Source organism: Gemmatimonas sp., from assembly GCF_041689975.1.
In the GTDB taxonomy this organism is placed as follows: Bacteria; Gemmatimonadota; Gemmatimonadetes; order Gemmatimonadales; family Gemmatimonadaceae; genus Gemmatimonas.
In genome coordinates this window covers 1-53,693 of record NZ_JBDNFF010000064.1, presented here as the reverse complement: position 1 = coordinate 53,693, position 53,693 = coordinate 1, and the positions used below count along the sequence as shown (strand labels likewise).

Annotated in this window: 46 protein-coding genes; 21 read left to right on the top strand and 25 right to left on the bottom strand. The window is 65.5% G+C overall.

Annotated features, from left to right (window positions below; all coding sequences use genetic code 11):
• Positions 1-41: 41 nt before the first annotated feature.
• Positions 42-791, top strand: a complete 750-nt coding sequence (locus ACESNG_RS04915) for an A/G-specific adenine glycosylase (protein ID WP_373063683.1) — start codon at positions 42-44, stop codon at positions 789-791.
• Here ACESNG_RS04915 and ACESNG_RS04910 read toward each other — a convergent pair.
• The 6 genes from ACESNG_RS04910 to mtnA form a co-directional block, all read right to left on the bottom strand.
• Complete coding sequence (locus ACESNG_RS04910; RefSeq protein WP_373063685.1) at positions 788-1,399, bottom strand: zinc ribbon domain-containing protein; 612 nt, start codon at positions 1,397-1,399, stop codon at positions 788-790. The two genes, ACESNG_RS04915 and ACESNG_RS04910, sit on opposite strands and share 4 nt — an antisense overlap.
• Positions 1,399-2,061, bottom strand: coding sequence for a cytochrome c-type biogenesis protein CcmH (locus ACESNG_RS04905; RefSeq protein WP_373068034.1), 663 nt, complete (start codon positions 2,059-2,061; stop codon positions 1,399-1,401). The genes ACESNG_RS04910 and ACESNG_RS04905 overlap by 1 nt, the downstream gene beginning before the upstream one ends.
• Positions 2,061-4,097: a heme lyase CcmF/NrfE family subunit gene (locus ACESNG_RS04900; protein ID WP_373063687.1), complete on the bottom strand. Its 2,037-nt coding sequence runs from the start codon at positions 4,095-4,097 to the stop codon at positions 2,061-2,063. Before ACESNG_RS04900 ends, ACESNG_RS04905 begins: the two co-directional genes overlap by 1 nt.
• A gap of 33 nt (positions 4,098-4,130) precedes the next feature.
• Complete coding sequence (locus ACESNG_RS04895; protein WP_373063689.1) at positions 4,131-4,586, bottom strand: cytochrome c maturation protein CcmE; 456 nt, start codon at positions 4,584-4,586, stop codon at positions 4,131-4,133.
• 106 nt (positions 4,587-4,692) lie between these two features.
• Entirely contained in the window at positions 4,693-6,174 is a 1,482-nt protein-coding gene (gene glpK / locus ACESNG_RS04890) for a glycerol kinase GlpK (protein WP_373063691.1), read from the bottom strand.
• A complete protein-coding gene (gene mtnA, locus ACESNG_RS04885) occupies positions 6,171-7,181 on the bottom strand; it encodes an S-methyl-5-thioribose-1-phosphate isomerase (protein WP_373063693.1) in 1,011 nt (336 codons plus the stop codon). The genes glpK and mtnA overlap by 4 nt, the downstream gene beginning before the upstream one ends.
• 103 nt (positions 7,182-7,284) lie before the next feature.
• On the opposite strand from mtnA, the gene ACESNG_RS04880 reads away from it, so the two are divergent.
• From ACESNG_RS04880 to gyrB, 4 genes are all read left to right on the top strand, one after another.
• Positions 7,285-8,064, top strand: coding sequence for an enoyl-CoA hydratase/isomerase family protein (locus ACESNG_RS04880; protein WP_373068030.1), 780 nt, complete (start codon positions 7,285-7,287; stop codon positions 8,062-8,064).
• A gap of 13 nt (positions 8,065-8,077) precedes the next feature.
• Positions 8,078-9,238 (top strand): DNA replication/repair protein RecF, encoded by a 1,161-nt coding sequence (gene recF / locus ACESNG_RS04875; protein WP_373063697.1) that lies wholly within the window; start codon positions 8,078-8,080, stop codon positions 9,236-9,238.
• Positions 9,235-9,549 carry a DUF721 domain-containing protein gene (locus tag ACESNG_RS04870; RefSeq protein WP_373063699.1) on the top strand — a complete coding sequence of 105 codons (315 nt, stop codon included), beginning with the start codon at positions 9,235-9,237 and terminating at the stop codon, positions 9,547-9,549. The genes recF and ACESNG_RS04870 overlap by 4 nt, the downstream gene beginning before the upstream one ends.
• Before the next feature lie 151 nt (positions 9,550-9,700).
• Positions 9,701-11,665, top strand: coding sequence for a DNA topoisomerase (ATP-hydrolyzing) subunit B (gyrB, locus tag ACESNG_RS04865; protein WP_373063701.1), 1,965 nt, complete (start codon positions 9,701-9,703; stop codon positions 11,663-11,665).
• Between the two features lie 867 nt (positions 11,666-12,532).
• On the opposite strand, the gene ACESNG_RS04860 is transcribed toward gyrB, so the two are convergent.
• Both ACESNG_RS04860 and ACESNG_RS04855 read right to left on the bottom strand, forming a co-directional pair.
• Positions 12,533-12,778, bottom strand: a complete 246-nt coding sequence (locus ACESNG_RS04860; RefSeq protein ID WP_373063956.1) for a hypothetical protein — start codon at positions 12,776-12,778, stop codon at positions 12,533-12,535.
• 112 nt (positions 12,779-12,890) lie between these two features.
• Positions 12,891-14,219 (bottom strand): thymidine phosphorylase, encoded by a 1,329-nt coding sequence (locus tag ACESNG_RS04855; RefSeq protein ID WP_373063954.1) that lies wholly within the window; start codon positions 14,217-14,219, stop codon positions 12,891-12,893.
• 9 nt (positions 14,220-14,228) lie between these two features.
• On the opposite strand from ACESNG_RS04855, the gene ACESNG_RS04850 reads away from it, so the two are divergent.
• The gene (locus ACESNG_RS04850; RefSeq protein ID WP_373063952.1) at positions 14,229-15,053 is read left to right on the top strand and encodes a hypothetical protein; all 825 of its coding nucleotides are present in this window, start codon (positions 14,229-14,231) and stop codon (positions 15,051-15,053) included.
• A gap of 25 nt (positions 15,054-15,078) precedes the next feature.
• Here the strand turns inward: ACESNG_RS04850 and ACESNG_RS04845 are convergent, their stop codons facing one another.
• Positions 15,079-15,387 (bottom strand): YtxH domain-containing protein, encoded by a 309-nt coding sequence (locus ACESNG_RS04845; protein WP_373063950.1) that lies wholly within the window; start codon positions 15,385-15,387, stop codon positions 15,079-15,081.
• Between the two features lie 117 nt (positions 15,388-15,504).
• Between ACESNG_RS04845 and ligA the strand changes: the two genes are divergently transcribed.
• Together ligA and ACESNG_RS04835 are read left to right on the top strand one after the other, a co-directional pair.
• Complete coding sequence (ligA, locus tag ACESNG_RS04840) at positions 15,505-17,529, top strand: NAD-dependent DNA ligase LigA (protein ID WP_373063948.1); 2,025 nt, start codon at positions 15,505-15,507, stop codon at positions 17,527-17,529.
• A 56-nt stretch (positions 17,530-17,585) separates the two neighbouring features.
• Positions 17,586-18,155: a hypothetical protein gene (locus ACESNG_RS04835; RefSeq protein ID WP_373068028.1), complete on the top strand. Its 570-nt coding sequence runs from the start codon at positions 17,586-17,588 to the stop codon at positions 18,153-18,155.
• Positions 18,156-18,190: 35 nt separating this feature from the next.
• On the opposite strand, the gene ACESNG_RS04830 is transcribed toward ACESNG_RS04835, so the two are convergent.
• The gene (locus ACESNG_RS04830) at positions 18,191-18,724 is read right to left on the bottom strand and encodes a phosphoribosyltransferase (protein WP_373063944.1); all 534 of its coding nucleotides are present in this window, start codon (positions 18,722-18,724) and stop codon (positions 18,191-18,193) included.
• Positions 18,725-18,872: 148 nt separating this feature from the next.
• Between ACESNG_RS04830 and ACESNG_RS04825 the strand changes: the two genes are divergently transcribed.
• From ACESNG_RS04825 to ACESNG_RS04810, 4 genes are all read left to right on the top strand, one after another.
• Positions 18,873-19,376 (top strand): tetratricopeptide repeat protein, encoded by a 504-nt coding sequence (locus ACESNG_RS04825; RefSeq protein WP_373063942.1) that lies wholly within the window; start codon positions 18,873-18,875, stop codon positions 19,374-19,376.
• Position 19,377: 1 nt separating this feature from the next.
• Complete coding sequence (locus ACESNG_RS04820; RefSeq protein WP_373063940.1) at positions 19,378-20,145, top strand: ParA family protein; 768 nt, start codon at positions 19,378-19,380, stop codon at positions 20,143-20,145.
• The gene (locus tag ACESNG_RS04815; RefSeq protein WP_373063938.1) at positions 20,142-20,981 is read left to right on the top strand and encodes a hypothetical protein; all 840 of its coding nucleotides are present in this window, start codon (positions 20,142-20,144) and stop codon (positions 20,979-20,981) included. The genes ACESNG_RS04820 and ACESNG_RS04815 overlap by 4 nt, the downstream gene beginning before the upstream one ends.
• 120 nt (positions 20,982-21,101) lie before the next feature.
• Positions 21,102-22,982: a long-chain fatty acid--CoA ligase gene (locus tag ACESNG_RS04810; RefSeq protein ID WP_373068026.1), complete on the top strand. Its 1,881-nt coding sequence runs from the start codon at positions 21,102-21,104 to the stop codon at positions 22,980-22,982.
• Between the two features lie 3 nt (positions 22,983-22,985).
• Here the strand turns inward: ACESNG_RS04810 and ACESNG_RS04805 are convergent, their stop codons facing one another.
• The 5 genes from ACESNG_RS04805 to ACESNG_RS04785 all read right to left on the bottom strand — a co-directional run bounded on the left by ACESNG_RS04805 (position 22,986) and on the right by ACESNG_RS04785 (position 27,850).
• The gene (locus tag ACESNG_RS04805; RefSeq protein ID WP_373063934.1) at positions 22,986-23,624 is read right to left on the bottom strand and encodes a hypothetical protein; all 639 of its coding nucleotides are present in this window, start codon (positions 23,622-23,624) and stop codon (positions 22,986-22,988) included.
• Between the two features lie 20 nt (positions 23,625-23,644).
• On the bottom strand, positions 23,645-25,936 hold the full coding sequence (locus ACESNG_RS04800; RefSeq protein ID WP_373063932.1) for a prolyl oligopeptidase family serine peptidase: 2,292 nt from the start codon (positions 25,934-25,936) through the stop codon (positions 23,645-23,647).
• A gap of 100 nt (positions 25,937-26,036) precedes the next feature.
• Positions 26,037-26,777, bottom strand: a complete 741-nt coding sequence (locus ACESNG_RS04795; protein ID WP_373063930.1) for an SDR family oxidoreductase — start codon at positions 26,775-26,777, stop codon at positions 26,037-26,039.
• Positions 26,778-26,787: 10 nt separating this feature from the next.
• Entirely contained in the window at positions 26,788-27,375 is a 588-nt protein-coding gene (gene folE / locus ACESNG_RS04790; protein WP_373068032.1) for a GTP cyclohydrolase I FolE, read from the bottom strand.
• Between the two features lie 61 nt (positions 27,376-27,436).
• Entirely contained in the window at positions 27,437-27,850 is a 414-nt protein-coding gene (locus tag ACESNG_RS04785; RefSeq protein WP_373063928.1) for a 6-carboxytetrahydropterin synthase, read from the bottom strand.
• 412 nt (positions 27,851-28,262) lie between these two features.
• Between ACESNG_RS04785 and ACESNG_RS04780 the strand changes: the two genes are divergently transcribed.
• A complete protein-coding gene (locus ACESNG_RS04780; RefSeq protein WP_373068024.1) occupies positions 28,263-28,433 on the top strand; it encodes a hypothetical protein in 171 nt (56 codons plus the stop codon).
• Positions 28,434-28,443: 10 nt separating this feature from the next.
• Here ACESNG_RS04780 and ACESNG_RS04775 read toward each other — a convergent pair whose 3' ends face one another.
• Genes ACESNG_RS04775 through ACESNG_RS04750 form a run of 6 tightly spaced genes read right to left on the bottom strand, consistent with a single transcriptional unit; the run spans position 28,444 to position 37,202 of the window.
• A complete protein-coding gene (locus ACESNG_RS04775) occupies positions 28,444-29,421 on the bottom strand; it encodes a GNAT family N-acetyltransferase (RefSeq protein WP_373068022.1) in 978 nt (325 codons plus the stop codon).
• Positions 29,418-31,898, bottom strand: a complete 2,481-nt coding sequence (locus tag ACESNG_RS04770) for an AAA family ATPase (protein WP_373063922.1) — start codon at positions 31,896-31,898, stop codon at positions 29,418-29,420. The genes ACESNG_RS04775 and ACESNG_RS04770 overlap by 4 nt, the downstream gene beginning before the upstream one ends.
• Before the next feature lie 3 nt (positions 31,899-31,901).
• Complete coding sequence (locus ACESNG_RS04765; RefSeq protein WP_373063920.1) at positions 31,902-33,098, bottom strand: exonuclease SbcCD subunit D; 1,197 nt, start codon at positions 33,096-33,098, stop codon at positions 31,902-31,904.
• 57 nt (positions 33,099-33,155) lie between these two features.
• Entirely contained in the window at positions 33,156-34,148 is a 993-nt protein-coding gene (locus ACESNG_RS04760; RefSeq protein ID WP_373063918.1) for a hypothetical protein, read from the bottom strand.
• Entirely contained in the window at positions 34,145-36,154 is a 2,010-nt protein-coding gene (locus tag ACESNG_RS04755) for an ATP-binding protein (protein ID WP_373068020.1), read from the bottom strand. The genes ACESNG_RS04760 and ACESNG_RS04755 overlap by 4 nt, the downstream gene beginning before the upstream one ends.
• 19 nt (positions 36,155-36,173) lie before the next feature.
• Positions 36,174-37,202, bottom strand: coding sequence for a hypothetical protein (locus ACESNG_RS04750; protein WP_373063915.1), 1,029 nt, complete (start codon positions 37,200-37,202; stop codon positions 36,174-36,176).
• Between the two features lie 120 nt (positions 37,203-37,322).
• Between ACESNG_RS04750 and ACESNG_RS04745 the strand changes: the two genes are divergently transcribed.
• Complete coding sequence (locus tag ACESNG_RS04745; protein WP_373063913.1) at positions 37,323-38,306, top strand: hypothetical protein; 984 nt, start codon at positions 37,323-37,325, stop codon at positions 38,304-38,306.
• 14 nt (positions 38,307-38,320) lie between these two features.
• Here ACESNG_RS04745 and ACESNG_RS04740 read toward each other — a convergent pair whose 3' ends face one another.
• Positions 38,321-38,599 (bottom strand): Lrp/AsnC family transcriptional regulator, encoded by a 279-nt coding sequence (locus tag ACESNG_RS04740; RefSeq protein WP_373063911.1) that lies wholly within the window; start codon positions 38,597-38,599, stop codon positions 38,321-38,323.
• A 50-nt stretch (positions 38,600-38,649) separates the two neighbouring features.
• Complete coding sequence (locus tag ACESNG_RS04735) at positions 38,650-39,843, bottom strand: pyridoxal phosphate-dependent aminotransferase (protein ID WP_373063909.1); 1,194 nt, start codon at positions 39,841-39,843, stop codon at positions 38,650-38,652.
• A 276-nt stretch (positions 39,844-40,119) separates the two neighbouring features.
• Here ACESNG_RS04735 and ACESNG_RS04730 point away from each other — a divergent pair, with 276 nt between their 5' ends.
• The gene (locus tag ACESNG_RS04730) at positions 40,120-41,970 is read left to right on the top strand and encodes a DbpA RNA binding domain-containing protein (RefSeq protein WP_373068018.1); all 1,851 of its coding nucleotides are present in this window, start codon (positions 40,120-40,122) and stop codon (positions 41,968-41,970) included.
• Positions 41,971-41,972: 2 nt separating this feature from the next.
• On the top strand, positions 41,973-42,584 hold the full coding sequence (locus ACESNG_RS04725) for a thymidine kinase (protein WP_373063905.1): 612 nt from the start codon (positions 41,973-41,975) through the stop codon (positions 42,582-42,584).
• On the opposite strand, the gene ACESNG_RS04720 is transcribed toward ACESNG_RS04725, so the two are convergent.
• Positions 42,579-45,722, bottom strand: a complete 3,144-nt coding sequence (locus tag ACESNG_RS04720) for a PAS domain S-box protein (protein ID WP_373068016.1) — start codon at positions 45,720-45,722, stop codon at positions 42,579-42,581. The two genes, ACESNG_RS04725 and ACESNG_RS04720, sit on opposite strands and share 6 nt — an antisense overlap.
• A 194-nt stretch (positions 45,723-45,916) precedes the next feature.
• On the opposite strand from ACESNG_RS04720, the gene ACESNG_RS04715 reads away from it, so the two are divergent.
• From ACESNG_RS04715 to gcvH, 3 genes are all read left to right on the top strand, one after another.
• Positions 45,917-46,732, top strand: coding sequence for a helix-turn-helix domain-containing protein (locus ACESNG_RS04715; RefSeq protein ID WP_373068014.1), 816 nt, complete (start codon positions 45,917-45,919; stop codon positions 46,730-46,732).
• 63 nt (positions 46,733-46,795) lie between these two features.
• Positions 46,796-47,425, top strand: a complete 630-nt coding sequence (gene coaE, locus ACESNG_RS04710) for a dephospho-CoA kinase (RefSeq protein ID WP_373058970.1) — start codon at positions 46,796-46,798, stop codon at positions 47,423-47,425.
• 28 nt (positions 47,426-47,453) lie between these two features.
• The gene (gcvH, locus tag ACESNG_RS04705) at positions 47,454-47,840 is read left to right on the top strand and encodes a glycine cleavage system protein GcvH (RefSeq protein WP_373058972.1); all 387 of its coding nucleotides are present in this window, start codon (positions 47,454-47,456) and stop codon (positions 47,838-47,840) included.
• A 661-nt stretch (positions 47,841-48,501) separates the two neighbouring features.
• Here gcvH and gcvP read toward each other — a convergent pair.
• On the bottom strand, positions 48,502-51,399 hold the full coding sequence (gene gcvP / locus ACESNG_RS04700) for an aminomethyl-transferring glycine dehydrogenase (protein WP_373068012.1): 2,898 nt from the start codon (positions 51,397-51,399) through the stop codon (positions 48,502-48,504).
• Positions 51,400-51,572: 173 nt separating this feature from the next.
• Between gcvP and ACESNG_RS04695 the strand changes: the two genes are divergently transcribed.
• Both ACESNG_RS04695 and ACESNG_RS04690 read left to right on the top strand, forming a co-directional pair.
• Positions 51,573-52,355, top strand: coding sequence for a biotin/lipoate A/B protein ligase family protein (locus tag ACESNG_RS04695; RefSeq protein ID WP_373068010.1), 783 nt, complete (start codon positions 51,573-51,575; stop codon positions 52,353-52,355).
• Between the two features lie 76 nt (positions 52,356-52,431).
• On the top strand, positions 52,432-53,693 hold a 1,262-nt coding region (locus ACESNG_RS04690; protein WP_373068008.1), incomplete at its 3' end, for a peptide ABC transporter substrate-binding protein.

Here is a 53,693-nt window from a genome sequence, read left to right as displayed (position 1 = left end):
GTTTTGTTCTTTCGCGTGTCGCACCGCTAGGTTTTTGCCCGATGGCAAAAAAACGTCCTGCCCCGATCGACCTCACGGTCGCGCCCGATGCCGCCACGGCTTTTCGTCGGCGGCTGCACGCGTGGTTCAAGAGGCACTCGCGCGACCTGCCTTGGCGACAGACACGGGATCCGTACCGGATCCTCGTATCGGAGCTGATGCTCCAGCAGACACAGGTCTCGCGAGTGCTCGATTTTTACGGGCGCTTTCTCGACCGCTTCCCCGATCTGTATTCGCTGGCCAGCGCGCGACCGAAGAAGGTGATGGAAGCATGGCAGGGGCTCGGCTACTACGCCCGCGCGAGGAACCTGCACGCGCTGGCGAAGCATGTCACGACCGAGCAGGATGGTGTGATTCCGAGCGAACCGATCGCGCTGCGTGAGTTGCCAGGCGTGGGTGCCTATACAGCCGGCGCAGTGGCGTCGTTCGCGTACGAGAGGCGCGCGGCATTGGTGGACACGAACGTCGCCCGGGTGCTGCAGCGCGTGTTCGCTCCGCATCTGCATCCGAAGTCCGGACCGGGGCTGAAGCAGTTGTGGCTGATCGCCGAGCAGCTCTTACCGCGCACGGGCAAGACCACGTGGACGCACAATCAGGCGCTGATGGAGCTCGGGGCGCTGGTGTGCACGGCCCGCGTTCCGCGCTGCGGGATCTGCCCCGTGAAGACAGGCTGCGCGACGTTTCCCCTCCTCGAGGCCAAAGCGTCCAGCAAAGCCGACGCGCCGCCCACCCGAAAGGGCAAGATGTTCTAGGCCGCCGCCAGCTGATCGCCGCATCCGCTGCAGAATCGCGACCCCACAAGGTCGACACTGGTGCCGCATTTGGAGCACGCGCCGGGAAGAAAGCGTCCGCAGCTCGAGCAGTACGTCGCATCGGGCTCGGGCCGCGGCCCACAGACGCCGCACGAACGCTGATTGTCGCGCGCCCAACGGATTGCCGCCTCCACCGGGTCGGAGGCGTCAGCCAGGCTTGAATCCGCCACCACGACCTGTCTGGCAACGGCACCAGCAGCTGATGCCTCGCGCGCGTCCGACGCGCGCAGCTCGGCCAAGGCCTCTCGCGTGTAGCGCGCCTTCAGCTCCGCATAATCGCTGTCCGACAGCTTTCCCGTTTCGCGGTCGAATTCGATTTCGCGAAGGGCAGCCACGGCACCGTCCAGCTGTTCTTCCGCGCGGCCGGACCGCTTGGCGCGCGCGGCCTTCACGCGCGCCGCTTCTGTCGCGGCTCTTTTCTCATCGTCGGCTCGCACTTCGACCTCACCGCTGAGTAGCGGCGAGAGTACCAACGTGAGCGCCCCGAGTGCCAGTACCGTCCCCAGCACCAGCGGAACAGAACCTTCCGGCAACGCGACGAGCGTCATCAACGATCCTCCCGGAGTGCGGCCTCGAGGCGCGCCAATTCATCGGGCGTGGCATTGATCGACGCGTCGAGCTTTACCGGCTCCGAGGCACGCTTCGCTGCGGCCACGTCGGCGTTGCGACGCCAGCCACGCAGTAACACACCGATCGCCACCGCACCGAGAGCGATGGCCGCGAAGGGCGCGAACCACGCGAGCAGATTGAAACCCTGCTTGCGAGGCTGCATGAGAATGAAATCGCCGTACGTTTGCGTCATCGCCGCCATGATTTCGTCGGCGGTGTGCCCGCCGTCGACCAAGCGCTGAATGTCGCCGTGCACAGCCGGAGAAATACCACAGTTGAAGTCCGTCGTGCGACACGTGTAGATGTCGAGCGTGCACGGACACGGACAGGCGAGGTTGCGCTCGAATGCTTCGAGCTGCTTCTCATCCATCTGCTTCACGGCATTCGGCTTCGCCGGCCGTACCACCGGCTTGTACGAATCCGACGTCATCTCCTCGCCACCGGGCGCCGTCGCGGCTTGCGGCGTCGCGGCATCCTGCGCCCAGCCCGTGCGCGCCAGCAGCAGCGATCCCGCCACGACCACCGCGGCCGAGCCGGCGCGGGTGAGGAACAGACGGCGGCTCGAGTGCAACGAATCACGCGCCGACGTACCGGACACCATCACGCGCCCGCCCCTACCAGTGTCAACGTCGACTCCGACGGCAGCTCGGCCACGTAGCCCCCCTCGCGCTCGGCGCGCACCGCCTGCGGCCACATCACGATCAGTCCACCGAACGCCATGATGATGCCGCCGAACCATACCCACCACACGAGCGGGTTGAAGTTGATGTGAATCGCTGCCGTTTCGCGGTCGACTGCGCCGGTGAACACGAGATACACATCCTGCTTCGGCGATTCGAGAATACCGACTTCCGTGGACGGCTCGAAGGTCGGCTCACCGGCCGCGTTCACGTGCTGACGCTTTTCGCTGGATAGGATGCCCATGTTCTTGCCGTCGCGCGTCACGTTGAACGACGCGGCCACCACCCGACGATTGAGCTGCTCGAACGACGAGATGCCCTGACTCGTGAACACCCACTCGCTGCCGTAGGCGTCTTTCGCCTTGACCGACTCACCGGCTTTCAGCGTGGCGGTGAGGTCCTTCTTGAACATCAGGCCGGCAAACGCGCAGAACAGAATGGCGACACCGAAGTGCACGATGTAGCCGCCGTATCGACGACGGTTGCGGCCGACCAGTCGCATCGAGGCGCTGAACAGACCTTCGCCGTACATGCGACGACGGGCGTCGATGCCTTTCACGAACTCCTGAATAATCGTGCCGAACACGAAGCCGGCCAGCAGATACGACACCAGCGCATACATCTGGCGCATGCCCAGCGCAAACAGCACCGTGAAGGTGACGACGCCGGAAATCACGGGCCACGTGAACTGGCGCTTGAGGTTCGTCGTCGACGCCCGACGCCATGCGATGAGTGGACCAATGCCGGTGAGTGCCAGCAGGAGCAGGCCGAGCGGACCGTTTACTGCATTGAAGAACGGCGGACCGACCGTGATCTTGTCACCCTTCACCCACTCGCTGAGGATCGGGAAGAGCACGCCCCACAGTGTGGCGAAGCAAATGCCGATCAGCACCAGATTGTTGTACAGGAAGGCGGCCTCGCGGCTCACCATGCTTTCCAGCTCGGCATTCGCCTGCAGATCGTTCAGGCGCGTGGACACGAGATATGCCGTGGCCACCGCCGCTCCGATGAGAAAGACCAGGAACCAGTCGCCCACCGGGGACTGCGCAAACGCGTGCACGCTCTCGATGATGCCGCTGCGCGTGATGAACGTGCCGAGGATCGTGAGCAGGAACGACATCGCCACCAGTGTGACGTTCCACTTGCGCAGCATGCCGCGTTTTTCCTGGATCATGATGCTGTGCAGGAACGCGGTGATCGTGAGCCACGGCAGGAACGACGAGTTCTCGACGGCGTCCCACGCCCAGTAGCCGGCCCAGCCGAGCTCCACGTACGCCCACCACATGCCGAGCACGATGCCGATGGTGAGGAAGAACCACGACAGCAAGGCCCAGCGACGGACAGCGCCCAGCCACTGCGCGTCGAGCTGGCGCGTGACGAGGGCACCGATGGCGAACGCGAACGGGATCGCCGTGCCGACCAACCCCAGATAGAGCATGGGCGGATGGATCGCCATGCCTGGATTCTGCAGCTGCGGATTCATGCCGCGGCCTTCGGGCGGGATCCAGTCGAGTCGCTCGTACGGATTGGCGCCGAAGCACATCGTCATCAGGAAGAACAGGCAGATGATGCCCAAGGTCCCGGTGACGTACGGCATCATGGCGCGATTCGTCTTTCGGTTCGAGAAGACCGCGATCGCCGAATACGCGGTCAGGATCAGCGCCCAGAAGAGCATCGACCCCGACTGTCCGGCCCAGAAGGCCGTGAAGGTATAGATCTTGGGGAGGTTCGTGCTCGTATACGAGGCAACGAACTTGATCGAGAAGTCATGCATGAAGAGCGCGGTCCAGAGTCCAATGGACGCGAGCAGGGTGAACCCGAACGTCGCGTACAACGCGCGCTCACCACTCTTCACCAGATCGGGGCGCCCCTGCAGGCCCCCGGAGAACGACACGGTGGTCGTCCAGGCCGCCATCAGGAGGGCGACCCAGAGCGACAGCTCACCTACGAGAATCATGTTGCCTCGCGCTCACGCGCAGGCGCGCAACAGCTAGGCGCGCGGGGTTGCCGGCATGCCCGGCTTGTAGCCGGGCGTATCCGGGTACTTATCGGGAGCGTTCTCGTAGCGCGACGCGCACTTGGCCAGCAAGATCGTGGACTGGAACGTCCCGTTGGCATCGAGTCGGCCTTCGACCACGACATCGACCCCATCGGTGAACGTGTCGGGCACGATGCCAGTGTGCTTCACGTCGTACGTTTTGGTACCGTCGGTCATCTTGAAGGCGACCGACCGGCCGGACGGCTCTCGCACGATGGTGCCGCTGACAACGCGGGCACCGATCTTCACACCGTTCTTCACGAAGCGCGGGTTCTCCGACACTTTGCTCGCGAGCTCAGTTGGCGTGAGATAATACGTAGCCGTCTCGTCGATCGAGCTGGCCATCAGATAACTGGCCGTGCTGACCACCAGCACGCCACCCAACAGAAATTTGTTTCGAGCTTTCACGGGACCCGTCCTCGTCGTTCGGAAGGTGTTCGAAAAAGATAGCGGTGGGACGGTCAGGCGTCACCCGTCTGGTCAACGACGTCGCGAAGGCCACAGTGCCCGGACATCAGGGTGCCCGATCGGAATCGCGAGCCCAGGTCAGTGCCCCGCGCACCGCGCGACGCCATCCTGCATATCCTGCGGTCGCGGTCGCGTCATCAGTTGGGGTGAACCGTGTGAATTGCCGCCCAGCCAGAAACTCGTCCCCATTAGCCCAGAGCCCAGCGGCCAGGCCGGCCAGCCCCGCCGCGCCCATGGCCGTGGTCTCCACGATGTCCGGGCGCTCCACCGGCACCCCGAGCACATCGGCCTGGAACTGCATGAGCCAGTCGTTGGCGGTGGCGCCGCCGTCGACCCGGAGTTTGTCGAACGGGACACCACCCTGAGTACGCATATCCCCCAGCACATCGTTGGTAGCGTAGGCCATCGCCTCGAGGGCGGCGCGGGCAAAGTGCGCGCGGGTGGTGCCGCGCGTGATGCCGAAGATGGTTCCTCGGGCGTTGGGCTCCCAGTCGGGAGCGCCCAGCCCCACCAATGCCGGTACGAAGTAGACGCCCTCATTGTTTGCGAGCGACCGCGCCAATCGCTCCGTCTCGCGGCTTTCGGCAATGATCCCGAGCCCGTCACGCAACCACTGCACCGCGGCGCCGGCAATGAAAATGGACGCCTCGAGCGCATACACCGGCGCTCCGCGCTCATCACAGGCAATCGTGGTGAGCAGACCGGTGGCACCCGGCGGACGCACACGGCCGGTATTCAGCAGCAGGAAGGCTCCGGTGCCGTAGGTATTCTTGCCACAACCGGTGTGCCAGCCGCCCTGCCCGAAGAGGGCCGCCTGCTGATCGCCGGCGATGCCCATGATGGGAATTTCGAGACCGAACACGGAGGGAACGGCGGTGCCGATGTACCCGCTCGATGGCACGATCTGCGGCAGCATGTTGGTCGGCACGTCGAACAGGGCGCACAGCTCGGGCGACCAGGCGTGCGTGCCAAGGTCGTAGAGCATCGTGCGCGACGCGTTCGTATGATCGGTCACATGCGACGCGCCGCCGGTGAGATGCCACACCAACCAGCTGTCGATCGTGCCCGCCGCCAGTTCGCCGCGCGCCGCGCGCTCGCGCATTCCCGGCTGCTGTAACAACCATTCGAGCTTCGTGGCGCTGAAGTACGGGTCGGTCACGAGTCCCGTTTTCTCGGCGATCATTTTCGACTGTGGGGCGAGCTCGAGACAGCGATCGGCGGTGCGACGATCCTGCCACACAATGGCGCGATGCACGGCGCGGCCGGTCGCGCGCTCCCACACGACGATCGTTTCGCGCTGATTCGTGAGGCCGATGGCGATGGGGTCCACGCCGGCGTCGGCGATCGCCTCACGGGCGGCGGCGACGGTGCGATCGAGAATCTCGTGCGCGTCGTGCTCCACCCATCCCGGCGTCGGATAGTGCTGCGTGATTTCGCGGTACGCGCGCCCGAGGATGCGTCCGTTCTGCCCGACGACGAGACAGGTCGTGCCGGTGGTGCCTTGATCGATGGCGAGTACGCACGTCATACGCCGGTGACTCCGGAAAAGGGCGGCTTCACGAAGCCGCGATCGGTGAGGTATCCGCTGATCAGCTCGTGCGGTGTCACGTCGAACGCGGGATTCCATACCCGCGCGCCAACGGGAAGGTCGCCCAGCTCGTCGGGGGGTCGATGTTCGATCTCGATGTCGGCACCGGTTTGGGTGGCCGGATCGATCGTACTCCACGGCGCGGCCACGTAGAACGGTATGCCGTGGGCGCGCGCAGCGAGGGCCACGCCGTAGGTGCCGATCTTATTGGCGACATCGCCGTTGGCCGTGATCCGGTCGGCACCAACGATTACCAGATCGACGGCGCCGCTCCGCAGTAATGACGCGGCCGCGCCATCGGGCAGTACGGTGACCGGTATTCCGGCGCGTTGCAGTTCCCATGCGGTCAATCGGGCGCCCTGACGCAGTGGGCGCGTTTCGTCGGCATAGACATGCACCCGGCGCCCTTCACGATGCGCCAGGTGCACCGGCGCCAAGGCGGTACCGATGCCGGCGGTCGCCAGCAAGCCGGCGTTGCAGTGGGTGAGCACCCGCGCCCCGTCGGGAACGATGTCGAGACCGAATCGGCCGATCGCGTCGCACATGGCGACGTCCTCGGCCCGAATGGCTTCGGCGTCCGCCCGCAGTGCTGTCAGCAAACGGTCGTCTCCCACCGCTGCCGCGACGGCCAGCAGTCGCCCCACAGCCCACGAGAGATTTACGGCGGTGGGGCGCGAAGCGATGAGCCGTACGGCGTGGCCCATCAGAACCGCTCGAGCGCGCGCCCCACAGCCTTCGCTCTCATGCTCTAGGGCAACGACCAGCCCGATCGCGGCGGCCACGCCGATGGCGGGCGCGCCGCGAACGGCGAGGGTGCAAATCGCGTCGATCACCTCGTCGAGCGTGACGAGGTCCCGCATCACCTCGGCGCCGGGGAGATGACGTTGATCAAGAATGCGGAGGGCGCGATGGTCCGGGGACCAGCCGACGGCGACGAGGGGAAGCACGGGCCAAACGTAGCAGGCCGGAGCGTTCGCGGCAGCGTCGGCGGCAGCGTGGCGTATAGATTTCATCGTTCCCACAGGCCACCCCGCTCCGCACCCGTCCGCCATGTCCTATCAGTTCCTGACGTTCGACGTCTCCGACCGTATCGCCACGATCACGGTCAACCGTCCTGACAAGCTGAACGCCCTCAACGACGCCACGATCGCCGAACTTGGGCATGCCATCGATGAGGCCAACGCGCGCGATGATGTGGGCGCGGTGCTGCTCACCGGCGCCGGCCGAGCCTTCGTGGCGGGCGCCGATATTTCAGAGCTGGAAAGTCAGTCGCCGTTGGAAGCCCGGCGTCGCGCCCGGGCGGGTCAGGTGATTTTCCGTCGCTATGAAACGAGCCCCAAGCCTACGATCGCGGCGATCAACGGCTTTGCGCTCGGCGGCGGTTGCGAACTGGCGATGGCGTGCCACATGCGCGTCGCGAGCGAGAAGGCCAAGCTGGGTCAGCCGGAAGCGAAGCTTGGCATCGTGCCGGGCTACGGAGGCACGCAGCGACTGCCCCGTCTGATCGGCCGTGGCGCGGCGCTCCGCCTGCTGCTTACCGGCGACATGATCGACGCCGCCGAAGCGCACCGGCTCGGTCTGGTTGATCAGCTTACGAAGCCCGACGAGCTGATCGCCACGGTGCGTGCCCTGCTCACCACGATGCTGGCCAACGCGCCGCTGGCGATCGCTGGCTGTATCGAAGCGGTGAACCGCGGCCAGGACGTGCCGTTGGAAGAAGGTTGCACGATCGAGTCCGACTTCTTCGGATTGCTGTCCAGCACCGCCGACATGAAGGAAGGGATGCGCGCGTTCCTCGAGAAGCGCCCTCCCCAGTTCACCGGGCGCTGATCGCGCCGACGACGTGCTCGCCCGACTGATCGCCAAGGACTACCGCAACTTCACGCAGCTCGACCTCGAGATTCCCTCGACCGGGCTCGTGGTGATTGGCGAGAACGGGCACGGCAAGACCAACTTGCTCGAAGCGGTCGCGTATCTCGCGCTGCTGCGCTCGTTCCGCGGCGGGCGGGATGCCGACGTGGTGCGCTTCGGTGCGCCGGCATTTCATGTGCGCGCCGAACTGAAGCCGCCGTCGGCTTTCAACGTGGTCACCGTCGGTTTCGAGCGCAGCACGCGACGCAAGCGCGCCACGCTCGACGGCGTGGAGCAACCACGACTCACCAATGCGCTCGGTGCGGTGCCGTCGGTGGAATTCTCACCGGCCGATGTGGCGCTGGTGGCCGGCGGGCCGAGTGAGCGTCGGCACTATCTCGACGTGATGCTCGCGCTGTCGTCGCGGGCATACTTGCAGGCGCTGCAGGTGTACCGCAGCGCCCTGCTGCGACGCAACGCCGCGCTCCGGACGGCTCAGCGCGACGGCGCACGCAGTAGCGAGCACGAGGCACGGGTCAGTGTGTGGGAGCCGGCGATGGCGGAGCACGGCGGCTTCGTGGCTGCCACACGGCACGCCTTCGTGCGCGACCACGCGGCGCGATTTACGCAGCTCTCAGCCGCGATCGGTGAGCGTCAGACCGTGATGATGAAATACGCCGCGACCGGCGGCGCGTCATCGGACGAACAGCTCACCAGTGCCGACGCGCAGGCCGAGGGTTATCGGCGCGCGTACGCACAGCAGCGCACGCAGGAGCTGCGTCGCGGCATCACGCTGGTCGGGCCGCACCGAGATGATCTGCAGCTGCTCTTGGGCGGCCGCGATTTGCGTACGTTCGGATCGGCCGGGCAACAGCGTAGTGCCGCAATCGCGCTGCGTCTGCTGGAGCTGACCACGCTGCGTGACGCCGTGGGCTATCCGCCACTGCTGCTCCTCGACGACCCCTTCGCCGAACTCGATCTTGGGCGCGCGGGGCGTGTGCTGGCATTGCTGGAAGACGCCGGTGCCTCGCAGGTGCTGTTGGCGGTCCCACGCGTGGAAGACATTCCGGCGGCGTTCACCCGTCTCGAACAGCGGTCCATGTGCGACGGCGCGCTGCAGCCGTTGGTGCGGAACCTCGTGAGTCACGCATGAGCACCGATCCGAAGAAACGTGCGCCCGCCAAACTCGGCGATGTGCTCGCGTCGGTGTTGCAGCATGCGGGCCTGACCGATCGGGTGGCGCAGGCGGCGGTGATCCCGGAATGGCCGTCGCTGGTTGGATCGCAGATCGCGACCGTGACGGAGCCGCTGCTGCTGCAGCAGGACGGCACGCTGGTGGTGATGGTGAAAACCCACGCCTGGATGCAGGAGCTGACGTTCCTGGAGCCCGAACTGCTGCGGTCGCTGAACCGGGACCCGTCGCGCCCGCCGGTCACCAAGCTTCGCTGGATGCTGCAGCGCTGAGCCCGCTCCGCTCGCAAACCGTTCACCGACAACGACTTGCGATATAAAAGCAGAGTTGCTTGCCGAGGCGGTATTGAGTACATTCAGGGGTTGTGTTTGCAGGCCAGTGGAAAGGCCGCAGCAGTTCATTTCTTCGGGACATCCCCACCCCATGGCGAATAGCAGCGAACAGCCCGAGAACGGGTACGGCGCAAACAGCATCACCGTTCTCAAGGGGCTCGAAGCGGTCCGCAAGCGCCCCGGCATGTACATCGGGTCCACGTCGGCGCGCGGCCTTCACCACCTCGTGTACGAAGTGGTGGACAACTCGATCGACGAAGCGTTGGCCGGCCATGCCGACCGTGTGTTCGTGACGATTCACGAAGACGACTCCATCTCCGTTGAAGACAACGGTCGTGGTATCCCCGTGGACATGCACCCGATCGAGAAGATGCCGGGTGTCGAGCTTGCCATGACGGTGCTGCATGCCGGCGGCAAGTTCGACAAGGAAAGTTACAAAGTGTCCGGCGGTCTCCACGGTGTGGGCGTGTCGGTGGTGAACGCGCTGTCGAAGCAGCTCAAGGTGTGGATCAAGCGCGACGGCAAGGAGCATTACATGGACTTCGCGCGTGGCATCACGCAGACGAAGCTCAAGGTGCTACGCAGCGTGGCGGCGAAGGAGACGGGCACGCGCGTCTGGTTCAAGCCCGATGCGGAGATCTTTCAGGAAACGCTGCGCTACGAGTGGGTTACACTCGCCAGCCGTCTCCGTGAACTCGCGTATCTGAACAAAGGTATTCAGATCACGATGCGTGACGAGCGCCCCGACGAAATGAAGGACGGTCAGGCCCGCGAGGAAGTGTTCTTTGCGCGTGGCGGCCTCAAGGAGTTCGTGACGTATCTGATCGGCAACAAGAAGCCGTTGCACCAGGACGTGGTCTACATCGACACGACGCGTGACGACATCGGTATCGAGATGGCGCTGCAGTACAACGACAGCTACGCCGAAAACGTGTTCTCGTTCGTGAACAACATCAACACGCACGAAGGCGGCACGCACCTTACCGGCTTCAAGAGCGCGCTGACGTTGGTCGTCAACAAGTACATCCAGGAAAAGTCGACACTCAACAAGAAGGACAAGGAAACGCGCTTGTCCGGCGACGACGTGCGTGAAGGCCTGACCGCGGTGCTGTCGGTGAAGGTGCTGGAGCCGCAGTTCGAGGGTCAGACCAAGACCAAGCTCGGCAACTCGGAAGTGGAAGGCGCGGTGCGCAGCGTGATGAACGAACTGCTCACGCAATACCTCGACGAGCATCCGAAGTCGGCCAACATCATCATCGACAAGGCGATGTCGGCGGCGCGTGCCCGTGAAGCGGCGCGCAAGGCGCGCGACCTTACGCGCAAGAAGTCGGCGCTCGACGTGGCCAACCTGCCCGGCAAGCTCGCCGACTGCTCACTCTCCGATCCCGCGCTCTGCGAGATCTATCTGGTGGAGGGTGACTCGGCCGGCGGTTCTGCCAAGCAGGGACGCAAGCGCGACTTCCAGGCGATTCTACCATTGCGTGGTAAAATCATCAATGTTGAAAAGGCGCGCTTCGACAAGGTGCTCAACAACGAGGAAATCCGGACGATCATCACGGCGATCGGCACCGGCATCAAAGAAGAGTTCGACCTCGCGAAGACGCGCTACCACAAGATCATCATCATGACCGACGCCGACGTGGACGGCGCGCACATTCGCACGCTGCTGCTCACGTTCTTCTTCCGTCAGATGCCGGAGCTGATCGACGCCGGCTACATGTACATCGCCCAGCCGCCCCTGTATCGCGTGGCCAAGGGCAAGGAAGAGTACTACGCCTACACCGAGAAGGAACGCGACGGATACGTAGAGCGTCTCGGTGGTCCGGAAGGGCGCGGCAACGTGAACATCCAGCGCTACAAGGGTCTCGGGGAAATGAACCCCGACCAGCTCTGGAAGACGACGATGGATCCGGAAACGCGCACGATGTTCCGCGTGACGATGGACGACGCCGTGCTCGCCGACCAGACGTTCCAGACGCTGATGGGCGACGAAGTCGAACCGCGACGGTTGTTCATCGAAGCGAATGCGAGATTTGTGACGAATCTCGACGTCTAGGCCGCGGGATTGGTGGTAGGGCGGGACTCACGTGAGTCGTGGGTTTTGAGTTGAAGTCTGGAGTTGTGAGTTTTCACTCGCGACCCGGAACTTTTACTCATCACCCACGGCTCACTGTTGTTTTACTGGGCAAATGGATTTGACAACCGTACATCCGTCAAAAACGTGGTGTCGGTCAATGTCCCGAGGAAAGCCATCAGGGACGCGCGTTCGGCGATGCTGCGCGCAACGACGGCGATTTGAAGCGGCCGGTGCGTTCATCCCAGCGGCGTGGCGCATGGGATGGGACAGGGTGGGAATCCTCGATCGAGGAAATCGAACGCGGCTGTTCGCGTGTTGTGATCCTGAACACCAAGTCCTCGACATGACCCTACGTGTCGGCGCCTGGTCCTGTAGAAAAAGAGCCTTCGGGATATGGTTCAGCGAACAATGCGACGAGTGATCCGTTTAGCGGCAGATCACTGGCGGCGATGCTCGGCCAGGCCGAGAACTGATCATGCAGAGACTGGGAGAACGCAGAGGCGCAGAGGTCTCGTGCTGACAGGTCGTTACACAACGGCACCTGCATTTATGGCTCTTTGGGATTTCGTGTGAGTGCTTCTCCGCCAACACGATGCGGATCGGAGCCGCGTGAAACGACGGAACGCCGCGCGTTCTTTTTGGGGACGGTTGCTCTGCGTGCTCTGCACCTCCGCGTGCTCTGCGTGATCAGTTCAGCGAACAGTGCGTCTTATCCGCGGCCAGGTTCGGTGAGGCAGCGCAGCGGGCCGTCGGGCCGAGAGTCACCCACACGAAACCCCGAACAGCATAGAAAAAGCGCGGGATCATATTGATCCCGCGCTTTTCACACCATCATTCGCGCCAGACTTACGGCGTGAGGTACACACCCTTCGCTTCCCGCGAAAGCTGCTTCGAGAAGTTCAGCGCGACGATGATCAATGCCGAGAAGATGCCCGTGAACGCGATGTAGCAGATCGTGGTGACCGTTGGCTCCATGCCACCAGTCGGGCTCGGGGTCGCGATGTACATCAGCAGCCCGTAGAGACCGAGAAGAGGCAGCACGGAAGCGGCGGCCACGAGACTGAGCAGACTGTTCGTCTTCGGAGCGATCATGGTATGGCGACGGGGACGCGGACGCGGTGCGTCGTTGATCAAAAGGCAGCCGGTGCACGGCCGAAACGAAAACTATCCAGAGCGGGCTGGTACTGGGAGTGCCTCTCTTCGCCTATTCGTAGAGCTCGACCCCGGCCTCGGTGACTCGATGTGAGATCAGCGGCAACGGCGGATCGGCGTCTTCGGCAATCGTGATCGACGTACGCAGGGCGGCGAGACCGGCCTGCACACCGTTCCGATCTTTGGCAAACACCGTCGCCAACGGCTCCCCCGCCCGCACGATGTCACCCGGTCGGGCCGTGATCACGAAGCCCACGCTGGGGTCCACGCCGTCTTCGACCTTGGTGCGCTGGCCGCCGAGCGCGGTGATGCCGCGGCCGATGGCCTTGGGCTCCACCTGCGCGATCACCCCGTCGCGGGGGGCCAGATATAGCTCGCACTCGGCCGCCTGCGGCAGGATCGACGGATCGTCGACCACCTTCGGGTCTCCGCCCTGGGCCGCGATGATCTCCTGGAACTTGACCGCCGCCCGTCCGCTCGAAATGGCGACCTCCATGCGGCGGAGGGCGTCATCGCGGTCATTCGCCACGCCCGCCAGCACCAGCATCTCGGCACCGAGGGCGAAGGTCACCTTCATGAGATCGGGCGGCCCCTCACCGCGGAGTGCCGTGATGGCTTCCTCGACTTCGAGCGCATTGCCACAAGCGCGTCCAAGTGGCCGGTCCATCGCGGTGATGAGTGCCACCACCGGGCAACCGTGGTCGGCACCAAGCGCGATCATAGTGCGGGCCAGAGCCAGTCCGCGATCGAGTTCCGGCAAGAACGCGCCGGAGCCGCGCTTTACGTCGAGCACGAGGCCCGTGAGGCCTTCCGCGAGCTTCTTCGACATGATGCTCGCCGAGATCAATGGAATGCTCTCCACGGTCGCCGTCGCGTCGCGCAGGGCATACAACCGGCGGTCGGCCGGCGCAATCTCGTTCGTTTGTCCAATCAAGGCGCAGCCGATGCGCTCCAGCTGCTCTGTGGCGCGCACCAACGAAAGATCGGTACGAAAACCGGGGATCGATTCGAGCTTGTCGAGGGTACCGCCCGTGTGCCCCAGTCCGCGACCGGACATCATGGGGACGGCGACACCGAGGCATGCCACGAGTGGTGCCAGCACCAGCGACACCTTGTCGCCGACGCCGCCGGTGGAATGCTTGTCGACGCGCGCCATGGTAAGATGGTCAAGGTCGAGCATCGCGCCGCTGTGCAACATGGCGTCGGTGAGCGCGCCGATCTCGTCGCGATCAAGCCCGTTGAAATAGATGGCCATCGCCAAGGCGGCCATCTGGTAGTCCGGAACTTCGTCTGTCGCGTACTGCGACATGAGCGTGCGCCACTCGGCGGGAGTAATTCGACCGCCGTCGCGCTTTCGCTCGATCAGCGCGCGTGCCAACATTGAGTGCTCATGATGCAGCCAACCTACATCCTCGCCGTCCGCACCGCACGCCGATGGGCCGTCGGTCTCACTGTCGGGTTCGCAACCGTCGGGCTGCCGGGGCTACCGCTGGCGCCGTACGCACTCGCCGCGCAGAGCGTAAGTGACCTGCTCAGCGCCGGAGATCGCGAGAGTATCGCGCGTCGCCCCTCGGCTGCGCTCGTCAACTACGAGCGAGCGGTGAAAGCGGAGCCCACGTTGTACGTCGCGCTCTGGAAAGCGTCGCGGGAAGCCGTGGATCTCGGTGAGTTCGAGAGGAATCCCGACACGCGCACGTCGCTGTATACGCGCGCCACGGACTACGCGCGAAGGGCGGTCGCAGCAAATACCAACGATGCCGAAGGGCATTTCCATTTGTCCCGCGCGGTCGGCCGCACGGCGCTGGCAGCGAATCCCCGCGATCGCGTGAAGTACGCACTCGACGTGCGCAACGAAGCGCTCAAGGCGCTCCAACTGCAACCCAAACATCCCGGCGCGCTGCACGTGCTCGGTGTGTGGAACGCCGAAGTGATGCGACTGAACGGTTTTATGCGTGCGGTTGTGAAAACCTTTCTGGGCGGCCAGGTGCTGGGAAGTGCCAGCTGGGCGGAGGCGATTCGGTACATGGAGCTTGCGGTCGCCGCCGAGCCGAATCGATTGGTGCATTATTTGGATCTGGCACGCGTACACCGTGACGCCGGGCGTCCGAACGAAGCGCGTGCCGCCTATCATGCCGCACTACGCGCTCCACTCCAGGACGCGAACGACGACCAATATCGCAAGAGTGCTGAAGAGGAGCTCGCGAAGCTGCGCTAGGCGCTGGGTAGGGGCGCCAGCGAGCCTACCAGGGCGCGACGTCGCGGGCCCGCTCGCGGACACGCACAGCCGCCTTGCGGCCCTGCTTCATTCCGCGACGAGCTAGTCGACGGGCCGATTCGTCGGCATCGTCCCACCAGTTCGAGAGCGTGTCACCTCCCTGCTCCGCCAGTCGACGCGCATTACGACGTAGCTGTCGGCGGGTATTCTCTCCTGTGGCGGGTGCCATCAACAAGGCGGCACCTGCCCCAATGGCGGCGCCGATGAGGAGTCCAAGCCCGAGTGCACGGCCGTCCATTTGATCACCACGATCTCGCGTACTGCTGTTGAACATGCGACCTCCCGCGCCGGAGCGCGTGAATAGTTCGGTGGTATCCGTTCCTACGGGTGTAGCGCCGCCGACGGATCGGCGGCGGATGACGCATCTCTCCCTGAGAGATACATTGCGCACATGAGCATCGTTCCATCCCCCACCGCGCAGCGCGCTGCGGAACTGCGCGAACTGCTGACGAGAGCGCAGCACGAGTACTACGTGCTCGACCGTCCCGCTCTCTCGGATGCCGAGTACGACCGGCTGTTCCGCGGTTTGCAGGCCATCGAGCAGGAGTATCCGACACTGCGGACGGAAGATTCTCCCACGCTGCGTGTGGGTGCGCCAGTGCAAAGCGCGTTCCAAAGCCATCGACATCTGGTACGAATGCTGTCGCTCGACAACGCCTTCGACCATGCCGAGTTGCTGGCCTTCGAGCAGTCGATCGAGCGCGTCGTGGGCGCCTCGGTGCATAAGGGTGGGTATACCGTCGAGCTCAAGATCGACGGCGCAGCGATCGCACTCACCTATCGCGACGGCGTGCTGGTGACGGGTACGACGCGGGGAGATGGCACCGACGGCGAGGATGTCACGGTGAACATCCGCACGATTCGCGGAGTACCGCTGAGGCTGCTGGGCGATGGTCATCCGCCGCTTTTGGAGATTCGCGGTGAGGTCTATATGCCGTTCGCCGGTTTTGAAGCCATGAACGAAGCACGGGTGGCTGCGGGCGAGCCGGTGTTCGTGAATCCACGGAATGCGGCCGCCGGTGCGCTGCGCCAGCTCGATCCGTCGATCACCGCGCAGCGTCCCTTACGCTTCTTCGGCTACGCCGCCGTGCTGCCCGACGGGAATGCGCCCGCCCGTAGTCAGTGGGCGCTGCTCGAACGGTTGAGCGCGTGGGGCATTCCGGTGGCGCCCCACCGCGAGCGATGCCACACGATGGCTGAAGTCTCGGCCTGGGCGCACACCGTCGAGCACGAGACGCGCGCGACCCTCGGCTTCGCGATCGACGGTGGGGTGGTGAAGGTGAACGACATGTCGTTACAGGACGAACTCGGTGTGCGCAACGATCGCACGCCGCGCTGGGCGATCGCGCGAAAGTTCGCGCCCGACATGGCGGTGACGAAACTGATCCGCATCGAGGTGAGCGTGGGACGTACTGGCGTACTCACACCATTCGCGGTGCTCGAGCCGATCGATGTGGGCGGGGCGACGGTTACGTATGCCTCGCTGCACAACGCCGATCAGATCGCGAAGAAGGATCTGCGCAGCGGGGACCAGGTGCAAGTGGTGCGCGCCGGCGACGTCATTCCGTATGTGCTCGGGCCGGTGCCGGAGCGACGCGACGGCAGCGAACAAGTGTGGACGATGCCGTTGCACTGCCCGCGCTGTGCTTCGCCCACCCATCGTTACGGCGACGATGTCGCGACGTACTGTGCGAATGTCGCCTGCCCAGGACGTCAGCTGGAAGGGCTCGTGCACTTCTCGAGCAAGGACGCCCTCGACATCGACGGACTCTCCTACGCGCGCATTGAGCAATTACTCGAAACCGGATTCATCACTGACTTCGCCGATCTGTTCGGCCTCACGGTGGTGCAGCTGGTGTCGCTCGAGCGCTTCGGCACGAAGAGCGCCGAGAATCTGGTCGCCGCGATCGCGGCCGCGAAGCAACAACCGCTGTCGCGCTTGTTGTTCGGACTTGGCATCCGTCATGTCGGCGCGCAGGCGGCGCAGTTGCTGGCGAAGCAGTTCGGCGGCATGGACGCGATCATCGCCGCCACGCGGGAGCAATTGAGCGCCGTGCGCGGCATCGGCGACACCATCGCCACGTCGGTGTCGTCGTATTTCGCCGATCCGACCGCGCGCGCGCTCGTAGACCGGCTGCGCGAACGGGGCGTCGGCTTCGATGAACCGAACGCGGTGCAAGCCGACGGACCGCTCACCGGGGCGACGGTGGTGCTCACCGGGTCTCTGCCCACGCTTTCGCGGACCGACGCGGCCGCACTGGTCGAGGCGGCCGGCGGGCGAGTCACGAGCAGCGTGTCGAGGAAGACCACGTTCGTGGTGGCCGGCGAGGAGGCTGGCAGCAAGCTCGACAAGGCGATTGAGCTGGGCATCGACGTGATCGACGAAGCCGAGCTGATCCGGCGTACCGGACGATGACCGACACACGGCGGGCACCGTCCATCACGCCGTCCCCGCTTGACGTGACCGCTTCATTGGGCGAGCGTCACGGGATCATGAGCCCTTCGCTTCCTTTTCTGACCACCCGCACCGTGACGGTGCCGGTCGAATTCTTCGACGGGCTCCGCCGGTCCATGCAGAAGGCGCATCCGGCCATTCCGGTCGATGCCGTCCGTGACGCAGGCTATGCCGCAGGCCAGGCGCTGTTCGACCACTTCTCCGCGTGGCTGGCGGATCGCAGCGAGCATGGCCCCGACGACTTGGTCGACGACCGTTTCCCGATCCTGCTTCGGGAGTACTTCTTCGAGATCGGCTGGGGACTCGTCCAGCTCGCGTCGTTGAGCGACGCGGTCATGGTGCTTGATGCCAACAACTGGGGCGAAGCGGCGGATGACACGAACGGCTGCCCGGTATCAACGGGGCTCTTCGCGGGGTTCTTCGGCCGGCTGGCCGACGCACCGATCTCGGTGCTCGAAGTGACGCCCGAGTCGGCAAGCGGCGGAGGACAGTGCCGGTTCCTGCTCGGTTCGGTCGACGTGCTCAACTACGTTTGGGAGGCCATGGAGCGCGGCATCCCGTATGAGCGGGCCGCCACCAGCGCCTGATCGTCGTCCGGATCGGTCGGCGGCCGGTCTCTCGATCAGACGTCGGGGATCAGTCCAGCGTACTTGGGGTTTGGCCGGAGTTCACCGTCGATCAGGATGTCGCGGTCCCAAGGCAACACGATCATGCTCTGGGTGGCCAGCGCGAAGTAATCGGGGGCAAAACTACCGGTTTTGAAGCTCACGGCAGTGCGCACTTCCTGGGCGCCCGCATTACCGACAGCTCCAATGGCCAGCCGCATGGTCTGACCGGAGTCGCAGGTTTCGTCGACCACGAGCACCCGCTTTCCCCGCACTTCGGTCGGCGCGGCTCCGAACACCGCCGGTGTTTCGCGAATTTGGGACGTGCTGTAGCGACGCGACACGAGAATCGAGTGGAACGGCAGATCGAGAATCGCCGCCACCGCAGCACCCGGCACAACGCCCGCCGTGGCGATGCCGACCACGAGTTCCGGGCTCCACTCGCGCGCGACGCGCACGGCGAGCGCGCGAGCGAGCTCCCCGAAAAGCGGCCAATCCACGATCATGACGCCCTTCGACGGATCAGGTGCGTACGGCTGTGGTGCGGTCATTGAGGCGCTCCGGTATGAGATCCCGCAGTGGTACCCGAGTCTAGCCCTCAGAGTGCCCTGCAGCAACTTGTTGGCAACGCGCTCTCCCGATAGCTTTGCGCATCGATCGCAGCTCTCCTTTCTCCTTTCTCTGATCCACTGCGAGCGCATGACTTGGTGGCGCCGCCTCGTGGGCGGCTCGTCCGGGCGCGATCCGCGCCACACGGACTTCCTGGCTGAAGCGCTCGATCTCGAGTCGCGCGGCGATTACGCAAACGCCCTGACGTCGTATCGACTCGCCTTGCGCGAGCGACCCGATGACCTCGGCGTGTTGCAGAACATCGCCATCGCGTTCTCCAAGACCGGGCAGCCCGAAGAGGCCATTCGGACGTATCGTCGCGCCCTGCAGCTCGATGCAGAATCGCCGGGGGCCCATTACGGTCTCGCGTTTCTGCTCCTGAAGCGGGGTGATACGGCGCACGCCGCCATGCACCTGGAGTCGTTCCTCCAATTCAGTACCGAGCAGGATCCGACGTCTGCACGGTTCCGGGCTCACGCCGAGCGTACGTTGGCGCAGTTGCAGGGTCCTCCGGACAATTCCGAAGGGCAGTATCAGGATCCCTCGGCGCCATCGGGCGATCACGACGGATCGGCCTACACGGACGAGGGCTGACGTGGGACGCGTGCTCTCCATAGTGAGCCAGAAGGGTGGCGTCGGCAAAACGACCACCGCCGTCAACCTGGCGGTCGCTTTTGCTCGCCGCGGACTGAAGACGCTGCTGATCGACGCCGATCCGCAGGGTGCGGTACGGTACGGTGTCGGACTGCGGCGAGGCCACCCCACGGTCGGGTTCGATGACTATCTGCGTGGCGAGAAATCGCTGCGTGAAGTGATTCTGCCCACCGCGCTTCCGTGGCTCCGCGTGATCCTCGCCGGCAGCGTCAGCGAGTCGTCTGATCATTCGGATTTCCAGCAGCGCGTCGGCGAGAGCACCGTGCTCGCCGATTTGCTGGCGATGGCCCGCGAACGCTGTCACGTGGTCGTGGTCGATACGCCGCCGGGGCTCGGTGCGATCACCCGGCGCGTGCTCGCGGCCAGTCAGCATGTGCTGGTGCCTCTGCAGTGCGAACCGCTCGCGTTGCAGACCACGCCACAAATTCTGCGCGCGATTCAGGATGTGATCAGCATCAACGACGAGCTCACACTCGAAGGCATTCTGCTCACGATGTTCGAAGCGGGGAATCCGGCGTCGGAACGTGTCGTGCACTATGTGCGGGAACATCTGCCGCAGCATCTCGTGTTCGACACACCGATTCCGCGCACGCCTGCCACGGCCGACGCGTTCGCCGCCGGTCAGCCGGTCGTACTGCGCAATCCGGCCGATGCCGCCAGTCAGGCGTATGTGAACATCGCGACGCGACTCGCCGAGCGCTTCGCGTGACGGCGACGAGCAGCGCTCGTCGTCGCGCCCGAGCGCTGCTCGTGTCGGCGGTGATCGTCGCCACTGGCATCGGCACGGCCTGTGCGGAAGTAGGGCTCAGTCCGAATGAAGCGGCGGCGATCGAGCTCGATCCGTTCCCGTCGCCCGCGGTGGTGGTCGGTGATACGCTGCGAAATCTCGATGGCATCGTGACGCCGATACGCGCGCGCGTTTTCAACGTGCGCGGCGATGTCATCAGCGACGCGACGCCGCGCTACCTGTACGCCGACTTCAACATCGACTCGGCGCTGGCGATCGACTCCGCCACCGGCAGGGTCGTCGCAAAGAAGCTTGTCTCCGGCGACAAGCGCATTGCCGCCCGCATCGGCGGCTCCCTGCAGGTGTTGCGCAGCATTCGCATCGTGACCCGCCCGGACTCCGTTGACGGCGCGAGCCTCACCAACATTCTGGGCACGACTTTGCCTGACACCGGTCGTCAGGGGCAAGAGAGCAACTCGACCAGGGCGCTCACGGTGACCGTGCGGCATCGCGAGGCCAGCGCGGTCACGCCGGCTCGCTCGTGGCCCGTGCGCTTTCAGCTGCTGTCGCCGGCCAACCCGACCAACGACACGATGGCCGCCGCTTATCTGGTGGACGACCAGGGTCGCGCCAGTTCCCTCGATACCACCGATGATAACGGCGGCGCCGGGCGGCGCGTCCGCGTGCGTGCGCTGCTGTTTCCGGTCGGCGCGGCCGTGGAGTCGGTGGTGGTCCGCGCCACCGTGACATACAAGGGCCAGCCGCTCAAGGGCTCACCCGTTCGGATCACCGCCCCCGTTCGTCGTGGGGCCCGATAGTCCAGGGGACTCGCGCCGGGCGGTGTTCGGCAGCAATTTCATTGTATCCCACCTGGCGTCGCTCCGGTTCGCTGTACCGATGCGCCTCCGCCCTGCCTTTTGCTCCAGTCGGAGATGGCGATGACTTCGGTCACGGCTAATTCCTATCCCGCCCTGAACGTGACGATGAACGGTCTTCCGACCTCGTCACGCTATACCTCCGGTGGACCACGTCCCCCGCGCGGCACGATCAACGCACTGTTCTTCGATGCCATCGAGCGATTCGACCGTGCCTACGCGCTCAGCACGAAGGTGCGCGGCGTCTGGGAACCGATGTCGCACCGCACGATCATGGAACGCGTGCGTGTCACCGCCCTCGGCCTCGCCGAGCTGGGAATCGCGGCGCAGGATCGTGTGGCCATCCTCTCTGAGAACCGTCCGGAGTGGTTGATCGCGGACTACGCCTGCATCTGCAGCGCCATCACCGATGTGCCGATCTACCCGACGCTTCCCGCCGACCAGCTGCCGTATCTGCTGAACGATTCGGGGGCGCGCGCCATCTTCGTGTCGAACGCTGATCAGGCGAAGAAGGTCGCGTCGATCCGCGGTGAGGTGCCGGGGCTGCAGTGGATCATCGGTTTCGCGGCCACGAAAGCCGACGGCTGCGATCTTACCCTCGCCGAGATTGAAGCGAAGGGCGCCGCCGTGGACAACGCCGAGCGCGCCACCATCTTCAAGCATGATGCGCTGGCCGTCACCCCCGACCAACTCGTCACGCTGATCTACACGTCGGGCACGACGGGAAATCCGAAGGGCGTGATGCTCACGCAGGATAACCTGTACTCGAACGTCATCGCGACGAAGAGCTCACTACAGGTGAGCACGAGCGATCTCGCGCTGAGCTTCCTTCCGCTCAGCCACATTTTCGAGCGCTGCGGCGACTACTTCCTGTTCGCGAACGGGGTACGGATCGCCTACGCCGAGTCGATCGACACGGTGCCGGTGAACATGAGTGAGGTGAAGCCGACGATGATGATGTCGGTGCCGCGCCTCTACGAAAAGATCTATGCGCGCGTGGTGGAGAACGCCGTGGCTGGCGGCGCGCTGAAACAGCGCATCTTTTTCTGGGCGAAGAATGTCGGAGAGAAGTGGGCCGACGAAAAGCTCGCCGGTCGCGAACCGGCCGGTTTGCTCGCGATGCAGTACGCGCTCGCGCAGAAGCTGGTGTTCTCGAAGCTGAGGGAGCGCACGGGCGGGAACCTGCGTTTCTTCGTGTCGGGTGGCGCGCCGCTGTCGCCCGAGATTGCAAAGTTCTTCTACTCCGCGGGCCTGATCATCCTCGAAGGCTACGGCCTCACCGAGACGTCGCCGGTGATCTCGACGAATACGTTCGAACATTACCGGTTGGGTAGTGTGGGCCGACCGATCCCCGGTGTGGAAGTGATGATCGCAGCCGATGGCGAGATTCTGTCACGGGGACCACACATCATGCGCGGATATTACAATAATCCCGAAGCGACGAAGGACGCGATCGACGAAGAGGGATGGTTCCACACGGGCGACATCGGCGAACTGATCGACGGATATCTGCGTATCACCGATCGCAAGAAGGACATCATCGTGACGGCCAACGGCAAGAACATTGCTCCGCAGCCGATCGAAAACATGTTGAGGACGAACAAGTATATCTCTCAAGCGGTGATGCTCGGAGACACGCGCAAGTTTCCCGTTGTGCTGGTGGTGCCGAACTGGGATCAGCTCGAGAAATGGGCCGCGTCGCAGAACATCGTCTGGACCAGCCGCGCCGAGTTGGTGGCGATGCCGACGATCAACGCCAAGATGGAGAAGGAAGTGAAGGGGCAGCTGTCCAGACTGGCGCACTACGAGACGCCGCAGAAGATCGCCTTGCTGGAGCATGACTTCAGCGTCGAACGCGGCGAACTGACACCGACACTCAAGGTCAAGCGCCGCGTGATCGACACTACGTACAAACGGCGTATCGACAGCCTGTACGAGGAGTAGTCGCTACCGTACGGATTCAGGCGCGCGGCGGCGGAGCTCAACGAGCCCGCTGGCGCGCGTGATCGTTTCCGCGACCCATTCGGTCTCATCACGCGCGAGTTCGCGCATGCCGGCCGGGATCGGTGCATCGGACGGCGCCACCAGGCGTCCCCCGAGCCGCAGTGCGCGGGCCGCACTCTCGAGCATCGACACCGAGGCGTTCGCGGCGTCCACGGCCACCGCCGCCAGCGTATCGACACCGAGTGGAAGTCTGTCGGCAACGACAATGCGGGACGCGCCCACGGCACGTCGCCCACCGGCGGCATTCACGACGAGTTGCGGGCTCGCGACATACGACGCGAGCGGTGCACTGCTGGCCGCGTAGCGCCCCACCAATGCGACTGGCTGCAGGCTTTCGACCACGCCGAGCAGGGCGGCGAGGCGCAACAACTGCTCATCGGCGGGCCACGTGTCGTGTTCCGGCGCCGTGTCGTCGCTGAAGTGCGCGACGCCGTGTGCGACGCGGTACTCAGCGCCACACACGGGACAGGCCAGTTCTGCTTCGATCAGTTCGGACCCGGACGCCACATGCACGACCGCGACGAGCCAGCTTTCGTCATGTGGTCCGAGACAGCGGAGCGAGTCGAGCAGGTCACGTTGCATCGCTGAATGATAGCCGCTCGTTACTTGGGCAGCTCCTGCTGCGAGGCCGGTATCGAGGTCCCCGGCTTGAGGTAGCGATCGTACCACCCGGTGAGACGATTGTGCCAATCCGCAAATTCACCGGCATTCGTCATCGGAATACCGTGGCCACCATTGGTGTAATTCACCCACTCCACCGTTTTCCCGAGCCGGCGCAAGGCGAAGTACATCTCACGGGTGTTGATCGCCGGCACGTTATGATCTTCGCCGCCGGTGACCAGCAGCAGCGGTGTCTTGATCCGGTCGGCGAACATCACGGCGCTGTGCTGCACGTACTTCTGCGGCTGCTCCCACATCGTGGCGCCGATGCGATCTTGTGTTTTTTCGGCGGCGTTCACGTTGCGCACGCCAAGGCGTGGGGAATCCGTGTAGAAGGAGACGAGATCGACCTTCCCGGAAATGTTGATGGCGGCCTTGAAACGGTTGGTCTGCGTGATGAGCAGGTTGGTCGCGTATCCGCCATAGCTGGTTCCGTGCACGCCAAGCTTGCTGCTGTCGGCGATGCCCATCTCGATCAGCTTGTTCGCCGACGCGGTAACACCCTTGAGCCACGCTTCACCCGGGTAGCCGGTCTCGAAAGTGACCGACGGTTTCATGACCGCGTAGCCGCGGCTGGCGAGATACATCGTGGTCGCGTCGAAACCGTCGTCGAAGAAGTCTTCGTACACGCTGAAGACCGTCGGCAATCGGCCGACCGCCTCGGCGGGGAGCGTCAGCACACCGAACTGCGGGCGACCGTCGGCGTCGAGATATTCCACCAGCTTCGTCGTCGGCATCGCGCGCGACGCGAGCTGCGGATTGGACTGCACGACCCGACGCGGTGCCCGGAACGCGGCGTCGGCGAGCCAGAGATCTGCCGGTCGGCCATTCGCGCCGATCGTGACGGCGAGCTTGGCGCCGTTCGGGCTCACACGCGGCTGGCCGTACAACCGACCATCGCGCACGAGCGTGTCAACGGCGCCGGTGGCGACGTCGACGCGCAGCAAGGCGCGGTTCCAGTCCGTACGCGACGCCATGCCGAGCAACATGGTGCGACCATCAGCACTCCAGTCGGCGAGCGTCAGGCGCGGACCGCGAATAGTGTCGGTGATCGCCACGATCGTGCGGCGCGTCGCGTCGGAAACACGTACCAGATGCCAGCCCGTGCGCGATGAGACGATCACGACATCGCCGGCGGGCGACATGCTCACGAGCGTGAAACGTTCTTCGGCGGCTCGGGCAACGGAGTCACGCGTGGCATCACGAGTTCCGCGCGCCGTGTCACTGCGGGCGCGCGGTGGCGCACCGATCAGTCGGCGCGACGTCGTGTCGGTGATGCTCGCAACGTACACGGCTCCGTCGCGTGCATAGGCATAGTGATCGCCGTCGGCAGCGCTGGAGATCGTCACGCCACGCAACGAGGCGAAGATCACGCGAGCGCTGTCGCGGCCGCGTCGCGCGAGCCATCGCGACTCATTCGCCGGGCCGCCGTCATAGTTCGTCTTCGCGTTGCGATCTTCGCGCCAGCTGATCAACTGTCCGTTGGGCGACGTCGCCCAAGCGGAGAGCTGTGTGGCCGGAATGATGGTGTCGAGTTTCGCCGAAGCCGGCGTGAGGGCAACCACGATCGCCCGGCTGCCGAGACGGCGTAGCACATCCCACGCGAGAAACGGCTCCGTGCCTACCTGGACCGACACGGGTCCGTGCACGAGCGAATCGAATCGCGCGCGCACTGCACCGATCCACTGCCGCTCTCGGATCGCCAGCAGCAGCCGACCGTCTTCCGTCCAGGAGAGATCGCTGTTGTCTGCCAAGCGCGCGCCCGCGAGTGATTGGACGCTCAGCTTTCGCGAGGCGACGTTCCACATCAGCAGCTGCGGCAAGGTGTCGCGCGTCGCGATGGCGAGCCGATCTCCCGATCGCGACCAGGCCGCGGCACCGATCGTCCGCGCTGCGCTCACGATGGGCATGGTGTCGCCCGTTTCGGTGTTGAGCAGCAGCAGCCGAACAGGCGCGGGTCGGGTGTAGCTCGGATCTCCGTCGCGGGCGGCAACGAAACCAAGGCCGTCCCGACGCGTCGACATCCGCACCACGAGCCACTTGCCGTCGGGTGAGTAGTCGCCCACCGAAACGGTTCGGACGTCGAGCAGGTCGTTGGGCGTGAGCGACCCGGCCGAAGTCGGGAACGCGTTGGCCGACGCGGACTGCGCGAAAACACGCGAAGCGGAGATCGTGCCGGCGGCGAGGCTCAGTGCCAGCACCGCGGAACGGGGATAGTGGGGTCGGTGGTGCATGGATCGGTCCGGATAGGCGCTGTGGGTGCCAAGGGCCCTCGCGGCCGCCGGCTATCGTAAAGCTGCACGCGACTCCGGCGTCCGGCGAGGCTACCGCGCGTTACGCCCGGCTGATCCGCAGCTCGTCGACGTTCACATGTGCGGGCCGGGTAACGGCCCAGAGCACAGCATCGGCCACGTCTTCGGGGCGCAACATCGCGGCCCGCGGCGGAAAGCCGGGCGTGTTGTCGGGATCGATGGGATCCCAGATGGGCGTATCGGTCGCCGACGGCGCGATCAGCGTGGCGCGAATACCGCTGCCGCGTAGTTCTTCGCGCAACACTTCATGGAGCGCGCGTGCGCCGAACTTGCTGGCCGAATAGGCGCCGTTGCCCGTGTAGATGCTGCGATCGGCGACTGAGCCGATGGTAATCACATGGCCTCGGCCGGCCCCCCGCATGAGCGGCACGAACGCATGCAGGAAGCGAAACGGCGCCAGCAGGTTCGCCTGGAGCGCCTGCTCGAACAGCGCGGGATCGGTGCTCTCGATGGCACCGAGTGGAAAGACCCCGGCGTTGTTCACGAGGATCGACGGTCCATCGGCGCGGTGCTGGCGAATGGTCTGCACGGCACGCGCCACGTCGTCGGCGTTCGCGATGTCGCACGGCACGGCCACGGCGCCACCGCCGATGTCAGTCGCGACACGTGTGAGATCGCTGGCGGAACGGGCAAGGAGAAACGGCTGCGCTCCCGCTGCCGCGAGGGCGACGGCAACCGCGCGGCCAATGCCGCGCGATGCGCCCGTGACCACGGCCGACACACCGTGGAGCACCGGAGATGTGGCGGACGCGCTCGCGGTCACGGGAACGTGCTCAGAACGACGACGAAGGGCTGTGTGCCAAGCGCAGGAACTCGCTCCGCGTTTTGGAGTCGTCCCTGAACAAGCCACGCAGCGACGACGTAATGGTGCGCGAACTCTGCTTCTCGACGCCGCGCATCATCATGCACAGGTGCACGGCTTCGATCACGACGCCGACCCCCTTGGGCTGCAGCACCTCATCGAGCGCGTTGGCGATCTGTTCGCCGAGTCGCTCCTGCACTTGCAGTCGGCGCGCGAACACGTCGACCACACGAGGGAGCTTGGACAGACCGACGATCTTGCCATTCGGGATGTACGCCACATGCACCTTGCCGAAGAACGGCAGCATGTGGTGTTCGCACATCGAATACATCTCGATGTCGCGCACCATCACCATGTTCTCGTGATTCTCCTCGAACATCGCGTCGCCGATGACCTGTCGCGCATCGAGATCGTAGCCGCGCGTGAGCCACGCCATCGATTTTGCGACGCGGCTTGGCGTTTTCTGCAGTCCATCACGATCGGGATCTTCACCCAGTATTTCGAGCTGACGCCGAATGAGTCCTTCAAATTCCACCTGCGTCGCGTTGTCCGTCTCCATGTCGTCGGGATCGACCGTCGCCAGCCCCGAGCGTGCCGCCATCGTCGGTCGGATCACGTGTTTACTCCCCCTCGTAGTCGACATAGTTATTTTCCGTTTCCCAGAGCCGCAGCCGCACCAGCTTTCCGGGTGCCACGACCGGCTCCAGCACGCCCCACATACCCACGACGACATTCTCGGTCGTCGGATTCACGCCCTGCATGTACGGTACATCGATGTTGAAATTGCGGTGATCGGTGACGTTCACCACATGTCGTTCCACCGTGTCGCGCAGCATCCCGAGGTCGATCACATAACCGGTGCGCTCGTCGATCGGTCCCTTGACCGAGACTTCGAGCGTGTAGTTGTGACCGTGCCAGTTCGGATTGTTGCACTTGCCGAACAGGCGGGTGTTCTCCTCGTCGGAGAGCGCGGGATTGTGAACGCGGTGGGCCGCGTTGAAACGCAGCAGGCGCGTTGCGGTGACGATGGGCATAATCGGTAAACCGCCCAAAAGGGGGAGAGGTTCCCGTCCCAAGCTCGTACCGTCGGCGCACGCCGGCAAGGTGACGGCCGGGCTACGGCCGGCGAACGGCGGGGCAATCGTCGCAAATTCGAAAGCCCCGCCAATGGGCGGGGCTTTCGCACAAATTACGGAACGAAGAGGAGGTCTTGAAGCCCAAAGAATACTGATAAGGTCCTCACCACGCGGTCGCCTTCCCCGCACTGGGGCATGACGTGAACGCAGTCTGTCGGACCTTTCCTTAGGACTTATCGGCTCAAGAGGTAATTCTCTCCGTTCCGCACACTGGTCCTGCACTCCGCCAGAGTATCGACACCGCAGAGGCGATACTACACGCCGATAGTGTATATGGTGCGCCACGGCCCGCGCAATGCGAGATTACGACATGGACCTCTACCTGCTTGCCGGAATCGTGATGCTCGTCGCGTGGGGCGGTATCACGTACACCACCGATGCCCCCGGATGGATCCACCTGATGCTCACGGGTGGCGTCTTCCTCATTATTTGGCGCATCGTCGCGCGCGACACGCCGTCCGGCCCGGACCAGAAGCGCTGACCGAGCCGCTCTAAATCTCCCAATTCGAGAGGATCATCCCCTCGACGGGGGGGATTTCGGTCCATCCGTACGCGCTCATCCGCAAGTCCGTCCAGCGCACCCGTGCGCCCAGCGCGATCAGTGTACGATACGCGTCCGGATAGTCGCCTTGCAGTCGAATCGCGACGCGTCGGGTACCCGTGCGGCGCGCCAGATCGGCCAGGCTGCCCAGCAGCTGCGGCAAGCTGCTACGACGGGCCAGCACGAGCTTGAGCACCCGTAGTTCGTCCCGTGTCCGGCCCTCGACCAACGGCGCGGTATGACAGACGGCGAAACCGATGGGGGCGTCCGGCGGCCCCACCAGAATCGTATCACCCAGCGTGAGGCGGTCGGTAAGCTCGAGTTCGCGCGTGAAGTCATACCCTGGCATCACCCGCGTCGTGAGTTCGCGACACGCGCTGATCGCGGCGTCCTTTTCGAGGAACGACAACCGCGACAACAGCTGCGGCTCGCGTTCAGCCAGTGCCGCGTCGAGTGTGAGCGTGACGGTGAGATGTCCGGGAACAAAGCCGAGATTCGAGTAAAACCCGATATTGTCCATGGTGCGCGGCATCGTTTCGAGACCGATCACTTTCACGGACTGCTGGCGCAGCCAGCGCATGCCGCTCTGCACGATGATCTTGCCGAGTCCGGCGCCTTGGCTGTCGGGGCGAACACACAGCGGTCCCATCCAGCCCTCGGTGCCGGAGTGATGCACCATGTTGAATGCGGCAATACGCCCGCGTTCGTCGCGCCAGCAAAGGGCACCGTCGCCGGCATCCTCGATGGCGTAGCGCCAGATCGACGGATTGAGCGGCGGCACCCGAACGCCCGTCATGCCATCCTTTCGATAGCGCTCGGTAAACGCCTCGGCGAACACGTCGTTCAACTGCGGAATGTCTTCGACCGTGGCGACGATCGGCCCTTCCAGCGGACGGGCGCTGCGCGAGGTGCGCGGTGATACGGTCATGTCTCCGCCAGCGAAAGGGCGTCACCGTTGGCGGCCTGTGCGTACGCGTCCTGGTCCGACGGATCGGTATTGATCGCACGGGCGCCGACGCGCACGACGCTGCACCCGCGTGCATCGTCGTACTCGACCATGAGGACGCGATCCAAACCCTCCTGGACTTGCTCGATGTGCGTGATCACGATGACCTGCTCGAATCGGCCGTGAAGGTTGCGGAGAAGATCGACCACGTTTGCTCGGCGACCTTCGTCGAGTGACCCGAATACTTCGTCGAGAATCAGCAAGGAGAATGCCTGTCCTGCCCGTTCAGCGATCATCTGTGAAATCGCCAGTCTCAGGACAAGGTTACACAAGTCCTCCTCGCCGCCGGATATAACGGGTTTCGGGATCTCGTCTTCCATGATCAGGACGCGATAATCCTCGTCGAACTCGAGTTCGCGATAACGTCCATCTGTGAGCTCACCCAGAAACTTGCTGGCAATGGTGGCCAGTTCGGGACGCAGCTGGAAGTTGAGATCGGTCCGGAGGTCCGTGAGCGCACGGTCGAGCTCATCGTGTAGTTGCTTGTCCCTCTCGAGCGCGTCGAGCGTTTCCTGTAAACGCGCGAGGTCACGACGTCCCTGCTCGGCGCTGTCGAGTGCGGCACGGGCGCGTTCCGCTTCACCGGCAGCGCTGACCGCATCGAGTTCGGCACGGCGTGCTTCGGCCGACGCGCGTTCATGCGCATCACGGACCCGCTGGTACGACGTGTCGTCCATTCCCAGCGCGGTGCGTTGACGCTCGAGCTCGACCACCTTCGTGCGTGCCGCGTCGCGTACGGCCGTGACACGCACACGCTCGGTGCGCGTCACATCTTCGCGCTCCACGAGACCGCCCACGCGGGCCGCTTTCGTTTCGAGCTCCTGCAATCGCACCACCTCGTCGCGCAGCGCGCGGTGTCGCTGCGCATCATAGCCCAGTGGCAATACGGCCAGCTGCTCGGTGGCCTCCGTGAGTCGCGCGGCGAGGCCCTTGCGTAAATCAGCGACCTTCAATGCCTCGCCCAGCGCATCCTGAATGCGCTGCAACCGTCGTTCTGCGGCCGACAGCTCCGTCTGCATGGTCCGACGCTGCTCGTCCAGCGCTTCGATCGCCGCCGGCAACGCGGCTAATTGCTCGACGCGCTGACGGTAGTAGTTGCCGTCGATACGGACTGTCTCGATCTGCTCATTGAGCAGCTCGAGCACACCACGATACGACCCACCGAGCGGCCGTCCGCAGGTCGGGCACGGTGACTCTTCGCCCAAGCCCTCGAGCGTGTCGCGCTGCTCCGAGAGCTCGGTGTACTGCCGCCGGAGTCCGTCCAGCCGCGTCTCTGCCTCCTGACCGTCCTTGGCCCACGCCGTGCGCTCGCCGTCGAGCGTGCGCTCCACGTCGGGAAGTGTGCCGCGCAGCGTCGCGATCTGCATCTGCGCTTCGCGCTCCAGAGCGGGCGCCGATTCCAATCGCGCCGCGCGCTCGGCATGCTTGGCATCTTCCTCGGCCACCGTGCGCACCCGTTCCATTAGCGCCTGCCGTCGCGCGTCGGCCTCGGCAAGCTGCTCGAGCGATTCCCGTTCCGCGCGCAGCGATGGCAGCGGCAGAATAGCGTGCCGTAACGGCGCGAGTTCACCGTGCGCGATGGCCACCGCATCGAGTTCGCGGTCGAGGCGCTCCACTTCGCGGGCGAATCCCATGGCCTCGCTCTCGGCCACGCGCAACTCGGCCAGCAGCTGCTGCATCTGGTCACGCTGGGCCTGCGCATCGAGCCACTGCGGCGCCACGGCGCTCAGACGGTCGGCGGTATTGACGCGCGCGACCTCGGCCTCGGTTGCACGCGTCCGCGCCACCGCGAGCCGCGCCTCGGCATCAGCCACACCACGCCATATGGCGTCGGCGTCGGGCATGCCCTGTTTGAGCCCGTTGATTTCCGCCATCAGGGCACGACGACGCTCGCGCGCGATCTCCTGCGCCCCGCTGATCCGGTCATAGCCCAACACGCGCGACAGGAAGCGCGCCCGCTCGGCCGGACCGAGCGCAGCCATGACATCCAGTTCTTTCTGACCCGTGAAGTAGGTGTGAAAGAACTCCGAGCGCGTCATGCCGAGACGCCGTTGAAGGAACTCGGTAGCTCCTGAAATCGTGCTCGCCACCGGCGCATCGCCGCCGTCGAGAAACACCTCGGCGTTGGTGAGTCCACGGACCACGCGATAGCGGTGGCTGGCAAGCTCGAACTCCAACTCCACTTTCACGGAGGCGCGAGGCACCGCGCGCGAGAAGCGAATGGAATCCCGTGTGCCACGCGCCGCGGGGGTCCCGTACAGCGACCACGCAATCGCTTCGAGCAGGGTGGACTTGCCCGAACCATTGGGGCCGATGATACCCGTGAGGCCTCGCTCGAACTCGATACGCGTATCGGCGTGCTGCCGGAAGTTCTGCAGACGGAGAGAAATCAATCGCAACTGTCAGCTCTCCAGCACGGGGAGGGCGGCCATTGCCGCGTCTTCCGCCTGCTGCAGATAGCGCAGGCCGAGCGACACCAGCGCCTCGCGATCGACGCCAGGTGGCAAGGGACGCTCGTTGAGGCGCTCGGCCACCAGTTCCGGTAACGTGGCCCGACGGCCGGGCGCGCCTTCGCCCTTGCCGCGACGCGCCAATACCTCCGGTCGTCGCGTATCCAGGTGAAAGTGCATGGCGCGCTTGCGATACTCGCGCAACGATTCATGATGGAGCTCGCGCACGATATGGCGCGCGATGTTGCGCACCGTCACGCGCACGACGCGACCGTCGATTCCGCCGATCGCGCTGTCCACGCGCGCGCGCAAGGCGCTGTCGACTTCGACCGCGCCCATGCCACTGGCGTCGATCGGTTCGAGGTCCAGCAACGGACGCGATGGCGCCACCGGATGGAAGCGATGCGCGCCAGTACCCAGGTCGTGCTCGACGAATCCCTTCCCAGGCACGGATCGCTCACGTTGCTCCTTCAGTTCTCCCCAGGGATTCGAACTGGTGTAGTCGATGGAGCCGCTGTAAAAAACGCGATCCGCCAACTTCCGGTACACATGGTAGTGGCCCAGCGCGACGTAGCTCCACTTGTCGGCATGAAGTTCTGTCAGCGGTATTTCGATAGCTGCCCGCTCCGGCGAGGCTACTTGCGATGCGAGCATTCCTTCGATCTCGCCGTGCATCAACAAGACGTTGTGAGCGAATCCGTCCGGTGGCGTCATCAGCGGGCGGTCAACGCCCGGTGCATCCGGCACCGCCATGACGCAAAGGGAGAGCTCGGGAAACTCGAACAACTCGGGCTTGTCGTCGGCGACCTTGATGCCGATCTCCCTGAACAGCCGAAGTATGCACCCGGAATCCAAGGTGCGGGGCGCGTCATGATTTCCCGCAACCATGACGATCTTCGTGTTCGGGAGCGCCTCGAGCAGTCGTTGGAATAGGCGATACGCATGGAGAATCGCGCCGTTCGATGGGCGAACCGTGTGGAACACGTCACCGCCGACAACGATCAGATCGGGCGCGCACTCGATGATCTGGGCGACCGCACGCGACACGGTCGCGGCGACATCAGCTTCGCGCTGATTGATTCCGGTCGGCGTGAGCCGTTGATACTGGCGGAATCCGAGATGGAGATCGCTGAGGTGGACCAGGCGCATGCTGCAAGGTACAGAACGACCCTGTCCGCTCAAAGGTCGAGACTACGCCCACGCCGGTCAGCGGATGCGAATGCGTTGCACGATGCGCAGGTCGAGCAACATCGGCTGAGCCGCCTCGGCGGGGCCGGGCGTGACTTCGGACTGCACGTCGATGACGGTACGGGCATCGACGATCCAGGCACGCAGGCGGTCGAGGACCATCGTGCCGCGCACGGTGCCGGCGGTGATTACCCGCGTACCGACGGGCAGCTCACGTGCGGCACCGTCCCGTCGCAGTTCACCGTCCATGGAGATCCAGGCGTTCCGTCCACGCTGCGTGAGGGAATCCAGGCGGAACCGCGTGCGCACCACGCCGTCGGCGCGATAGCCGCTGAGCGGAAGCGAGGGGAGCATGATGTCGCGCACCCAGCGTTCGCCCACGCGCACCGCATTGTCAGGCAACAGCGCCGGCATCGAGGCCAGAGTGGCCCCGAGTTCCATCGCCCCTGGCGGCGGATCGCTCACCCGCATGGCACCGTCGGGGGTCACGCGCACGCGCACCTGCCGACCGTCGGCGGGAAGTGGCAGCATTTCGAGCCGTCCCTGTTCGGCAGCGGGGCCGGCCCACATGGCCATCGAATCCGTCGTGGCCAGCAGGGTCGTGGATGACAGGTCGCTCGCCTCGACCAGCGAGTGCGCGTACATGACGAGTTTGGTGACATGCAGCGAGGCCCGCGCCCGACGCGGACCATACTCCGGCGACTTCGATGCCGGTGGCGTGCTTCCGCCGGCGCGACGCCCATCGATTCCGGCCCCCGAGCCGACCGGTGGCACCGATGATTCCGTGCGGCGTCCACTCATCTCGATGGTCTGCTCCATCTGCAAGCGTAGCGTATCACCGACGCGCGGCCGCACGATGAGCGTCATGCCGTCGGGGCCGGCGCGCAGGGATTGGGCGGACAGCTGGGGCGCGCCGGCGAGCATCTGCAGCAGCATGAGCGTGCAGGTGCCGGTCAGCACGCGGCACACGTGGGCGATCTGCCAGCCGCGGACCCCGCTCGCGGATGTCATCCGCCGTATTCGTCGGGTGAGAACGAACGCAGTGCGCGCGGACGCGGCGCCACGGCCTCGACGTCGCTGGCGGTCGGGCGCGCACGTCGCGCCAGTTCACGCGTGAAGGCGCGCTTCACGTCGTCCGGTCGCGTGCGCACCACCGCGTTGCGCGCGGCGAGCACGACCTGTTCGTCGTACAACAGGATGGTTTGCTGCACGAAGCCGAGCTCGATGGTGTCATCGAGTCGACGCAACTCGCGTGTGACGGCCTGCGCCAGCGACGGCTCCGGCGCCTGCGGGAACCGTTCCACGCCCTCGCGACCGGACATCACCGACGGCCGCGGAAAGCGAACGAACACCGGCTGCGTGAAATGCGGATGACGCACCATCAGCTGTCCTTTGTCGAGCGTGGCCATACGCGCTTTGATCGCGGGGCTCAACACCTGATAGCCGGGTGATGCCAGCTCGTCGCCGTCCATGCGCCCGTACAGTGCCGTGCCCGCGTTACCGGTCACGCGACGATGCACCTGCGAGCGGAATTGCTGTGCGCCGAAGAGCACGAGTCCGAGGTAACGGCCGCGTTCGGCGATATCGAGCAGCATTTTGCGGACATAGGTATCGGGACCATCGTGAGGCGCATACTTGTTCAACTCATCGACGAAGACGATGACGTGATCGACGCCGAGTTCCCGTCGCTCGAGTTGTTCGCGCAGCCGGGACACCACTCGCGCGAAGACGAGATCCTGCGCGTCTTCCTCCACGTTGGCGACATCGATCACGTACACCGCGCGATCCACAAAGCTCCCGAAAGGTAGATCCGAGACGGCGCCGTCGTCGGTCACGAGGCCCGCGCATCGTGTGGACAGGTTGGACAGCCGATTCCGGACTTTGCGCACCGTCGCCGCATGATGTGTGCGCCACGTGTCGCCGTTGGAATCTTCGAGCTTGCGCAATACGTCACGGAACCACGCATCGAGATCGGCGAATGACTGCACGTTGTGTGTGCGCGTGAAGCCGGGCTCCTCGAAATCCTTGCCGACGACGCGTTCCCGGATGAAATCGATGAGCGCGTCGGCTTTCGCATCGATGTCATCCTTGTTCAGCAGCACCTCGGCAAACTGCAGCACTTCGCCGAGGCCCCACGTGAGCGGCGACACACTATCGGCGAGCGCGGGATGCGAGCGCAGCGTGTTCAGCGCGAAGCCGCGTGCGGTGAACGGTGCGAAGTAGCGCACGTCCTGAAACGGCGTCGGTGGCACACCGAGCATGTCGTACATCTCGAGATCGGCCGGCTCGAGTTTTCCCGGCTGATCGAGAAAGCACAGGTCCGGCCCCTTCACGTTGAAGCAGACCGCCGCCACCGTGCCGCGATGGGCGGGAAAGTGCGCGAAGATCGACTGCAACAGCCACTCGATCGCACTGGTCTTCGTGGCGAGTCCCGAGACACCGGAGATATTCAAGTGCGCCGCTTCCGGCCCCACGAGAAAGTCGGCGTCGAGGAAGATCGGCGAACGCATGCCACCGGCGCGATACACGCCCACTGGAATGCCCGTGGCCGATTCGCCGGTGATATACCCGTCCATGCGCAGCGCCACCGCGACGTCGGCATCGTCGGCGAGGTAGACCGCGCCGAGCGGTACGGGCTGAAGCGGCTCCTCAGGGATGTGTCGCAACACCGACGCGGTGTACAGCCGGATCTCGGTGCGATCGGTGTGCGCCAGCGGGCCCTGATGCGGCCGACCGTCGTGCCCGAGGACATCATGCAACGGCGACTGCAGGTCGCTGTAGCTGAAGCCCTCCACCACCACGCCGTACACGCGCGGAATCACGGCCTTCACCGGCGTGTTCCCCTCGACGCGCACGATCGTGCCGATACCGATCGGGGCGTCGATCGCCGTCCAGAAATGAAACTCGTGCGGCGTGTTCGGCTTCTTCTCCGTCGCGACGACACGACCGAGTGGCAGCGACACGTCAGCGGATGCCGCGTCGAACGCGGCACGGGGAACAGCGGAAGGCGAAGTCACAGCGTCACGACGAAGAAGGTCAGATTCCGACCAGCGCATCGAGATACATCTCGCAGGCATGAATACCGTACGTGAGAGTATCCCAACGCGGATCGGGGAGCGAAAGCGGGGCCCGTTCGGCCAGAATGCCGGCGGAGATACGATCACAGTGCGCGGAGAGCCGGGCGCGCGCGTGCTCGGTGATGTGCTCCAGGTCGAGCACGTCGGCCGGCGGGGATACTTCCACGCGCACCAGACCGTGCAACGGATCACCGCCAAACGCGCTGCGAAGGCGCAAATACCAACTCACCACCGAGCGGCGCGGACGATGCCCGAGAAGGAAGGCCGGGGATCGCTCCGCCTCCGCGAGCGCAAGCACCGATTCTACATGGTCCACCGTGCCATACAGCGTGGTATGTGACTTCACCACGCCGAATGCCGTGGCGTGTTCGTTCACCGCCAGATTACCGGCGATACCGCCGTCGATCCAGAGCCACCGCGATTCACGGCGACACCAGTCGGCCGCGAGTCGACGTTCGAGTCCTTCCCGCTCGAGTGACACCAGATCGAGCGCCCGGGCGCGGAGCGCAAACGGATGCACCGGGATCGCGTCGTCGGTCAGGTCGGCGGTGATATCCACCAACGGGACCCCGCTGTCCTCCAGTTGGTTCCACGCCGCCTCGCCGAGCTTTCCGCGCGACACGTAGAGCGCCCGACGGACACTCGGCTCGCGCCAGGTTTCGAGCCGGCGCGCCACGCGCTCACGGACGGCGGCCGCGACCGACGCGTAGATCAGCGGCGAACCGGAGAGGTAGCCCACGACGCGGCTGCGCTGAACGCCGTCCAGGAACGCGACGACCAGCGGTTCCAGGGATACCGAAACCTGGCGCGCTCCCGGCGTCTCCAGCAACGCGCACGGCGCGACTGCGGGCGGATCGCTGCGCATGGCGATCCGCTCGAGCGTGGGGCCGCTGCCGACCGCCACCAGCGCGCCGTCACCGAACAACGCGCGGAGCGAACGGAGGGCTCCACGGAGCGAGGCATCGGCGGGAGGGCGTTCGTCGGTCACGAAGGGCACGCTAGCGGGACGGGTGCTCGCAGACAATCAGCTCGGTCATCAGACCGACAATCAGACCTTTCGTGGACATGAGTGGTGGACTTCGGCCCGCCGGTCCACGAAACTCACGGTGTGAGACTCTTCCGACCTTCTGCCATCGCCAACCCGCGACTCCGCGGCGTGGCCCTCCGTGCCCTACCTCTGACGCTCGCGCTGCTCGGCGCGGCCTGCGACACCACCGCGCGGGTCAAGAACGCGCTCAGGGCCGACCAGGGGGATCCGGTCTGGCAGGGCGACAGCACGCTGCTGGCCACCCATCCGGAAGTGCTGTTCCGCGTCACGCGCGACAGCGCCGGACCGCGCATCGTTCCCTTGGCCACGATGGGACCGCAGGGATTCCGGCTGCTCACCTTGAGCGATCGCGGCTGGCGGTCGTTCGATCTCGAGTACTTGTTCGCCGGGAAATCGCTCACGCCGTATCGTGGCGGGCGGGCCCTGGCACCCGTCACCTCGACGCGCGGCATGTGGGAGGGCGCGCCGCTCGACACCATCCGCGGCTGCTCGATCATTCTGCCCGGCGCGTTGGCGTCACTCCCCGATGGTGTCGAGCTGTTCACCAGCGGCAGGCGGCCGCCACTCAAGTCGGTGTCCCCGCTGTCGGCAGGCGAATTGCAAACAGCGATCGAGGCGATTGCCACCCTGATCGCGCCGGCGGCTGGAATCTCGATGTCGATGTTGCCGCGCTATCGGCGAGAGGTGTACGTCGCCGAGACCGGCAACGGTCCGCGGCCCACGGTCGTCGTGGTGTACGACGACCCCGAAGTGGCGCCCGATAGCGTGCGCCAGATTGGCGCACGTCCCCGGCATTTCGTGGTCGTGCTGGACAAGGGTGTGTACGGCTACAAGCCGACGTTCACGTACTCCACGCTGGGCAACAAGCTGTCACCACCGCGCTATCGCTACCTCGACCACATCGATGTGGACGACGACGGCAAGTCGGAGCTGTTCTTCGGCCTCAGCATCAAAGGGGCGCCCCTGTACACGATCGTGCTGCGCTACGAGGTGGACGCTTGGCACGAAATGCTGCGCAACGAACGGCAGCGCTGCCATGCGTGAATGCTCGGGATCGACTACTCGACCCCGATGTCCCATGCCTGTTCGAGATCGTGGCGGCTGTACGCACGGAAGGCCGTGAGTGTTTGTGTGCGAACAATGCCGGGCACTTTGGCGAATTCCTCGGTGACCACAGTCGCGATGCGCTCGAGATCGGGAACGCGCACAATGGCCACGAGATCCCACGCGCCCGACACCGAGTACACCTCGCTCACGCCCTGAATGCCGGCCAGCGCGGTCGCACAGGCGGGGATAGTCTTCGGATCGGCCTGCACCAACACGATGGTCGTGATCATGATCGCCTCGGGAACGTGAGAGAGTCGCGGTTGCCCGCTCGGGGCCTTACTCAGGCGCCGGTGAGGCAGCGGGCGATGCGCGTCACGCCCTCGACGGCCACCGACTCCGTCGTGGCGTAGCTCGCGCGAATCCAGTCGGGGGTGAGGAACGCACTGCCCGGCACCACCGCCACCTTGTGCTCCTCGAGCACGGCCGCCGCGAACGCCGCGCCGGCATCGGCGGCGCCACGGAAGCCGGCCACGTTGATATACACGTAGAACGCACCGGCCGGATGGACATAACGCACCGTCGGGAACGCGGCGAGCGCCGCCACCACCGCATCGCGGCGCTGACGGAATTCCTTGACCATGTGATCGACGGCCTCGTCGGCCTCATCGTGACGCGCCAGCGCGGCGAGTGCGGCGTGCTGCGACACGGCCGCCGGGTTCGACGTGGTGTGCGACTGAAAGGCCGTCATCGCCTTCGAGACGGCCACCGGGGCGATCGCCCAGCCGATACGCCAGCCCGTCATGGCGTATGCCTTCGCGACGCCGTTGATCACGATCAGATTCTCGCGCGTCCTTGCGACTTCAAGCGCCGACTGCGCGCCGCCCTCGTACGCGATGCGTAGATAGATCTCGTCAGCGAGTACCCACCAGCCTTGGTCGGCCGCGAGATCGAGGATCGCCGTGAGTTCGCCACGGGTGTACACCGCACCAGTGGGATTACTGGGCGAATTCAGCATCAACCCCTTGGTGCGCGGCGTGGCGGCGGCAAGCAGCTGAACGGCCGTCACCTTGAGGTCGTTGGCTTCGTCGCCGAAGACGGGCACGGACACGGCGCGTGCCAGCTCCACCATCTCGTAGTAGCTGGTCCATGCCGGCGACGGAATCAGCACCTCGTCGCCCGGGCCGAAGCAGCACACGCAGGCGTTGTAGAGCGACTGCTTGGAACCGTTCGACACCACGACCTCGGCAGCGGTGATCGGCGCCCCGTGCGCGAGTAGCCGGTTGGCGTCGGCCGCGATGGCTTCGCGGAGCGGCAGAATGCCTTCGGTGGCCGTGTATCGGGTCGCGCCCGCTTCGATGGCGACCGTAGCCGCGTGACGGATGAACGCCGGCGTATCGAAATCGGGCTCACCGGCGCCCAGGTCGATGATCTCCTGACCGGCAGCCTTGAGCGCCCGGGCCTTGGCGGCCACCGCCAGCGTCGCGGATTCCTTGAGTCGGGCGATGTTGGCGGACGGCTGGAAGACCAGAGACATGATCGAGGCGCGGAGCGAAGGTGAATGCCAAGGGAAAACTCGTCGCCCCCCTGCAGATCGGGGCCGAAACCGGCTACCGTTCAAGGCCGGGCGCTTGGCAGGCCCGGGGGGGGTCCGTCGCAGGGCGGCGGGCGACCACAGACGGGATGCGTAGCAGCATGCAGTGAACACGCAGCAATTAAGCGCGCCCACCAGAGGCGCGCTACGCGCTGTGTGCTACGCGGGTCCGCAGTACTGGTACGCGGTGCGCCATAGGGGCGCGACAATCACTGGCCGTTGGGCGGCCAGGCTGACCGACAATCGATGGGGTGGGGCGTGGGCGAGCAAGAACGGGAAGAGACGTCGCCAGGGGCGACGCGCAGCCAGCACGTGGTGCTGCAGGGACCCGCAGATCTGCGGATGATGACCGCCGCCATGCGTCCGGGGATCGAACGCAGCCGACGGATGCAGGGCGTGGCCGCGCCGGCCTGCCTGGTGATCACCCCGACCGTCGAACAGGCGCTCAGCGCCGCCGAACAGGCGCGTCTGCTGCTGGCTGACGACAGCTTGCGAGTCGTGCCGGTCACGTCCGCGACGCGCGCCCGTCGCGTCCTCGCCGCCGGACCGGTGGCCGTGGTCACCGGCACCGCCGCCGACCTCCTCGCGCTCCGCAAGGAAGCCGCTATCGACTTGCAGAAACTGCAAGTGCTCGTCGTGTTCAGCCTCGACGAAATCCTTGCCGACAAGATGGGTGACACCCTGCAGGCCCTGCTCGGCGATTCGCCGGAAGACATGATGCGGGTCGGCACGATCGACAGCGCGTCGGAAGAGATCGAGGCATTCCTCGAAGCGCAGATGCGTCGCGCCCGTCGCCTCACGCCGATCCTGGCCGGTGACGCTCCGCTCGCGATGACACCGAGCTTCGTGATCACGTCGGCCTCGGGCCGCGCCGATGCGCTTCGCTCGATTCTCGATGAGGTCGATCCGCCGTCGGTCGTGGTCGTCGCCACCACCGACGCGGGACAGCGCGAGGCACTCGCCGCCATGACGCGTATCGGGATGGCGATCGATGGACTGAACGTGCAGGTCGTGCGTCAAGCTACGTCGCAGCACGTCGCGCTCGTGGTGCTCTGGGAGTCACCGGTGTCGTATGAAGCGCTCGGCGAAGCGCTCGCGGCGCGCCCGGTGGACGCCGTCGCCCTCCTGCTGGCCGACGAACTCGCCGCCTTCCGTCGCATGACGGCCGGTCTGGCGGAAGCGTGGACGCCGGCCGTACGCAAGGCCAACGCCGAGAGCCGCGTGCAGGCGCTGCGCGCCGCACTGCGCACCACGCTCGCCAATTCAGGTGGCACGTCAGCCAGCGAAATGGCGCTGCTCGCGCCGATGCTGGAAACGCACGACTCACTGGAGATTGCCGCGGCCGCGCTGCGTTTGTACGAGGGCGCGCGTCGCGAGCTGGTCACGGCGCGAACCAAGGCCATCACCGCCGGTCCCGTGCGCACACCAGTGGCCGCTGGCCACAAGCCGGAGGCGCCGGTTGTCGATGGCAAGCAGCGCGTGTTCCTGGCCGCCGGCAAGCGTGATGGCGTGCGCGTCGGTGATATCGTCGGTGCCGTGGCCAACGAAGCGGGCATTCCGGGCGACCGCATCGGACAAGTCGAGTTGTTCGAGTCGCATGCGATCGTCGAGCTCAGCGCGGACGACGCCGCCAAGGTCGTGCAGGCTCTGGGTTCGGTGTCGCTGCGTGGCCGTCGTCTCAGCGCCCGCATCGACGAGCGCAGCGGTGACGCGCCGCGTGGTGGCGATCGCGGTGGCGACCGTGGATCGCGTGGTCCGCGCACCGAGCGCACGTTTGGCCCGCCACGTCGCGATACCGGCGACCGTCCGCCCCGTGGCTCCGATCGTGGCGATCGGCCGGCCCGCCCGTCGTTCGGTGGTGACCGCGGCCCGCGACCGGAAGGTCGTGATAGTCCGCCGCCTGGTGGTAACGACCGTCCCCCGCGCGCCGACGACGAGCGCCGTGCCTTCGGCGATCGTCCGGTGCATGAGCGCGCGGAAGGTCGGGCCGAATGGTCGGAGCGCGGCGCACGCATGCAGAATGCGAGTCGGAAGCCGCGTCCGAACACCGAAGAGAGCAGCGAGAGCTGATCATGAGCGGCAGCTTCCAAGTGTCCGGTGGGTGGATGGAAGTCGTCGCTGGCTCGATGTTCAGCGGGAAGACTGAAGAGCTGTTGCGGCGCGTGCGGCGGGCGACCATCGCCCGCAAGCGCGTGCAAGTCTTCAAATCACACCTCGACGACCGGTACGCCGGTCTCTGGAATGTCTCCAGCCATGACCGGCGTACCTTCGAGGCGATTCCGGTCGACTCCTCGTCGCAGATTCTGCTGCGTCTCGATCCGATGGCGCAGGTGATCGCCATCGACGAGGCGCAGTTCCTCGACGCCGGGATCGTGCAGATGGCCTCGAGTCTGGCCGATCGTGGCCGGCGGGTCATTCTCGCCGGTATCGACAGCGATTTTCGTGGTGAACCGTTCGGTCCGATGCCGCAGCTCATGGCGGTGGCGGAAATGGTCGACAAGCTGCACGCGATCTGCGTGCTGTGCGGGTCACCGGCCAGTCGCAATCAGCGACTGATCGGCGGCAAACCGGCGCCGTACGACTCGCCCACGATCATGGTTGGTGCGGCCGATTCCTACGAAGCACGGTGCCGCGCCTGTCACATCGTGCCGCGTCCGACGGAAGGACAGCAGCAACTGCTATAACGCGCGAGCGAGGGCCAGCGTCATGGCGTCGGCGAGCTGACCACTGGTGAATGGCTTGTTCACAAAGGGCACACGTCGTGCATCGATCGTTGCGCGTGCCCCCGGATCTACGCTGTAGCCGCTCACGGCGACCATCGGCATCGTCGGATACCGGGCGGCGACGGCCTCGATCAGTTCGAGGCCGTCCATCTCGGGCATCGTCAGATCAGTGATCATGAGCGAGACGTCGGCGGCGTGTGCCGCCAGCACGTCCAGAGCGTACCGCGCCGAGGGCGCCACCACGACGACGTGGCCCATCTTCTCCAGCATGCGCCGACCGAGATCGAGCAGCATCGGATCATCGTCGACGAGCAGAATGCTGTGCACCGCCGGCACCGCGATCGCCGGCACCGCGATCGCCGGCACCGCGATCGTCGTCGCCGCGATCATCGTCGCCGCGATCATCGTCGCCGCGATCGTCGTCGCCGCGATCGTCGTCGCCGCCGGGAAGAACAGGCGGAGCGTGGTTCCCTCACCGGCCACGGACTCGCACTCGATGAACCCGCGGCTCTGGTGCACGAGGCCGTGGACCGACGCGAGCCCCATCCCCTTGCCGGCGCCGAACGCCTGCGTCGAGAAGAACGGTTCAAAGAGCCGCGCCTTGAGGTCGTCGCGCATGCCGGCGCCGGTATCGGCAACCACGAGGACGGCGAAGGGACGCGGCGCCTCGGCGGCCGGCGCCTGCGGATGCCGCATCATCACGATGGCGGCCGCCAGCGACAGCGTGCCGCCGTGCCCGTTGGCGATCATCGCGGCACTCGCATTATCCACCAGCGCGCGGAGCGCGTCGAGCAGGCGGGACCGATCGACCACGGCGGTGACGGGTGCTTCGCCGAGTTCGAGTCGCACCGCGATCGACAGCGCAACTGCATCGCGGATGACGGGTACCTGACCGCGCAACAGCTGGTTGAGCTCGACCGATTCCGCACGCAGCATCTGACGACGTCCCACGGCGAGCAGTCGGCGCGTGAGCTCTTCAGCGCGCTCCGTGGCGCGCTCGATCGCATCGAGATCTTCGGCACAGGGCGACGTCGGACCGACGCTCGCGCGCAAGAACGCCGCGCTGCCGCGAATGACCGCGAGCAGATTGTTGAAGTCGTGGGCGATGCCGCCAGCGAGTTGACCGACCGCTTCGAGCTTCTGCGCCTGCCGCAGTCGCTCTTCGGAGCTGCGAGCCTCAGTCACGTCGGTGAACACCGCTACGGAGGCATACGGTCGCTGTTCGCCGGAGCGAATCAGCGGATCGGCGGTCACGTTCAACCAGCGGAACGTCCCATCCCCGCGCTGCACGCCCATCAGCACGCGCTCCTGGCTTTCGCCGGTCTGGAGCGCGACAAGGGCGGGATGGGTGTCCGGAGGCCACGGCGTGCCGTCTTCGTGCACCGCGCTCCATTCGCGATCGACCGGATTGAGCCCCAGCAACTGCGCGCCCGACAGCCCGAGAATGCGTTCGGCGCTCGGGTTACAGGCGCGAATAGTACCGGTTTCGTCGTGCAGCACGACGCCTTCCTGCATCCCCGCGATGACGGCGCGAAAGCGCGCTTCCGATTCGCGGAGCTGTCGTTCGGCGCGCACGCGATCGGTGGTGTCCTGAATGATGATGTGCAGCACGCGACGCCCGGCGATCGCGATCATGCCGATGAACGCCTCGACCTGACGCCGCTCGCCGTTGGCGACGCGATGCTCGCGCTGCACACGGAGTCCGGTGCCGGTCGCGATCGCCGACGTGGCCTCACGCCAGTGATCGAGGGCCACCGCTTCGAGGTCCGTGACATACATCGCGCGCATGGTGTCGCGCGGCCAGCCGTAAAACGTCACGGCCGCCGGATTTACATCGACGATGCGCGCGGTCTCGATATCGGCGAGCAACTGCACCGCGCCGTTGTTCTCGAAGAGCTCACGATGTCGCGCCTCACTTTCCTCGAGTGCCAGCCGTTCGATGTGTCGCGGCGTGATATCGCGCGAGGCGATCGCCACGGCGTCGCCGGACACGGGCACGAGCTGACGCTGTAACCAGCGCTGCGGCTGCTCTGACGTGGGCGCATGCTGCGTGATCTCCAGCGCTTCGCCGGTGATGAGGACCGAGCAGCACTGCTCCCACAGCTGCCAGTCACGGCTGTTCGGGAACATCTCCATCAGCGAATGGCCAAGCAGTTCCTCGCGGCTCCGCTTCACCATGTCGGCCGCTCGCGCGTTTACGTCCAGGATCTGAAAGCGCTCGATGGTGCCGTCGGGGGCACGGTGCGCGTGGACGATGACGAATGCATCAAGGCCGGCCTCGATCACGCCGCGCAGTCGATGTTCCGATTCGCGCAGCGCCTTCGAGACGGCCGCTTGGTCGGTGACGTTGCGGGCAAGGCCCAGCAAATGGGTGGCGATCCCGTCGGCGTCGCGAATGGCCCTGAGGCGCGTTTCGAGGACCAGGCTCCGCCCGTCGTGGGTCATGACCTCGCGATACGCGATGAACGCGCGCGCGGCGAGGGCTTCCTCGCACCGCGACACCATCATCGCCGCTTCCGCCGGCGGGAAGACGTCCTGCGGCAGATGCCCCACGAACTGCGCCGCGTCCATCCCCGTCGCGACGACGTATGTCGCATTCACCGCCTCGCACCGATAGACCCCCGGCGATTCGATACGGAGGATGAAGGCCATCTCGTGCATGTGCTCCGTGAGCATGCGCAGGTGCGCCTCACGTTGCGCCACCTCGCGCGCCGATTGCACACGCGCCGTCACGTCGCGCAGCTGTACCGTCCGGAAGGACAGCGGATGGGTGCCGGTGCCGGCCGCCGTCCCTGCGGTCAGCAGGGCTTCCCACACCCGCTCGCTGGCGCCGTCCCCGACGGACAAATCGAACGACGGCCCGCCGGGGGTCAGAAGCCCGCGCTCGATCCACTCCGACAGTGTGCCGCCGCCGATGTGCTTCGCGCACTGGGGAAGCAGTAGTCCCCGAAGCGCCTCGAGCGGAAATCCGAGTAGCGTACCGGCGGCCTGATTCGCATCGAGGATCCGGCCCTGCGCGTCGGTCACGAGCAGGACATCGTCCAGCGCCATGAGGGCCGTAAGGAGCAGTGCGGAGGGCACGAGAGGGTCGGAGGACACGGAGCGGACGCGGTCGATGGAGCCCGTCACGAGCGTCGTTGCCAGTGACTACCGCAGGAAATGTGCATGCGAGTCAGATCGACCGTTAGAGTGCCTCCGGCCGATCTGCTGAACGATAGTGACGATTGCCCGGCTCGCCGCGTCTTTTGGCTGATGTCAATGTCAAGCCCCTTCTTCCCCGAACGGATCGTCGCATGGGCGTAATCGCGACGCTCCTCGCACACGAGCCCCGGCTCGCACGGCTACGTACTGCCGCGCGAGACCGCTATCGGTTCGTGCCTTGCGAGGACTGGACGTCTCTCACCCGCGCTTGCGAGCGTGGGCCAATCAACGTGGTGGTCTTCGATCTGTATGTCGACGGCCGCGCGGATTTCGAGCGGGTGCGCCAGCTGCGCGTTCGTGTGCCTCGCGCAGCCCTTGTGGCGTACGTGGACATGACGCGTGAGCGAGCCAAGGATATGTTCGACGCCGGTCGTTGCGGCATCGATGTACTCGTGGTTGCCGAAGAAACGGATACGCCGCAGATGCTCGCGGCGCTTCTGGATCAGGCGGAAGCACGCAGCGTCTCGAGTCTGCTCAAGCCACATCTCGCCGGATTGCGTAGCGTAGTGCGTGACGCCGTGATGCTGTCGGTAACCCGGGCGCACGAGCGCCTGACGCCGGACAGTCTCGCGCGTCTCATCGCGGTCTCGCGTCGCCTGCTCTCGAAGCGATTGGAAGGGGCGGAGTTGCCGCCACCACACCAGCTGCTCACGTGGGGGCGCCTGATCGTTGCCGCCAGCATGCTCGAAGACGGGTCGCGCAGCGCCGACGGCGTGGCCAGTGCCCTCGACTTCCCGTCGGGCAGCGCGTTCCGCAATACCTGCCAGCGGTACCTCGGCTGCACTCCGCATCAGATCCGGTTGCGGGGCGGATCGAGCTGGGTGATTCAGGAGTTGCTCGTGAACCGCGAGAAGCGGCGTGAGATCTCGGAATCGGAAGACGACCTGCACGGCAGCGCGGCCGCGTAACGTGATCGCATCGAAGGGCTCCGGAGACTCCGGAGCCCTTTCGCGTTGGTGGTAAGTTTCCGCATGCTCAAACTCGCGCTTACCGGCAACATCGCCAGCGGCAAGAGCACCGTGACGGCGCTGCTGGCCGCCCACGGGGCGACGATAATAGATGCCGACCTGTTGGCCCGCGAAGCCGTGTTGCCGGGAACGGTGGCCCTCGCCACCATCGTCGAACGCTTTGGCCCGTCGGTTCTGCAAGCCGATGGCACCCTCGACCGGCCGGCGCTGCGCCAGCACGTGTTTCGGGATCCGGTGGCGCGCGATGCCCTCAATGCCATCGTGCACCCGGCCGTGAGCCGGCTCCGCGACGCGCGGCTAGCCGACGCCAGACAGCGCGGCGACGCCGTAGTGATTTCCGACATCCCCCTGCTCTTCGAAGTCGGGCTCGAGCATGCCTTCGACGGCGTGATTCTGGTCGATGCGCTCGAACCGGAGCGGCTCGAGCGGCTCACGCACGACCGTGGATTATCGCGCGACGAAGCGCAGGCCATGATCGATGCGCAGTGGCCGTCAGCGAAAAAAAGGACGGGCGCTACCTGGATCATCGACAACGATGGGCCGCGCGAGCAGCTTCCGGTACGCGTCGCCGAGCTCTGGCAGACGATTCAGGCGCTTCCCCTCCGCGGCGCAAGTGCGGATACTTCACTCTGATCGTTCCTTTTCCCCATCTGGAGTCCTCGTGTCGAACATCCCCACCGATCTGCGCTACACCAAGGAGCACGAATACATCCGCCCCACCGACGACGACGCGATCGTCGCCATCGGGATCACGGATTTCGCGCAGGGTGAGTTGGGCGACATCGTGTATGTCGAACTGCCGAAGGTCGGCGCCACGTATGGCTCGCACGACGTGTTCGGCACCGTGGAAGCGGTGAAGGCCGTGTCGGAACTGTTTATGCCGGTGGCCGGCGAAGTGGTCGAGACGAACAGTCGCCTCGACGGCGAGCCGGCGTTGATCAACACGGATCCGTACGGCGACGGCTGGATGATCAAGGTGCGCGTCGCGGCCGGCGGTGACACGGGACTGCTGTCGGCCGCCGAGTACACGAGCGTGGTCGGCGAGTAGCGTTTTTCTTGGCAGTTTCGTGGTACGTGGGGCCTCGGACGGTTGTCCGGGGCCCTGTTTTTTGCGGCTGGGCTCGGTGTGTGCGACCGCCCCGGTCGGCGCATGGATCCCGGTCGCGGCTTTTCTGTGGCGGCGGGCATGGGAACGCCGCGCGAGGTTCGCGCGCCCGCCACAGAGAGCCGCTCGCGGGACCCACGCCCCTCGCAGGGCTCGCGGAAGTACGACGCTCCGGGCGCGGTTCACCGAGGTCACGAACGCCATCTCCGCCTCCCCGTTCCACTCCCCAGCCCGAGACGAGTCCCCACTCGCCCGTAATCCGCGCGTGCCCCTCCCCAGTCACCACGCGACGTGGTCACACCGGAGGATGGAATCCCATCGCGGTCTTTGCGGCAATCACACCGTTGTCGGAAGCGCGCACCGGGCTCCCCAGCCCCCGCGCCGATACCAGCGGCGGCCGGGACGGGCGTCCACTGAGCGGCTCTCTGTGGCGGCCGCACCGATGCCGCGCGGCGCGCCAACGCCCGCCGCCACAGAAAAGCCGCGAAGAGGATGACCCGCGCCCGGCCGCCGCGGCTCGCCGCACGATAGCCCAAAGCCCATAGCACAAACGGCGTGAATGCCGAAGCACGCACGCCGTTCGCACCAACTCACCACAACGACCTTACGACGTCGCGTACGACTCGATCGGCGGACACGAGCAGACCAGGTTGCGATCCCCGAACGCGCTTTCAACACGGCCGACGTACGGCCAGAACTTCCGCTCGCGCGTGAACGGCGTGGGATACGCCGCCTGCTGACGCGTGTACGGGCGATCCCACTCGTCGCTCGTGACATGCGCGGCCGTGTGCGGCGCGCGCTTGAGCACGTTGTTCTCGCGATCCACTTCACCGCGCTCGACGGCCGCGATCTCCTCGCGAATGCCGATCATCGCCTCGATGAATCGGTCGAGCTCCGCCTTCGACTCGCTCTCCGTGGGCTCCACCATCAGCGTACCGGCCACCGGGAACGACAGCGTCGGCGCATGGAAACCATAGTCCATCAAACGCTTCGCGATGTCTTCCGCTTCCACACCCGACGCGCTCTTCACACCGCGCGTGTCGAGAATGCACTCGTGCGCGACCAGACCATTCTGCCCGCGATAGAGCACCGGGTAGTGTGCCTCGAGCTGCTTCGCCACGTAGTTCGCATTCAGGATCGCGACCTTGGTCGCGGTGGCGAGTCCTTCGCCGCCCATGAGCTTGATGTACACGTACGAGATCGGCAGGATGCTCGCGCTGCCCCACGGCGCCGCCGAGATCGGACCGATCGCCTGCGTCCCTCCGGTGGCAATCACCGGATGTGTGGGGAGAAACGGCACCAGCTGCGACGCTACGCCGATCGGGCCCATGCCCGGCCCACCGCCGCCGTGCGGAATACAGAACGTCTTGTGCAGGTTCAAGTGGCACACGTCGGCTCCGAGATCGCCCGGACGCGACACACCCACCATCGCATTCATGTTGGCGCCGTCCATGTACACTTGGCCGCCATGCGCATGGATGAGCGACGTGATCTCCTTGATCCTCGCTTCGAACACGCCGTGCGTGCTCGGATACGTCACCATCAGCGCCCCGAGATCGGCGGTGTGCTGCTCCGCCTTCGCACGCAGATCATCCACATCGATGTTGCCATCGGTGTCCGTCTTCACCACGATCACCGAGAAACCCGCCATCACGGCGCTGGCCGGATTCGTGCCGTGCGCCGACTGCGGAATGAGACACACCGTACGGTGTGCATCGCCGCGCGACTGGTGGTAGGCGCGAATGACCAGCAATCCGGCGTACTCACCCTGAGAGCCCGCGTTCGGTTGCAGCGACACACCGGCGAAACCGGTCACTTCAGCCAGATCGCGTTCGAGTTCGTCGAACAGCTGGGCGTAGCCCTGCGCCTGCTCGACGGGCGCGAAGGGATGCAGCTGGCCGAACTCGGGCCACGTGACCGGGATCATCTCGACCGTGGCGTTCAGCTTCATCGTGCAGGAACCGAGCGGGATCATGCCGTGCACAAGCGAAAAGTCGCGAGCCTGCAACGCGTACATGTAGCGCAGCATATCCGTCTCGCTGCGATAACGATGGAACGTGGGATGCGTGAGGAACGGCGAGACGCGACGGAATCGCTCGTCGTAGCGCGTGTCCACACCGGCGCTCACATCGGCATAGGAGAAGTCGACAGCCGCGTTGTTGTTGAACACCGTCCAGAGATCGGCGACATCGCGCTCCGTCGTCGTTTCGTCGAGCGCCACCGTCATCGCGCCCGGCTCGAGCACGCGCAGATTCATACGATGGGCGGCCGCGGCCGCGAGAATGTCTTCCTGACCATGCGCGCCCACTTCCACGCGTACCGTGTCGAAGAAATGCTCGTGCGTGATCGCGAAGCCGAGCTTCTCGAAGCCCGCCGCCAATGTGGCCGCATGCCCGTGCACGCGCTCGGCGATCTTCACGAGACCTTCCGGTCCGTGGTACACGGCGTACATCGCCGCCATCACCGACAACAGCACCTGCGCCGTGCAGACGTTGCTGGTGGCTTTCTCGCGACGGATGTGCTGCTCGCGCGTCTGCAACGCCATGCGCATCGCGGGCTTACCTTCCGTATCACGCGACAGGCCGATGATACGACCCGGGAGGAGACGCTTGAACTCGTCGCGCGTGGCAAAGAACGCGGCATGCGGACCGCCGTAGCCCATCGGCACGCCGAAGCGCTGCGTGTTGCCGACGACGATGTCGGCGCCCCACTCGCCCGGCGGTGCCAGCAGGCACAACGCGAGGAGATCGCTGGCCACCGTGACCAGCGCGCCGGCGGTGTGCGCCGCTTCGCACAGGCCGCGATAGTCGACCACGGCGCCATCGGTGCCGGGATACTGCACCAGCGCGCCGAACACCTTGTCGCTGAAGGCGAAGGTCCGCGGATCACCCACCTGCACCACGATACCCCGCGCCGCCGCCCGCGCCTGCACCACCGCGATCGTCTGCGGATGACAGTCGCTGCCGATCAGGAACACGTTGCGCGTGGCACCACCGCGCGAGCCGAAGCAGAGTGCCATCGCTTCCGCCGCCGCCGTGCCCTCGTCCAACATCGAGGCGTTGGCGATCTCGAGTCCGGTGAGGTCGATCACCATCGTCTGATAATTCAACAGCGCTTCGAGTCGTCCCTGCGCGATCTCGGCCTGATACGGCGTGTAGGCCGTGTACCACGCCGGATTCTCCATCACGTTGCGCAGAATCACGTTCGGCGTGTGCGTGCCGTAGTACCCCATACCGATGAACGAGCGGTACACCGTGTTCCGCGACGCGATCGTCCTGAGCGCGCCGAGCACTTCGGCTTCGCTGCGCGCCGGACCGGTGTTGAGGGTGCCGCGGAAACGGATGCTTTCCGGAACGACGGCGTCGATGAAGGTCTCGAGGGAGTCGTAGCCGAGCGCGGCAAGCATCGTCTGCTGTTCGGCTGCACTCGGACCGAGATGGCGCGGAATGAACGAATCGACCGCGACTGGCGCGGACGAGATGGTGCGCGTGCTCATGACCATCCTCAAACGGGCCAAGCCCGTGCAAGCGTCGTGAAATCGTTGGGGCCACTGCGGCGCGTTTCGCCCGTGACATTGTAAATTTAACTAAAGTGTGGATTTCCCGAGTCGTTCCCCCGATCGCTGCGGCGGCACCGCAGTCCAGACCGCCCTCCGACGGCGCGTCGGCTTTCGCGTTGCCCCCGCATTGGGCGTTTCTACGCTCGCCCGCCGCCGACGGCGTCACGAACATGGCTATCGACACCGCGCTGCTGGAACTGGCGGAAACCGCGCAGCGCGCCGTGTGGCGATGCTATGCGTGGGAGGCGCCGACCATCTCGTTCGGCCGGAACGAACGGACGGTGGGCCGCTTCTCACCGTCGCGGCTGCGCGAGGCGGGTCTTCGCGCGGTGCGTCGCCCCACCGGCGGGCGGGCGTTGCTGCATGCGCGTGAGGTCACGTACAGTGTGGCCATGCCGCTCGACGAACAGCACTCGTGGCGCGTGGCATACGCCGCCGTGAACGTCGTCCTGCTACGCGCGTTGCAGTCGCTGGGCGTGCCGGCGCAGCTGGTCGCGGACACGGAGGCACCGGCGATCGCGCCCGATGGGCCACTCTGCTTCGATCGACCGGCAGCCGGCGAGATCATGGTGAGCGGCCGGAAGCTCGTGGGAAGCGCGGTCTGGCGTCAGGGTGGTGCGTACCTGCAGCACGGCAGCATTCTGCTGGCCGACGATCAGGCGATGCTGGCCGCAGCCGCTGACGTCCCAATGCCATCACCGCCGCCTGCGGCTTCGCTGGAGGACTGTGCGCCGTCGCAGGGCCACTGGGCGGTGGTCGTGAATGCCCTGGCCGTCTCGCTCGCGGCGTCGACCCCGGAGGGCTCTATCGCCACTTTCGTTCCCTCCTCCGACTTTTCGATGCGGGTGGCCTCCCATCACGCCGCGCTCGATCATGACGACTGGCTCTGGCGCCGATAGTGAGCGTCCGGCATCCTACGCTCGTGTAATTGCCTCAAAGATCCACCGATCTGTCTTTCACGGACTACCGCCTTTTATGCGCCTCTCGCAACCCCGTTGGCCGGCCAGTGTGCTCTGCTGCACGATCGCGTTCGCCCTCGTGGCCTGCGCCGGCAGCGAGCGCGCGGCCGACGCCGGGGAGACCGGCGGCACGTTGATTGTGACCGTGCCGGCCGAACCGAACACGCTCTTCCCGCCGCTCGGCTCGGGGACACAGGGCGCGGCGATCATCGGCGTACTTTTCGATCGACTCGCCGAGATCGGCGACGGTCTCGAGACCTACGGAGACCGCGGTTTTCAACCGCGACTGGCCACGTCGTGGACCTGGGCGAACGACTCGCTGTCCATTGCGTTTGCGCTCGATTCGCTGTCCCGTTGGCACGACGGTCAACCCGTGACCGCCGAGGACGTGCGCTATACGTTCCGCGTCTACACGAGCGACTCGCTGGTGGTCGACAATAAATCACTACTCGGCAACATCGATTCGGTCTCGGTCCGTGACCCGCGCACCGCCGTGTTCTGGTTCAAACGGCGCATGCCACGGCAGTTCTACGACGCCACGTACCACATGTATGTGCTGCCGTCGCATCTGCTCGACACCATTTCCATGACCAAGCTCGAGAGCGCGCCATTCGGCCGCCGTCCTGTTGGTACGGGACGCTTCCGATTCGTGCGCTGGGAGCCCGGTCAGCGCATCGAGATCATCGCCGATACGGCGAACTCACGCGGACGGGCGCTGCTCGATCGGGTGATTTGGAGCATCGCGCCCGACTTCGGATCGTCGACGGTCAAACTCTTTGCCGGCGAAGCGGACTTCCTCGAACAGCTACGCCCCGAGAATCTGGCGCAGGTCGCGCGCACCCCGTCGCTGCGCCTGATCGACAACCGCACGCTGAGCTACGGCTTCCTGGGGTTCAATCTCCGCGACCGCAAGAACCCGTCGCGCCCCAACGCCATCTTCGGCGATCCACGCGTTCGACGCGCCCTGCACATGGCCGTCGATCGCGAGCGACTGGTGCGCAACGTTTTTGATTCGCTGGGCATGGTCGCGCTGGCGCCGGCGCCGCGCGCACTGATCCCCGATACGGCGGCCTTCAAGCAGCTTCCGTACGATGTCGCCACCGCGAACGTGTTGCTCGATTCCGCGGGTTGGCGCGACAGCGACCGCGACGGCGTGCGCGATCGCGACGGCGTGCCACTCGCGTTCGACATCCTCATTCCCAGTAGCAGCACGTCACGGCAGCGCTATGCGGTCCTGCTGCAGGAGCAGTATCGGGTGATCGGCGTGAAGGCGACGCC

What these genes read in the sequence shown, in the direction of transcription:
- ACESNG_RS04915 (WP_373063683.1), top strand. Translation starts at nt 42, where the DNA reads ATGGCAAAAAAACGTCCTGCCCCGATCGACCTCACGGTCGCGCCCGAT.
- ACESNG_RS04910 (WP_373063685.1), bottom strand. Translation starts at nt 1,399, where the DNA reads ATGACGCTCGTCGCGTTGCCGGAAGGTTCTGTTCCGCTGGTGCTGGGG.
- ACESNG_RS04905 (WP_373068034.1), bottom strand. Translation starts at nt 2,061, where the DNA reads ATGGTGTCCGGTACGTCGGCGCGTGATTCGTTGCACTCGAGCCGCCGT.
- ACESNG_RS04900 (WP_373063687.1), bottom strand. Translation starts at nt 4,097, where the DNA reads ATGATTCTCGTAGGTGAGCTGTCGCTCTGGGTCGCCCTCCTGATGGCG.
- glpK (WP_373063691.1), bottom strand. Translation starts at nt 6,174, where the DNA reads ATGACGTGCGTACTCGCCATCGATCAAGGCACCACCGGCACGACCTGT.
- ACESNG_RS04880 (WP_373068030.1), top strand. Translation starts at nt 7,285, where the DNA reads ATGTCCTATCAGTTCCTGACGTTCGACGTCTCCGACCGTATCGCCACG.
- ACESNG_RS04870 (WP_373063699.1), top strand. Translation starts at nt 9,235, where the DNA reads ATGAGCACCGATCCGAAGAAACGTGCGCCCGCCAAACTCGGCGATGTG.
- gyrB (WP_373063701.1), top strand. Translation starts at nt 9,701, where the DNA reads ATGGCGAATAGCAGCGAACAGCCCGAGAACGGGTACGGCGCAAACAGC.
- ACESNG_RS04860 (WP_373063956.1), bottom strand. Translation starts at nt 12,778, where the DNA reads ATGATCGCTCCGAAGACGAACAGTCTGCTCAGTCTCGTGGCCGCCGCT.
- ACESNG_RS04855 (WP_373063954.1), bottom strand. Translation starts at nt 14,219, where the DNA reads ATGTTGGCACGCGCGCTGATCGAGCGAAAGCGCGACGGCGGTCGAATT.
- ACESNG_RS04850 (WP_373063952.1), top strand. Translation starts at nt 14,229, where the DNA reads ATGATGCAGCCAACCTACATCCTCGCCGTCCGCACCGCACGCCGATGG.
- ACESNG_RS04845 (WP_373063950.1), bottom strand. Translation starts at nt 15,387, where the DNA reads ATGTTCAACAGCAGTACGCGAGATCGTGGTGATCAAATGGACGGCCGT.
- ligA (WP_373063948.1), top strand. Translation starts at nt 15,505, where the DNA reads ATGAGCATCGTTCCATCCCCCACCGCGCAGCGCGCTGCGGAACTGCGC.
- ACESNG_RS04830 (WP_373063944.1), bottom strand. Translation starts at nt 18,724, where the DNA reads ATGACCGCACCACAGCCGTACGCACCTGATCCGTCGAAGGGCGTCATG.
- ACESNG_RS04825 (WP_373063942.1), top strand. Translation starts at nt 18,873, where the DNA reads ATGACTTGGTGGCGCCGCCTCGTGGGCGGCTCGTCCGGGCGCGATCCG.
- ACESNG_RS04810 (WP_373068026.1), top strand. Translation starts at nt 21,102, where the DNA reads ATGACTTCGGTCACGGCTAATTCCTATCCCGCCCTGAACGTGACGATG.
- ACESNG_RS04805 (WP_373063934.1), bottom strand. Translation starts at nt 23,624, where the DNA reads ATGCAACGTGACCTGCTCGACTCGCTCCGCTGTCTCGGACCACATGAC.
- ACESNG_RS04800 (WP_373063932.1), bottom strand. Translation starts at nt 25,936, where the DNA reads ATGCACCACCGACCCCACTATCCCCGTTCCGCGGTGCTGGCACTGAGC.
- folE (WP_373068032.1), bottom strand. Translation starts at nt 27,375, where the DNA reads ATGGAGACGGACAACGCGACGCAGGTGGAATTTGAAGGACTCATTCGG.
- ACESNG_RS04785 (WP_373063928.1), bottom strand. Translation starts at nt 27,850, where the DNA reads ATGCCCATCGTCACCGCAACGCGCCTGCTGCGTTTCAACGCGGCCCAC.
- ACESNG_RS04780 (WP_373068024.1), top strand. Translation starts at nt 28,263, where the DNA reads ATGGACCTCTACCTGCTTGCCGGAATCGTGATGCTCGTCGCGTGGGGC.
- ACESNG_RS04775 (WP_373068022.1), bottom strand. Translation starts at nt 29,421, where the DNA reads ATGACCGTATCACCGCGCACCTCGCGCAGCGCCCGTCCGCTGGAAGGG.
- ACESNG_RS04765 (WP_373063920.1), bottom strand. Translation starts at nt 33,098, where the DNA reads ATGCGCCTGGTCCACCTCAGCGATCTCCATCTCGGATTCCGCCAGTAT.
- ACESNG_RS04760 (WP_373063918.1), bottom strand. Translation starts at nt 34,148, where the DNA reads ATGACATCCGCGAGCGGGGTCCGCGGCTGGCAGATCGCCCACGTGTGC.
- ACESNG_RS04740 (WP_373063911.1), bottom strand. Translation starts at nt 38,599, where the DNA reads ATGATCACGACCATCGTGTTGGTGCAGGCCGATCCGAAGACTATCCCC.
- ACESNG_RS04735 (WP_373063909.1), bottom strand. Translation starts at nt 39,843, where the DNA reads ATGTCTCTGGTCTTCCAGCCGTCCGCCAACATCGCCCGACTCAAGGAA.
- ACESNG_RS04725 (WP_373063905.1), top strand. Translation starts at nt 41,973, where the DNA reads ATGAGCGGCAGCTTCCAAGTGTCCGGTGGGTGGATGGAAGTCGTCGCT.
- ACESNG_RS04715 (WP_373068014.1), top strand. Translation starts at nt 45,917, where the DNA reads ATGGGCGTAATCGCGACGCTCCTCGCACACGAGCCCCGGCTCGCACGG.
- coaE (WP_373058970.1), top strand. Translation starts at nt 46,796, where the DNA reads ATGCTCAAACTCGCGCTTACCGGCAACATCGCCAGCGGCAAGAGCACC.
- gcvP (WP_373068012.1), bottom strand. Translation starts at nt 51,399, where the DNA reads ATGGTCATGAGCACGCGCACCATCTCGTCCGCGCCAGTCGCGGTCGAT.